Annotated in this window: 49 protein-coding genes, 1 pseudogene and 1 riboswitch (1 of these 51 only partly in view); of the genes and pseudogenes, 22 read left to right on the forward strand and 28 right to left on the reverse strand. The window is 64.1% G+C overall.

Going from position 1 to position 52,534, the window contains the following annotated elements; translation table 11 throughout:
- The 10 genes from mnxG to mdcA all read right to left on the reverse strand — a co-directional run.
- Window positions 1–2,463: the start of a manganese-oxidizing multicopper oxidase MnxG gene (mnxG, locus tag WF331_RS14770; protein WP_016499448.1), read on the reverse strand. It extends 3,387 nt beyond the left edge of the window; only the first 2,463 of its 5,850 coding nucleotides appear in the window; its start codon is at window positions 2,461–2,463; its stop codon lies off the left edge, out of view.
- 280 nt (window positions 2,464–2,743) lie between these two features.
- The gene (gene madM, locus WF331_RS14775) at window positions 2,744–3,508 is read right to left on the reverse strand and encodes a malonate transporter subunit MadM (protein ID WP_016499447.1); all 765 of its coding nucleotides are present in this window, start codon (window positions 3,506–3,508) and stop codon (window positions 2,744–2,746) included.
- Between the two features lie 2 nt (window positions 3,509–3,510).
- On the reverse strand, window positions 3,511–3,933 hold the full coding sequence (gene madL, locus WF331_RS14780; RefSeq protein ID WP_016499446.1) for a malonate transporter subunit MadL: 423 nt from the start codon (window positions 3,931–3,933) through the stop codon (window positions 3,511–3,513).
- Between the two features lie 212 nt (window positions 3,934–4,145).
- A complete protein-coding gene (gene mdcH / locus WF331_RS14785) occupies window positions 4,146–5,066 on the reverse strand; it encodes a malonate decarboxylase subunit epsilon (RefSeq protein ID WP_340623042.1) in 921 nt (306 codons plus the stop codon).
- Window positions 5,063–5,677, reverse strand: a complete 615-nt coding sequence (locus WF331_RS14790; protein WP_340623043.1) for a malonate decarboxylase holo-ACP synthase — start codon at window positions 5,675–5,677, stop codon at window positions 5,063–5,065. The genes mdcH and WF331_RS14790 overlap by 4 nt, the downstream gene beginning before the upstream one ends.
- A gap of 1 nt (window position 5,678) precedes the next feature.
- Window positions 5,679–6,470 (reverse strand): biotin-independent malonate decarboxylase subunit gamma, encoded by a 792-nt coding sequence (gene mdcE / locus WF331_RS14795; RefSeq protein ID WP_016499443.1) that lies wholly within the window; start codon window positions 6,468–6,470, stop codon window positions 5,679–5,681.
- Window positions 6,467–7,315 (reverse strand): biotin-independent malonate decarboxylase subunit beta, encoded by an 849-nt coding sequence (locus tag WF331_RS14800; RefSeq protein ID WP_016499442.1) that lies wholly within the window; start codon window positions 7,313–7,315, stop codon window positions 6,467–6,469. The genes mdcE and WF331_RS14800 overlap by 4 nt, the downstream gene beginning before the upstream one ends.
- A complete protein-coding gene (locus tag WF331_RS14805) occupies window positions 7,308–7,607 on the reverse strand; it encodes a malonate decarboxylase subunit delta (protein ID WP_016499441.1) in 300 nt (99 codons plus the stop codon). The genes WF331_RS14800 and WF331_RS14805 overlap by 8 nt, the downstream gene beginning before the upstream one ends.
- A gap of 1 nt (window position 7,608) precedes the next feature.
- Entirely contained in the window at window positions 7,609–8,565 is a 957-nt protein-coding gene (locus WF331_RS14810; RefSeq protein WP_016499440.1) for a triphosphoribosyl-dephospho-CoA synthase, read from the reverse strand.
- Window positions 8,565–10,226 carry a malonate decarboxylase subunit alpha gene (mdcA, locus tag WF331_RS14815; protein ID WP_340623044.1) on the reverse strand — a complete coding sequence of 554 codons (1,662 nt, stop codon included), beginning with the start codon at window positions 10,224–10,226 and terminating at the stop codon, window positions 8,565–8,567. The genes WF331_RS14810 and mdcA overlap by 1 nt, the downstream gene beginning before the upstream one ends.
- Window positions 10,227–10,481: 255 nt before the next feature.
- On the opposite strand from mdcA, the gene WF331_RS14820 reads away from it, so the two are divergent.
- Both WF331_RS14820 and WF331_RS14825 read left to right on the forward strand, forming a co-directional pair.
- Window positions 10,482–11,552, forward strand: a complete 1,071-nt coding sequence (locus tag WF331_RS14820) for an enoyl-CoA hydratase/isomerase family protein (RefSeq protein WP_016499438.1) — start codon at window positions 10,482–10,484, stop codon at window positions 11,550–11,552.
- Window positions 11,553–11,568: 16 nt separating this feature from the next.
- The gene (locus WF331_RS14825) at window positions 11,569–12,720 is read left to right on the forward strand and encodes an acyl-CoA dehydrogenase family protein (protein ID WP_284361026.1); all 1,152 of its coding nucleotides are present in this window, start codon (window positions 11,569–11,571) and stop codon (window positions 12,718–12,720) included.
- Window positions 12,721–12,783: 63 nt separating this feature from the next.
- Here the strand turns inward: WF331_RS14825 and WF331_RS14830 are convergent, their stop codons facing one another.
- Window positions 12,784–13,716 (reverse strand): LysR family transcriptional regulator, encoded by a 933-nt coding sequence (locus WF331_RS14830; protein ID WP_016499436.1) that lies wholly within the window; start codon window positions 13,714–13,716, stop codon window positions 12,784–12,786.
- A gap of 126 nt (window positions 13,717–13,842) precedes the next feature.
- Between WF331_RS14830 and WF331_RS14835 the strand changes: the two genes are divergently transcribed.
- Window positions 13,843–14,103 (forward strand): DUF2790 domain-containing protein, encoded by a 261-nt coding sequence (locus tag WF331_RS14835; RefSeq protein WP_059395371.1) that lies wholly within the window; start codon window positions 13,843–13,845, stop codon window positions 14,101–14,103.
- A gap of 1 nt (window position 14,104) precedes the next feature.
- Here the strand turns inward: WF331_RS14835 and WF331_RS14840 are convergent, their stop codons facing one another.
- Window positions 14,105–14,797, reverse strand: coding sequence for a tRNA (adenine(22)-N(1))-methyltransferase (locus tag WF331_RS14840; protein ID WP_049275020.1), 693 nt, complete (start codon window positions 14,795–14,797; stop codon window positions 14,105–14,107).
- A 137-nt stretch (window positions 14,798–14,934) separates the two neighbouring features.
- Here WF331_RS14840 and WF331_RS14845 point away from each other — a divergent pair, with 137 nt between their 5' ends.
- Window positions 14,935–15,315, forward strand: a complete 381-nt coding sequence (locus tag WF331_RS14845; RefSeq protein WP_016499416.1) for a RidA family protein — start codon at window positions 14,935–14,937, stop codon at window positions 15,313–15,315.
- A gap of 205 nt (window positions 15,316–15,520) precedes the next feature.
- Window positions 15,521–17,521: a peptidase U32 family protein gene (locus WF331_RS14850; RefSeq protein WP_016499415.1), complete on the forward strand. Its 2,001-nt coding sequence runs from the start codon at window positions 15,521–15,523 to the stop codon at window positions 17,519–17,521.
- A 16-nt stretch (window positions 17,522–17,537) separates the two neighbouring features.
- On the opposite strand, the gene WF331_RS14855 is transcribed toward WF331_RS14850, so the two are convergent.
- Complete coding sequence (locus WF331_RS14855; protein ID WP_016499414.1) at window positions 17,538–18,863, reverse strand: sigma-54 dependent transcriptional regulator; 1,326 nt, start codon at window positions 18,861–18,863, stop codon at window positions 17,538–17,540.
- A gap of 341 nt (window positions 18,864–19,204) precedes the next feature.
- Here WF331_RS14855 and WF331_RS14860 point away from each other — a divergent pair, with 341 nt between their 5' ends.
- Complete coding sequence (locus tag WF331_RS14860) at window positions 19,205–19,471, forward strand: hypothetical protein (RefSeq protein WP_340623045.1); 267 nt, start codon at window positions 19,205–19,207, stop codon at window positions 19,469–19,471.
- Window positions 19,472–19,577: 106 nt separating this feature from the next.
- Here the strand turns inward: WF331_RS14860 and WF331_RS14865 are convergent, their stop codons facing one another.
- The 4 genes from WF331_RS14865 to cobW form a co-directional block, all read right to left on the reverse strand.
- A complete protein-coding gene (locus tag WF331_RS14865) occupies window positions 19,578–20,144 on the reverse strand; it encodes a vWA domain-containing protein (protein ID WP_049275019.1) in 567 nt (188 codons plus the stop codon).
- Between the two features lie 101 nt (window positions 20,145–20,245).
- Window positions 20,246–21,268, reverse strand: a complete 1,023-nt coding sequence (locus WF331_RS14870; RefSeq protein WP_016499411.1) for an ATP-binding protein — start codon at window positions 21,266–21,268, stop codon at window positions 20,246–20,248.
- Between the two features lies 1 nt (window position 21,269).
- Complete coding sequence (gene cobN / locus WF331_RS14875; RefSeq protein ID WP_284361010.1) at window positions 21,270–25,031, reverse strand: cobaltochelatase subunit CobN; 3,762 nt, start codon at window positions 25,029–25,031, stop codon at window positions 21,270–21,272.
- A gap of 3 nt (window positions 25,032–25,034) precedes the next feature.
- A complete protein-coding gene (gene cobW / locus WF331_RS14880; RefSeq protein ID WP_016487376.1) occupies window positions 25,035–26,102 on the reverse strand; it encodes a cobalamin biosynthesis protein CobW in 1,068 nt (355 codons plus the stop codon).
- A 100-nt stretch (window positions 26,103–26,202) separates the two neighbouring features.
- Window positions 26,203–26,418: riboswitch (cobalamin riboswitch) on the reverse strand.
- Window positions 26,419–26,519: 101 nt separating this feature from the next.
- On the opposite strand from cobW, the gene WF331_RS14885 reads away from it, so the two are divergent.
- The 4 genes from WF331_RS14885 to WF331_RS14900 all read left to right on the forward strand — a co-directional run bounded on the left by WF331_RS14885 (window position 26,520) and on the right by WF331_RS14900 (window position 30,330).
- On the forward strand, window positions 26,520–26,897 hold the full coding sequence (locus WF331_RS14885) for a glyoxalase superfamily protein (protein WP_016499409.1): 378 nt from the start codon (window positions 26,520–26,522) through the stop codon (window positions 26,895–26,897).
- Window positions 26,894–27,253, forward strand: a complete 360-nt coding sequence (locus tag WF331_RS14890; RefSeq protein WP_241800199.1) for a hypothetical protein — start codon at window positions 26,894–26,896, stop codon at window positions 27,251–27,253. The genes WF331_RS14885 and WF331_RS14890 overlap by 4 nt, the downstream gene beginning before the upstream one ends.
- A 343-nt stretch (window positions 27,254–27,596) precedes the next feature.
- Complete coding sequence (locus tag WF331_RS14895) at window positions 27,597–29,174, forward strand: ATP-binding cassette domain-containing protein (RefSeq protein ID WP_284360998.1); 1,578 nt, start codon at window positions 27,597–27,599, stop codon at window positions 29,172–29,174.
- A 136-nt stretch (window positions 29,175–29,310) separates the two neighbouring features.
- Window positions 29,311–30,330: a branched-chain amino acid aminotransferase gene (locus WF331_RS14900; protein WP_016487380.1), complete on the forward strand. Its 1,020-nt coding sequence runs from the start codon at window positions 29,311–29,313 to the stop codon at window positions 30,328–30,330.
- 194 nt (window positions 30,331–30,524) lie between these two features.
- Here the strand turns inward: WF331_RS14900 and WF331_RS14905 are convergent, their stop codons facing one another.
- Window positions 30,525–30,953 (reverse strand): multidrug/biocide efflux PACE transporter, encoded by a 429-nt coding sequence (locus tag WF331_RS14905; RefSeq protein ID WP_016499406.1) that lies wholly within the window; start codon window positions 30,951–30,953, stop codon window positions 30,525–30,527.
- Between the two features lie 92 nt (window positions 30,954–31,045).
- Between WF331_RS14905 and WF331_RS14910 the strand changes: the two genes are divergently transcribed.
- Complete coding sequence (locus tag WF331_RS14910) at window positions 31,046–31,900, forward strand: LysR family transcriptional regulator (RefSeq protein WP_284360993.1); 855 nt, start codon at window positions 31,046–31,048, stop codon at window positions 31,898–31,900.
- Between the two features lie 81 nt (window positions 31,901–31,981).
- On the opposite strand, the gene WF331_RS14915 is transcribed toward WF331_RS14910, so the two are convergent.
- Entirely contained in the window at window positions 31,982–32,308 is a 327-nt protein-coding gene (locus WF331_RS14915) for a hypothetical protein (RefSeq protein WP_284398606.1), read from the reverse strand.
- Window positions 32,309–32,605: 297 nt separating this feature from the next.
- Window positions 32,606–33,046, reverse strand: a pseudogene (locus tag WF331_RS14920) (RHS repeat-associated core domain-containing protein); the annotation flags it as partial.
- Window positions 33,047–33,336: 290 nt separating this feature from the next.
- On the opposite strand from WF331_RS14920, the gene capB reads away from it, so the two are divergent.
- The 3 genes from capB (at window position 33,337) to WF331_RS14935 (ending at window position 38,281) form a co-directional block, all read left to right on the forward strand.
- A complete protein-coding gene (gene capB, locus WF331_RS14925) occupies window positions 33,337–35,103 on the forward strand; it encodes a caprolactamase subunit beta (RefSeq protein ID WP_340623046.1) in 1,767 nt (588 codons plus the stop codon).
- Window positions 35,096–37,177 (forward strand): caprolactamase subunit alpha, encoded by a 2,082-nt coding sequence (capA, locus tag WF331_RS14930; RefSeq protein WP_340623047.1) that lies wholly within the window; start codon window positions 35,096–35,098, stop codon window positions 37,175–37,177. Before capB ends, capA begins: the two co-directional genes overlap by 8 nt.
- Window positions 37,178–37,324: 147 nt before the next feature.
- Window positions 37,325–38,281: an AraC-like ligand-binding domain-containing protein gene (locus WF331_RS14935; protein ID WP_016499402.1), complete on the forward strand. Its 957-nt coding sequence runs from the start codon at window positions 37,325–37,327 to the stop codon at window positions 38,279–38,281.
- A 9-nt stretch (window positions 38,282–38,290) separates the two neighbouring features.
- Here WF331_RS14935 and WF331_RS14940 read toward each other — a convergent pair whose 3' ends face one another.
- Entirely contained in the window at window positions 38,291–39,184 is an 894-nt protein-coding gene (locus WF331_RS14940; protein WP_049277474.1) for a DUF2950 domain-containing protein, read from the reverse strand.
- Window positions 39,181–40,560: a DUF3300 domain-containing protein gene (locus WF331_RS14945; protein WP_016499400.1), complete on the reverse strand. Its 1,380-nt coding sequence runs from the start codon at window positions 40,558–40,560 to the stop codon at window positions 39,181–39,183. Before WF331_RS14945 ends, WF331_RS14940 begins: the two co-directional genes overlap by 4 nt.
- A 205-nt stretch (window positions 40,561–40,765) precedes the next feature.
- Here WF331_RS14945 and WF331_RS14950 point away from each other — a divergent pair, with 205 nt between their 5' ends.
- The gene (locus tag WF331_RS14950; protein ID WP_016499399.1) at window positions 40,766–41,017 is read left to right on the forward strand and encodes a hypothetical protein; all 252 of its coding nucleotides are present in this window, start codon (window positions 40,766–40,768) and stop codon (window positions 41,015–41,017) included.
- Window positions 41,018–41,098: 81 nt separating this feature from the next.
- Window positions 41,099–41,818, forward strand: coding sequence for a TorF family putative porin (locus tag WF331_RS14955; protein ID WP_156858817.1), 720 nt, complete (start codon window positions 41,099–41,101; stop codon window positions 41,816–41,818).
- Here WF331_RS14955 and WF331_RS14960 read toward each other — a convergent pair.
- Both WF331_RS14960 and WF331_RS14965 read right to left on the reverse strand, forming a co-directional pair.
- On the reverse strand, window positions 41,815–42,687 hold the full coding sequence (locus WF331_RS14960) for a DMT family transporter (RefSeq protein ID WP_016499397.1): 873 nt from the start codon (window positions 42,685–42,687) through the stop codon (window positions 41,815–41,817). The two genes, WF331_RS14955 and WF331_RS14960, sit on opposite strands and share 4 nt — an antisense overlap.
- A gap of 100 nt (window positions 42,688–42,787) precedes the next feature.
- Window positions 42,788–43,198, reverse strand: coding sequence for a RidA family protein (locus tag WF331_RS14965; RefSeq protein WP_340623048.1), 411 nt, complete (start codon window positions 43,196–43,198; stop codon window positions 42,788–42,790).
- Between the two features lie 189 nt (window positions 43,199–43,387).
- On the opposite strand from WF331_RS14965, the gene WF331_RS14970 reads away from it, so the two are divergent.
- Complete coding sequence (locus WF331_RS14970; protein WP_016499395.1) at window positions 43,388–43,714, forward strand: hypothetical protein; 327 nt, start codon at window positions 43,388–43,390, stop codon at window positions 43,712–43,714.
- 44 nt (window positions 43,715–43,758) lie between these two features.
- Here the strand turns inward: WF331_RS14970 and WF331_RS14975 are convergent, their stop codons facing one another.
- Complete coding sequence (locus tag WF331_RS14975; RefSeq protein WP_016499394.1) at window positions 43,759–43,971, reverse strand: PLDc N-terminal domain-containing protein; 213 nt, start codon at window positions 43,969–43,971, stop codon at window positions 43,759–43,761.
- A 106-nt stretch (window positions 43,972–44,077) separates the two neighbouring features.
- Entirely contained in the window at window positions 44,078–44,548 is a 471-nt protein-coding gene (locus WF331_RS14980) for an FAD/FMN-containing dehydrogenase (RefSeq protein ID WP_340623049.1), read from the reverse strand.
- Between the two features lie 159 nt (window positions 44,549–44,707).
- Between WF331_RS14980 and WF331_RS14985 the strand changes: the two genes are divergently transcribed.
- A complete protein-coding gene (locus WF331_RS14985; protein ID WP_016499392.1) occupies window positions 44,708–45,715 on the forward strand; it encodes a GlxA family transcriptional regulator in 1,008 nt (335 codons plus the stop codon).
- A gap of 7 nt (window positions 45,716–45,722) precedes the next feature.
- On the opposite strand, the gene WF331_RS14990 is transcribed toward WF331_RS14985, so the two are convergent.
- Window positions 45,723–46,394, reverse strand: a complete 672-nt coding sequence (locus WF331_RS14990) for a TetR/AcrR family transcriptional regulator (protein WP_016499391.1) — start codon at window positions 46,392–46,394, stop codon at window positions 45,723–45,725.
- A 170-nt stretch (window positions 46,395–46,564) separates the two neighbouring features.
- Here WF331_RS14990 and WF331_RS14995 point away from each other — a divergent pair, with 170 nt between their 5' ends.
- Window positions 46,565–47,449, forward strand: a complete 885-nt coding sequence (locus WF331_RS14995; protein ID WP_284360965.1) for a DMT family transporter — start codon at window positions 46,565–46,567, stop codon at window positions 47,447–47,449.
- On the opposite strand, the gene WF331_RS15000 is transcribed toward WF331_RS14995, so the two are convergent.
- Window positions 47,446–48,327: a hypothetical protein gene (locus WF331_RS15000; protein WP_016499389.1), complete on the reverse strand. Its 882-nt coding sequence runs from the start codon at window positions 48,325–48,327 to the stop codon at window positions 47,446–47,448. The genes WF331_RS14995 and WF331_RS15000 overlap by 4 nt on opposite strands.
- Window positions 48,328–48,523: 196 nt before the next feature.
- Between WF331_RS15000 and WF331_RS15005 the strand changes: the two genes are divergently transcribed.
- The 3 genes from WF331_RS15005 to WF331_RS15015 all read left to right on the forward strand — a co-directional run bounded on the left by WF331_RS15005 (window position 48,524) and on the right by WF331_RS15015 (window position 51,855).
- Entirely contained in the window at window positions 48,524–49,504 is a 981-nt protein-coding gene (locus WF331_RS15005; protein WP_016499388.1) for an aliphatic sulfonate ABC transporter substrate-binding protein, read from the forward strand.
- A 16-nt stretch (window positions 49,505–49,520) separates the two neighbouring features.
- Window positions 49,521–50,912 carry an LLM class flavin-dependent oxidoreductase gene (locus tag WF331_RS15010; RefSeq protein ID WP_016499387.1) on the forward strand — a complete coding sequence of 464 codons (1,392 nt, stop codon included), beginning with the start codon at window positions 49,521–49,523 and terminating at the stop codon, window positions 50,910–50,912.
- 106 nt (window positions 50,913–51,018) lie between these two features.
- The gene (locus WF331_RS15015) at window positions 51,019–51,855 is read left to right on the forward strand and encodes a bifunctional allantoicase/(S)-ureidoglycine aminohydrolase (RefSeq protein ID WP_016499386.1); all 837 of its coding nucleotides are present in this window, start codon (window positions 51,019–51,021) and stop codon (window positions 51,853–51,855) included.
- Window positions 51,856–52,534 lie beyond the last annotated feature (679 nt).

Consider the following 52,534-nt stretch of genomic DNA (forward strand, 5'->3'; position numbering starts at 1 on the left):
GTAGAACGGTGCGCCAGCAGTCGGCAAGGCACCATTGGTGCGGAACGCCTTGGCCACCGGCTGGCTGCCGGGGATCAGGGCATAGCTTGGGTGCTCGGCCATGGCGTGGAACTGCATGGCCGCCTGTTCGACATCGGTGCCTTCTTCTGGCAGGTAGATAGGTTTGGCCTTGTGCACGACCTTGGTGAAGTCCAGCTTGGTGGTGGTCGTTTGCGCCTCGCCACCTGCGGAAACACCGTCGAGTGCATGGCGGCCAAGGCCGCCGTCCCAGCCATCGACCTGGTTTGCATCCAGGTTGGCCCACAGGGCTTTGCCGCTGTCTTTCAACTGGCGCGCCAGGGCTGGGTCGAGCATGTCCAGCGGCGGGGTTGGCGGGCGGTTGCCAACGCTGCTTTCCATGCCGCCGATCCAGAACGGGTAGCCTGGGTTTTTCAGGGTGCCATCAGCGTTGCGGTTGGCATCGGTGCGGTCGACAAGTGCCAGCGAGCCGACGGCTTTGCGCACCGGCGCCGGGTTGGCGTGGTCGTCATCGCCTTCGTCCTCGGCTTCGTCATCATCGTCGCTCGCCGCAACCAGTTCCTCAGACAGTTTGGGTACCACCACGACCTTGCCAGGCATCGGCGCCATGGCTTTGCCAGGCAGCGGCACGATGGCCGGAATCGGTGTACCCGCAATGATTTCGCCATCGGGCAATGCCCGGGCGCCAGCGGCAGGCTTGCCGCTGCGCAGGGCGAACGGTGTGCTGTGGAAGCCGTTCTCGCCCTGCCCGCTCACCTCAAGACGGGTGCCTTCTTCGAACACGTCATGTACCCGCCACATGGCCCACATGCCCTGGGCAAAGTGCGGGTAGAAGTGGCAATGGTAGATAGCATCACCGGCCACCCGGTTGCGGTTACCCGACCCACCGTTGGCGATTTCGTAGGTGTAGCCAACGCCGGCGCCGATGCCCTGGGCATCGATATAGTCGGAGTTGTCGTCATTGGGGTTGAACAGCCACTGGTGGCCGTGCAGGTGAAATATATGCTGCTCGTGGCCGTTGTGGGTGTTGCGGAACTTGGTGAAGTCACCGATATAGCTGTGGTGCACGTTGGCAGGTTCCGAAGGGTACAGGGCCATGCTGGCCTTGACCCCGACAGCACTGGCCGGTGGGACCTCACCCGGGCGGATGTGCTCCAGGCCCACATTGGCCGGCACATCCACCAGGGTGCCGATGTCTCCGACGGTGTGAGCGCTGAGGAAGAACTCTTCGTAAGCGCACGACAGGCAGTCGTGCATCGGGCCTACCCCCAGGCGGTTGGCCACCACTTCGGCGCCCATGCCGCCAGAGCCGTAGTTGATCATGAACGAGTCTCGCGCCGGTTCCAGCACGTGCCCCATCACCGGGTCTGCCCAGTAGCCGGGAAAGGCCTGGGTGCCGGCGACCTCGTCGGCGAACTGCGAGGCGAAATCACGGAACGCCTCCAGCCGGTTGGGCAGCGCCGGGTTGCGCTTGCCGATGCTTTCCAGCGGGTAGGTCGACTTGGGGAAGCTGCCATCGGCGTTGGGGCCCATGACGATGGCATCGGTTTCGCTGTTGATGATCTCATTGCCATTGACCATGGCGATGATCGGTTTGCCGGCCTTGCCCTCGGTGATCCACGGTTCTGCCTGGGGGTAGCGGGCTTCGTAGTCGATCACGGGCTGGCCGGTGGCAGTACGGCCGGTAGTGGCCAGGCGCATTTCTTCCTCGGTGAGGGTGTTGCGGTAGGTGCGGCCCAATTTGGGTACCACCACCACCTGCCCGAACAGGCCATTGGCAACATTGCCCGCCGTGCCTTCGCCGCCGAACGTGGCGGCTTTGCTGGTGGCGGCGAATGCCCCTTCGCGCTCCGCATACAAGGTATAGCTGCGGGTGCTGCCGGGGCTGGCGAAGAAGTTGCCATTGCGCCCTGTATAGGCGGAGATATCGGCGATGCTGTTGACCGCCTGCATGCCATTGACCTGGAAGCCGACCATACGCTCGGCGACCTGTTCATCGGCGACATCGCCTTCACCGCCCTGGTTTTCAACCTCCGGCCCCTCCTCCTCACCCTCGGGCTCTGCGGCCTCGATGCCGTGCTTGTTGGGGTTGGCCTGGTAGGCCAGCAGGTTGGTCAGGTTGACCGTGAGGCAGTCACCGGCGGCTACCCGCAGCACAATCGGCCGTGGGCGCTTGTCCGGGCGCAGGGTGACCTTGCCCGGTACCGCGGCCCCGCCCTTGCTGAGGGGGACTTGCTTGTCGTCCACCACATCTTCACGAAGCGCGAACATCATGCCATTGGCGTTCTGCGCGCCAAGGCGGTTGAACATCAGTGGCTGGTCCAGTGCCACCACATTGGCGACCAAGGTGCGCTGGCACTGCACGGCCGCCTCGCTGGTCGATTCCAAGCCTAACAGGGCCAGAACGAGTGATGACAGAAGGGGGCCTTTGCGTGGCGTAGACATGCTGCACCTCCAAGACACGGGAACTCTGCGGAGGTGTGGAGCAAGGTGTGTGCCAGAAGAAAATACCTAATATTTCCAAATGGTTGCGTAGGTAACCGAATCGGATTGGGGAGGATCACCCGGCGGTTTTCCCCGATTTGGGGGCAACGGGTTGCATGACTGAAGGCGACGCAATCACTGTGGGAGCGGCCGTGGCCGCGAACACCGGCGAAGCCGGTGCCATGTACCCAGTCGCCTGCTTCGCGGGCACGCCCGCTCCCACAGAGTGAAGGCTACGACGTCAGCCGACCAGGCCGCGTACGCAGAAGTACAGAATCGACGGCCCCATCAGGCACCCCAGCCCGGTATGGAAGGTGGCGGTCAACGCGCCATACGGCACCAGCCGCCGATCCGTCGCCGCCAGCCCGGCCGTCACCCCTGACACCGTCCCTGCCAACCCGCCGAAGACCATCGCCGAACGCGGGTTGTCCAGCGCCAGCAGGCGCGCCGACACCGGGGTGAACACCATCACCAGGATCGCCTTGATCAGGCCGGTGGCGATCGACAGGGCCATCACGTCCGAACTTGCACCCAGTGCCGCCCCGGTCACCGGGCCGACGATATAGGTCACCGCCCCCGCGCCGATGGTGGTCATGCTCACCGCATCGCGGTAGCCGAAGGCATAGGCCACTGCCGCGCCGACAATGAAGGGCAGCACGGTGCCCAGCAACAGCGCCACCAAGCCAATCATCCCGGCCTTGCGCGCTTCGGTGGCCTGCACCTCGAAGGCCGTGGCAACAATGGCGAAGTCCCGCAGCATGGCCCCGCCCATCAGGCCGATACCGGAGAACAGCGCCATGTCGGCCAGGCCTTTCTGCCCACCCGTCACGGTGCCGCCTACCCAGGCCAGCACCAGGCCGATGACGATGGCGATGGCCGAGCCGTGCACCCGGCCGAAGGTGAGGTACTTCGACATCACAACCGACAACCACATGATTGCGCCTACCACTGCAAAGGCAGTGATCAGGCCGTTGTGCTCCAGGGCATTTTCAATGATCGGCCACATGTTCAACGACCTCCTGCAGGGGCAACCTGCGCGCGGGCTTCGGGGGTGGGTTCAAGGGCAGGCAAAGGCTCGCCACGGTGGCTGCGGCTGATCAGGGCGATGGTCGCGCCGCACACCAGCACCGCGCCCACTGCCGCCAGCAGCGCTACCGGCCCGCCGTGCAGGGCCGTGACCACGTTCTGCTGGGCGGCCATGGCCACCACTACCGGGATATACATGGCGCCCCAGAAGCCCACGCCAAACTCGCACTCCTTGCTCATGCCACCGTTGCGATGCATGTACAGCCGCGCGCAGATCAGCAGGATCATGGCGATGCCGACCCCGCCCACATTGGATTTGACGCCCAGCAACACGCCCAGAAAGTCGCCGACGATAACGCCGGCAAGCGTGCAGACCGCCAGCAGTGCCACACCATAGATGATCATTATTGTTGTCCTCAGGTAGTGTCGAAGTTGCTTGTTGTTGTTCTTCGTAAACACACATTGATGCGGCCTGCACGGTCATTGTGGGAGCGGGCGTGCCCGCGAAGCAGGCGCCTCGGTGCATGGCACGGGCTTGCCCGCTCCCACAGGGGTCGCACAAGCTTCCAGATCCAAAACAGGACAGCTCCCAGAATGACAGCGTCTGCCGACTGACATCATCGGTCGTCAGCCACCTCCTGGCGCAGCAGCGCGTCCAGGGTGTCCCACCGTGTACCCTCCACGGCCACCACCCTGCCCTGTTCGAACACTGCCCGGGCCAGCCCGCTGAGCACGCTGCCGGGCGGTATTTCCAGATGCAGGCGCACGCCACGCTCAAAGGCGTTGCGCAACGTGGCGCGCCAGTCGACCACCCTGGCCATGTTGCCCGCCAGGTCGTCGCGCAGACGCTGCGGGTCGAACACCGGGCGCGCGCTGCTGGCGCTGAGGTAGGTAATGCGTGGGCGGTGTAACTCAACCGTGGCGAAGGCACTGGCCAGTTCCGCTGCCGGGCCATCCAGCAACGGGCAATGCGACGGCACGCTGACTGCCAGGCGTCGGGCCACGCCCTGGCCTTGACGGCGAGCCCTGGCGGCGACCGCAGCCATCGCCGTATCGCTACCGGCGATGACGATCTGGTTTTCGCTGTTGAGGTTGGCGACGAACACCTCGCCCTCCACCTCGCTCAGCAAACGCTCGACACTTGCCAGGTCCAGGCCGCTGAGTGCGGTCATGCCGTAGCCTTGCGGGTAGCCGCACTGCATCAGCTCGCCACGCAGGGCGACCAGGCGCACGGCATCGGCAAACCCCAGGGCGCCAGCCGTAACCGCCGCGGGATAGGCGCCAATCGACAACCCCGCCACGTAATCCGGCGCTGGGCTGCGCTGCATCAGCCAGCGTGCCCAGGCCACACCGCTCAGCAGCAGGCACAGCTGAACCGCGCGGGTAGACTGCAGCGCTTGCCGGCTGTCCAGTGCCAGCGCGGCTTGGCCGAGGGTATCGCTGGCCTCCTCCAGCAGCTGCCCGGCGCCCTCAGGCAAGCGCTGTAGCATGCCCACCTGCTGGGCGCCCTGGCCGGGAAAGGCGAACAGGCTGCTCATGCGGCACGCTCCATCATTGCCCAAGGGTCGCTGACCAGGCGCGGGCCATGGGGCGACTTGAGCAGCACACGGTGAGCAAAACCGGCCCATTCGCGTAAGGCAATGGCACCTGCCGGGGTTTCCAGCTGCACATCGATACGGCACGGCGCGCAGTCGAGGATATCCAGCAGCTCTCGCGCCTGGGCGCGGGCAAGCGGTTGCGGTGTGCGCAGCAGCAGGTCCAGGTCACTGTCGGCATGTACCACTTCGATGCCGGTCGCAATCTGGTACCCCACCCCGCCCGTCGGCCCCCAGGCCAGGTCGCTGGCCTGCAATACCGGGGTGACCGAGGCCAGTGCCTGTAGCGCAGGCCATGGGCTTTGTACGTGCACCCGCAGCGCTTCGGGGCCTTGCTGACGCTGGACATCGGCCAGGCGCATCAACGCACCCAAGCGCTGCGCCCGGCCCTGACCACGTACCCCAACCGCTACCCAGCCATCCTCACAAGAGGCACGGCGCACCACCACCGGTCGACCGCTTGCCAGTACGTCCTGTGCCCACTGCGGCGCATCGGCGGGCAAGCCCGACACGGGCATCCCCCACAGCAGGTCGTGCGGCCTTGGCGAGTTCATCTCAGGCGCCCTGCCACTGGCGGCGCAGCTGTTCGCGTACCTGGCGCGAGGCACTGCGGTTTTCCCCCGCCAACCGCGACGACAGGTCGGTGGTGCTACCAATATCGCGCACCGCTTCTGCCAGGCAGGCACGCACCTGGGCAATGTCGGCGGCGCTCGGTGCCTGGGCGTTGTCTACAGTCAGGCGGCGCCACAGCAGGCCCAGCGAGGCGTAGCTGGCCAGGTCGTAGGCCATGGGCGGCACTTCGGCGGCCAACGCCTCCAGTTGCTCGACGCTGCGCAGGGTAATCCGCGCCGCAGCCGCCTTGCCCATGGCGTGCACCATGACCCCCGTGTCGTCCAGGGCAATCAGCCGCTGGGCCTGGTAGCCGTGGGCCAGGAAGGCGCCGGACATGGCCTTGCCAACCAGCAGACCGATCACCGGGTGCCCGGCCAACCGCGCCTCGGCGTAGGCCTGCACGGCACCGGCCAATGCCTGGTAAATGCCCAACGCTTCCTCGCGGCGGCCATAGGCCTGGCTGGGCACATCGATAACCGCGACAATGGCACGCTTCTGGCCGTTACGGTCAGCCTCCACCGCCTCGCTCACCGCCTTGGCCAGGCCCCAGCCTTCAAGCAGGCCGACTTCACCCGAGCGGGCACGGGGGAATGGGTTGTCGGCATCGGGCACAACGGCGATGAAGCGCGCCAGGCGGTTGTCCAGTTCGCCGTCAATCACCCGCAGCGACGCGGGGTAGCCCGGCAAGGTTTGCCCGCCGGCCAGGCCCGGCAGCCAGTTCAAGGCACGGTTCATTGGGCTTCTCCTTGGTAAAGGGCGCGCACGGCGGCGGCATCCAGTTGCGGGCAGTCATCGCCCAGCCGGGCCAGGCGGTCGAGGAACCAGGTGTGCTGGCTGGCGCGGTCTTTGGAGGGTGCGTCCAGCAGTTGCAGCAAGCGTTCGCGCAGCGCATCGATGTCATCGGCCACGTAGCCGTCAACCAACCCGCTGGCGTGGCGTTGTTCGCCACCGGTCAGGCTCCAGATGAAGGGGCGGTCCTTGGCGTCGTATTCGCCGATACCGGCCTCCTGTTCGATCACCTGCGGGCCGTTCAGGCCCAGGCGCGCTTCGCGGGTAACCAGCAGGTGGCTGCACAGGCCCGCGGCAATGGACATGCCGCCAAAGCAGCCCACCGAACCTGCGATCAGGCCGATCACCGGCTGCAAGGCCCGCAGCTCGACAATGGCCGCCTGGATTTCGGCAATCGCCGCCAGGCCGAGGTTGGCTTCCTGCAGGCGCACACCACCGGTTTCCAGCAGCAACACGGCGCAAGTGGGGATGCCATTGCGGTTATCTTCAATGGCCAGTTCCAGGGCACCCGCGATTTTGGCCCCACCCACCTCGCCCATGCTGCCCCCCTGAAAGCCGCCTTCGATGGCGGCGACCACGGCATGGCGCCCGTTCAGCCGGCCCTTGGCGATAACCACACCATCATCGGCCTGCGGCACGATGCCCTGGCGCGGCAACCACGGCGACATCAGCCGGTCGAACGGGCCCAGCAGTTCACGGAAGCTGCCCGGGTCAAGCACGGCGCGGGCGCGCTGGCGGGCGCCCAGTTCGACAAAGCTGCGGCTGCGCAGCAAGCGTTCGGTGTCAGTCATGGGCAATCTCCTCGAAGCCTTGCTCCAGGCGCAGGCGCACCACGCCTGGGGTGGCGCCGAAATCATGGATGTCGATGTTCACGGCCGGCCACGCACGGCCCTCGAACAGGCGCTGCAACAGTTGCGCCCAACGGGCGCCGCTGCCGTTGACCGAAGTCACTACCTGGATGTGCAGGTTGCCGGCAGTGCCGGGCTCGATCAGCACTTCGAGGTCGCCGGAGCTGACGCAGCCCACCAGCGTCCGGCCGCGGCCCGGTTCGGCGGCGGGGAATTGAAAATTCAGGGTTTCCATGTCACAGGCTCCCGGCTTTGTCGAGGAACAGGCAGGCGGCCAGCAAGTCGGCGGCGCCGCCCGGTGAGGCGTTCAGGTGCAGCAGTTGCCGGTCCAGCTGGCGCAGTTGGCGGCGCCCCGCCAGTGTGGCGCTACCGCCTTCGGCAAGTACGGCGTGGGCACCTTGCTGGACGGCAGCCAGCCCGGCCGGGCCGCTGCGCCAGAGCACGCAGGTGTCGCTGAGCACGCCCATGATCGCCAATAACGCGTCGAGCCGGGCGTGCTGCTCGCTGGCACCGGCGGCGCGGCTGCGCTGCAGTTGTGGCAGGCCATGGCCGATGACGGCGGGGAAGCCTTGCTGTGCCTGTTCGCGGGCGCCGCTGGTGCCGTAGCGGTGGCGGACCTGCAAGCCATGGCTGTGGTGGTACGGCATGGCCGGGTCGTCGAACAGGGCTATACGCCCGGCGCGGGCGGCCAGGGTGCAGGCGTCTGCCTGGGTATCGAGGGCCGTGGACGCGACCAGCAGGCCCAGTGCCCAAATGGCGCCGCGGTGGGTATTGACCCCGTGGGTGGCGGCAAGCATGGCGGCCTCGCCTTCGCGGCCGAGCTGGCCCAGTGTGGCGCGCAGGGGCTGGCCAACCTGACCGATGGACCGGGCGGCTTCGGCCATGTTGCGCAGGCATGGCCACAGGGCCAGGGCCGAGGCGTGCATCAGGGCCAGGGTCATGTCGTGGTGGGCGCCGTTGCTGCGGCGGTCGACCAGGCCGGGTTTGGGGGACAGGTCGGCTTCGTCGATCAGGGCCTCTACTGCAAGGTCGGCCAGGTGGTCAGCCAGTGGGATTTCGGTTGCCTGGGCGGGCCTTTTCGCGGGCTTGCCCGCTCCCACAGGGACTGCACAAGGTTCAAGGACGGCGGTAAGCCTGTGGGAGCGAGCATGCTCGCGAAGCTGCACATGCGGTTGCAAGTCGAGTGCTTTCATCACCAGCTCCTGAACCGGGCAGGCGGGTTGTAGAGGCCGCCGGACCACTCGACCAGGTCGGCAATGCTGCGCGCGGCCAGCAGCTCGCGGCTGGCGTCGGTGCGGCGGATGCCGAGGTCCTCAGGCAACGCGATCAGGCCTTGCTGGCGCATGCGCAGGGTGTCTTTCGGGTCGTGGCGCAGGCCGATGGCGGTAACCCCGGCCACGGCGGCAATCATCTGCTGGCGTTCTTCCAGGCTGCGGGCCTTGTACAGGTAGGCAATGCCCTCCTCGGTCAGCAGGTGGGTGACGTCATCGCCGTAAATCATCACCGGCGCCAGCGGCATCCCGGCCTTCCTGGCCACTTCCACGGCATCGAGGGTTTCCACGAAAGTGGGCTTGCCGCCTTCCTGGTAGGTCTCGACCATTTGCACCACCAGCTTGCGCCCGCGCTCCAGCAGGGTTTCCGGCACGGTCATGTCGAGCCAGGCCGGGGTAGCGTGGCGCCGGCCACGCGGGTCGTGGCCCATGTTCGGCGCACCGCCAAAGCCGGCCAGGCGGCCGCGGGTCACGGTCGAGGAATGGCCATCGCCATCCACTTGCAAGGTGGCGCCGATGAACAGGTCGACGGCGTATTGCCCCGCCAGTTGGCACATCATGCGGTTGGAACGCAGCGAGCCGTCGCGGCCGGTGAAGAACACGTCGGGGCGCTGGGCGATGTAGTCCTCCATGCCCAGCTCGGTGCCGAAGCAATGCACGCTTTGCACCCAGCCAGTCTCGATGGCCGGGATCAAGGTCGGGTGCGGGTTGAGCGTCCAGTTGCGGCAAATCTTGCCCTTCAGGCCCAACGACTCGCCGTAGGTGGGCAAGATCAGCTCGATGGCGGCGGTATTGAAGCCGATACCATGGTTCAGCGACTGCACCTGGTGTTTTTCGTAGATGCCGCGAATGGCCATCATCGCCATCAGCACATGCACCGGCTTGATGTGGCGCGGGTCCCGGGTGAACAGCGGTTCTATATAGAAGGGCTGGTCGGCGACCACCACGAAATCGACCCAGGACGCCGGGATGTCGACCCGTGGCAGGTCGTCCACGCGGTCCACCAGCTGGTTGACCTGGGCGATGACGATACCGTCGCTGAACGCGGCCGGCTCCACCAGTGCCGGGGTGTCCTCGGTGCTGGGGCCGGTGTACAGGTTACCGTCACGGTCGGCCATGAAGCCGGCCACCAGAGTGACGTTGGGGATCAGGTCGACCAGCAGCCGCGAGTACAGTTCGATATAGGTGTGGATGGCACCGACTTCGAGCAGCCCATCTTCCAGCAACTGGCTGATGCGCAGGCTCTGCGGGCCGGCGAAGGAGAAGTCGAGCTTGCGCGCGATGCCACGCTCGAACAGGTCCAGGTGCTCGGCGCGGCTCACGCTGGGCATGATCATGTGCAGGTCGTGCAGGCGCCCGGGGTCGACCTTGGCCAGCGAGCGTGAAAGGAAGTCGGCCTGCTTTTGGTTGTTGCCCTCCAGCACCACCCGGTCGCCCGGGGCCAGCAGCAGGTCGAGGGCTTCGACGATACGCTCGGTGGGCAGCACCACGCCGTCGGCGAGGTGACGTACCCGATCAAGGCGGCGCTGCTTTTCGGCGCGCCGCCGCGACCATTGCGGCGGTGGATTCTGAGTTATTGTCATGGTGGCTCCACGGGTTCGCTGTCGTGGAGATCACCTTAGGGCTGCGCTGCCTGGCGGATCAATCAAGCTGCTGGCGTGTTTGTTACGCTCAGGTTAATGAATTGCCCAGCCGGATCAGTGGCCTAAAGCAAAAATGCACGATGCCCCTGCATAATTGTCGATTGTGCAAGGCAAATTCGCATGACAGGATCCTGCGATCCTCCAGCGAACTCCAGACTTCACTTGGAAAATCAATAACAAAGCAGGGAGAACGCAATGACTGCGCAAGCTAATACCTCGGCAACCGATCATGTACTGGCCGAGGTCCGCAACCAGGTCGGCCACCTGACCCTGAACCGCCCCGCCGGCCTCAACGCCCTGACCCTGGACATGGTCCGTAGCCTGCGCCAGCACCTCGACCAGTGGGCCGAGGACCCGCAAGTGCGCGCTGTGGTGCTGCGCGGCGAAGGCCCCAAGGGCTTTTGTGCCGGGGGCGATATCCGGTCGCTGCACGACAGTTTCAAAGCTGGCGACACGCTGCATGAAACCTTCTTCGTCGAGGAATACGCCCTCGACCTGCTCATCCACCGCTACCGCAAACCCGTGCTGGTGCTGATGGACGGCTTCACCCTTGGCGGCGGCATGGGCCTGGCCCAGGGCTGTGATCTGCGCGTGGTCACCGAGCGCAGCCGGCTGGGCATGCCCGAAGTCGGTATCGGCTACTTCCCCGATGTAGGCGGTAGCTACTTCCTGTCACGTATCCCCGGCGAACTGGGCATCTACCTGGGCGTCAGCGGTACCCAGATCCAGGCGGCCGACGCCCTGTACTGCGGCCTGGCCGACTGGTACCTGGCCAGTGACCAGCTCACCGCCCTTGACCAGGGCCTGAACCAACTGAACTTTGGCGACAACCCGCTGAAGGACCTGCAGAACCTGCTGGCCACGCTCGGTACCCAGGCGCTGGCAGATGCACCACTGGAAAAGCTGCGCCCGGTCATCGACCACTTCTTCGCCCTGCCCAACCTGCAAGCCATCGTCGAGCAATTGCGTGCGGTCAGTATCGGTGACAGCCATGCCTGGGCCGTGGCCGCCGCCGACCAGCTGGAAAGCCGCTCACCGCTGGCCATGGCGGTTACCCTGGAGATGTTGCGCCGCGGTCGCCACCTTGGGCTGGAAGACTGCTTTGCCATGGAGCTGCACCTGGACCGCCAGTGGTTCCGGCACGGCGACATCATCGAAGGCGTGCGCGCCCTGATCATCGACAAGGACAAACAGCCTCGCTGGAACCCGCCGACCCTGGCCGCGCTGCAACCGCAGCGGGTTGACCAATTCTTCGAAGGCCTGTGAGCCCGGGAGTACACAGATGCAAGACCTGGAACTGAGCGAAGAGCAGATCATGATCCGCGACATGGCCCGGGACTTTGCCCGTGGCGAGATCGCCCCGCACGCCCAGGCCTGGGAAAAGGCCGGCTGGATCGATGACGGCGTGGTGCGCAAGATGGGCGAACTGGGCCTGCTGGGCATGGTGGTGCCGGAGGACTTCGGCGGCAGCTATACCGACTACGTTGCCTACGCCCTGGCCGTGGAAGAAATCGCCGCAGGCTGCGGCGCCACCGGGGCGATGATGAGCATTCACAACTCGGTAGGCTGCGGCCCGCTGCTGGCCTACGGTACTGCCGAGCAACAACAGCAATGGCTACCGCGCCTGGCCAGCGGCGAGGTCATCGGCTGCTTCTGCCTCACCGAGCCGCAGGCCGGCTCCGAGGCGCACAACCTGCGCACCCGTGCCGAGCTGGTCAACGGCGAGTGGGTAATCAATGGCGCCAAGCAGTTCGTCAGCAACGCCCGCCGCGCCGGCCTGGCCATCGTCTTCGCGGTGACCGACCCAGAGCTGGGCAAGAAGGGCCTCTCGGCGTTTCTGGTGCCCACCGACAACCCGGGCTTCAAGGTAGACCGCAGCGAGCACAAGATGGGCATCCGCGCCTCCGACACCTGCGCGGTCACCTTCGTCAACTGCCGCATCCCCGCTGCCAACCTCCTTGGCGAGCGTGGCAAGGGCTTGGCCATCGCCCTGTCCAACCTTGAAGGCGGGCGTATCGGCATCGCCGCCCAGGCGTTGGGCATTGCCCGCGCGGCGTTCGAGGCGGCGCTGGTCTACTCGCGCGACAGGGTGCAGTTCGGCAAGCCGATCAACGAGCACCAGAGCATCGCCAACCTGCTGGCCGACATGCAGGTACAGGTAAACGCCGCACGTTTGCTGATCCTGCATGCCGCCCGCCTGCGCAGCGCTGGCAAGCCGTGCCTCTCGGAGGCGTCGCAGGCCAAATTATTCGCTTCGGAAATGGCCGAGCGGGTGTGCTCGATGGCGATCCAGGTGCATGGCGGGTATGGCTACCTGGAGGATTACCCGGTGGAGCGCTACTACCGGGATGCGCGGATCACGCAGATATATGAGGGGTCGAGCGAGATCCAGCGCATGCTGATTGCACGCGAGCTGAAGCACTATCCCCTGTAGTACGGCGGTCCCCGTCTGTGGGAGCGGCCTTGTGTCGCTCCCACAAGGAAGCCGATCTGCGATTCAGCGCCAGTAACGCGAATCATCCACCACCTGCGCATGCCCCTCGAACACCGCTGGCAACTGCTCCTTGAGGTAATCGATCCACGTCCGCACCTTGGCGTCCAGATAATGCCGTGACGGGTACATCGCATACAGCGCACTCTCGCGCAACCGGTACGGCGCCAGCAGCCTGCACAAACGCCCTTGCTCGATCGACTGGCTGGCCGTATAGAACGGTAGCAGGCCGATGCCCATGCCCAACTCACTGGCCACCAGCATGGCGTCGGCAACGTTGGTGGAGAAGTTGTCACTGGGTGCGATCACGCACTGGTCCACCCCCTGGGGGAATACCCAGTCGCCTTCATACATGGGATACGCCATTCGCAGGCAGCGGTGCGCATGCAGGTCCTCGGGGCGCTCAGGCACGCCATGCCGCTCCAGATAGCTGGGCGCCGCGCACGGGATACTGAAGATATTGCCAAGCGGGACGGCAATCAGCTGGGAGTCCGGCAGCGCACCGTCCACGGTGATCACCACGTCATGCCCTTCGGCTAGCGGGTCAGGATTGCGCTGGGACAGCGTCAACTCGATCACCACCTCCGGGCACAGCGCGTTGTAGCCGGCCACCAGCGGCATCAGCAGCAGACCCAGACCGTGCGGGCAATGCAAGCGCAGATGGCCGCGAGGGGTGAGGTGCGCACCGCGGGCTTCACCCACCGCCTCTTCGGTCAGCAGCATGATCTGCCGCGCACGCTCCAGAAACCGCTCACCCGCCTCGCTCATGCGCAGGCGCCGGGTGGTGCGGTGCAGCAGGCGGGTCTGCAGCTGGTTCTCCAGCTCGGCAACAATACGCGAAACCTGTGCCGCGGAAATATCCAACGCATTGGCGGCCGCAGCGAAGCTGCCACACTCCACCACACGGGCGAAGGTACGCATGGCATGCAGCATGTCCATGAGGGTGTGCTCCTTGTTCAGTCTTATTCTTGCGTTACAGGCAGGAATCTATCACGGACTGGCCCATTTATTGTGGATGACCAATGAATACATCATTAGTCATACATTCAAGAAATGGAGCCTGTCATGAAACGTTCGATCGCTGTCCTTGCTGCGGCCGCCACCCTCGCCTCGTTCGGTGCCTTTGCCGATGCGGGCAGTACGCAGCCAACCAGCAGCAATTATGAGTACGGCATGCCGCTGGATGTGGCCAAAGTGATCTCCATCACCCCGGCCAGCAACGCTGCCGACTGCCAGGTTGGCACTGCGCACATGGTGTACGTCGACCACCAGGGCCAGAAACGCGAAATAGACTACCGCGAAATGGGCAACTGCTCGCAGCAGTGAGTCACGCGAGTACCTGGGTGATCCAGCCCACCTGCTGATTGAAATCGTCGATTTTCGCCTGAGGCACCGCATCGCGGGCCCGTTGAAAATTGGCCAGGGTCTGCTGCTTCTGGCGCAGCATGCGCCGCCACTTGACCAGAAATGCCTCGCTTTTCTCCTGCATCAACACCGGGCCGAAGTACAGCTGTTCAGCGCTATACACCACGCTGCCCGGCTCGGCGACGATGATTTCGTAGTCGAAGCGGTTTTCCCGCAGCAGCTCTTCGCTGACGATCTGGTACCCATTGCCCGCCAGCCATTGGCGCAGCTCGCGCTCACCGCCATTGGGCTGCAGTACCAAACGCGTGACGCCGCCAAGGCGCTGCTTGCCGGCCTCGAGGATGTCGCACATGGTGTCGCCACCCATGCCGCAGATGCTGACCACCGAGATGCGGTCTTGCGGTTCGACCGCCGCCAGGCCATCGGCCAGGCGCACGGTCAACCGGTCTTGCAGGCCGTTTCTGCGCACATTGCGCTGCGCCGAGGCAAACGGCGTCTGCGCCACCTCGCCCGCCACCCCGGCCTCGATCACCCCCCGCAGCATCAACGCTACCGGCAGATAACCATGGTCCGAGCCGATGTCGGCCAAGCGGGCGCCCTGCGGCACATGTGCAGCCACGCGCTCCAGGCGCCTGGACAAAGTCTGTTCGTTCAAAATGTGCCCCTGGCTTTGCAATGGGGCGCGATTCTGACGGCGAACGCCGCGCATTTCAAACACCTGGGCGCCCTCGACCCAACCCGCCTGCTCGCGTAGGCTTGCCGTTTTCCTTCCGTCGCAAGGCAAAACACACCATGGCACATGCAGACATCATCTACACCCCGGACCCGGACGCCGAGTCGATTTCGTCCGACGTCGCCGAGTTCAACGGCGTGCTGGTCACTACCCAGATTCCGACCCACGCCGATGGCAGCCTGGAGCTGGGCGGCATCGTCGAGCAAAGCGAATGCACCCTGCAGGCGCTGAAAGTAGCCCTGGAAAAGGCCGGCAGCGGCATGGACCGTGTGCTGCACCTGACCATTTACCTGACCGACATGGCCGACCGCGCCGCGTTCAACGAGGTGTACCAGCGCTTCTTCAGCAAGCCATGGCCGGTGCGGGCGGCCGTGGGTGTGGCTTCGTTGGCATTTGAAGGCATGCGCGTAGAAGTCACGGCGATGGCTGCCAAGCGCTGAGCTACCTGCAAGGGCCCTATCGCTGGCAAGCCAGCTCCCACCTCGACCGCATCGGCCTCAAGCCCTATGCAATTTCTGTGGGAGCTGGCTTGCCGGCGATAGGGCCGGTAAAAGCAATACACCTCCCGGCACCCCGATGGTGCCGCCAGCCCGTTTCGCCGCTACAATGCCCGCCTAAACCGTGGCAGCCCGAAAATATAACGATATGTCCCTTCCAAAGAATCACCTGGAACTGCTCAGCCCTGCCCGTGACGTGGCCATCGCCCGTGAAGCGATCCTGCACGGCGCTGACGCCATCTACATCGGCGGCCCAAGCTTTGGCGCACGCCATAACGCCTGCAACGAAGTGGGCGAGATCGCCGAACTGGTCGAGTTCGCCCGCCGCTACCATGCGCGCGTGTTCACCACCATCAACACCATCCTGCACGACAACGAGCTGGAACCCGCGCGCAAGCTGATCCATCAGCTGTACGATGCCGGCGTCGACGCGCTGATCGTGCAAGACCTGGGGGTGATGGAGCTGGACATCCCGCCGATCGAGCTGCACGCCAGCACCCAGACCGACATCCGCACCCTGGAACGGGCCAAGTTCCTCGACCAGGCCGGTTTCTCCCAGCTGGTACTGGCCCGTGAGCTGAACCTGCAGCAAATCCGCGCCATCGCCGCCGAAACCGACGCTGCCATCGAGTTCTTCATCCACGGTGCGCTGTGCGTGGCATTCTCCGGCCAGTGCAACATCTCCCACGCGCAGACTGGCCGAAGCGCCAACCGTGGCGACTGTTCGCAAGCCTGCCGCCTGCCCTACACCCTGAAGGATGACCAGGGTCGCGTGGTAGCGTTCGAGAAGCACCTGCTGTCGATGAAGGACAACAACCAGACCGCCAACCTGGCCGACCTGGTGGATGCTGGCGTGCGCTCGTTCAAGATCGAGGGCCGCTACAAGGACATGGGCTATGTGAAGAACATCACCGCCCACTACCGCAAAGAGCTCGACGCCATCCTCGAAGGCCGCCCGGAATATGCCCGTGCGTCCAGCGGCCGGACCGAACACTTCTTCTTGCCCGACCCGGACAAGACCTTCCACCGCGGCAGCACCGACTATTTCGTGACCGACCGCAAGGTCGACATCGGTGCCTTCGACTCGCCAACCTTCACAGGCCTGCCGGTGGGTGTGGTGGAAAAGGTCGGCAAGCGTGACATGCAAGTGGTTACCGAGGTGCCACTGACCAACGGCGACGGCCTGAATGTGCTGGTCAAACGCGAAGTGGTGGGTTTCCGCGCCAACATCGCCGAACCACGTGGCGAATTCGAGGAAGACGGCCAGAAGCGCTACCGCTACCGCGTCGAGCCCAACGAAATGCCCGAAGGCCTGCACAAGCTGCGGCCCAACCACCCGCTGTCGCGCAACCTCGACCACAACTGGCAGCAGGCCCTGCAACGCACCTCTTCCGAGCGCCGGGTTGGTGTGGAATGGCATGCTGTACTGCGCGAGCAGCGCTTGATGCTTACCCTCAGCAGCGAGGAAGGCGTCAGCGTGCAGGTGGCCCTGGACGGCCCGTTCGGCGAGGCCAACAAGCCGCAGCAGGCCCTGGACCAGTTGCATGACCTGCTCGGCCAGCTGGGTACCACGATGTACCACGCCAGCAGCATCGAACTGGACGCGCCGCAGGCGTACTTCATCCCCAACTCGCAGCTCAAGGCCCTGCGCCGCGAAGCCATCGAGGCGCTGACCGAGGCGCGTATCAAGGCGCACCCGCGTGGCGGGCGCAAGGCCGAGACCACGCCGCCGCCGGTGTACCCCGAGTCGCACCTTTCCTTCCTGGCCAACGTGTACAACCAGAAGGCCCGCGACTTCTACCATCGCCATGGCGTGCAGCTGATAGACGCGGCCTACGAGGCCCATGAAGAACACGGTGAGGTGCCGGTGATGATCACCAAGCACTGCCTGCGCTTCTCCTTCAACCTGTGCCCCAAGCAGGCCAAGGGCGTGACCGGCGTGCGCACCAAGGTGGCACCGATGCAGCTGATTCAGGGTGATGAAGTGCTGACCCTGAAGTTCGACTGCAAACCGTGCGAAATGCATGTGGTCGGCAAGATGAAAAGCCACATCATCGACCTGCCAACCCCAGGCAGCGCGGTTGCCCAGGTGGTGGGGCACATCAGCCCGGAAGACCTGCTGAAAACCATCGTGCGCGCGCCACACTGACTCTCGGACAGTTCAGTCAGCGTATCTGATGCTTGTGCAGCAAGCGGTAGAAGGTGGGCCGGGAGATCCCCAGCACCTTCGCCGCTACGCTCATGTTATCGCTATGCCGGTTAAGCACATCGCACAAGGCCTGGCGCTCGGCCCGCTGCTTGTATTCCTCTAGTGTGCCCAGCGGCTGCTGCCCTGGGTCCAACGTCTGCAGGCCCAGGTCCTGCGCCTCGATCTGCCGGCCTTCGGCGAGTACCAGGCCGCGGCGCACCCGGTTGGCCAGCTCGCGTACATTGCCCGGCCAGTCATGCCGGCCCATGGCCGCCAGGGCATGGTCGCTGAATGAACGCGGCCGGCGCCCGGTTTCCAGGCTATAGAAATGGGCAAAATGGCTGGCCAGCATCGACAAGTCACCATGTCGGTCCCGCAGGGGCGCGGTCACCACCTGCAATACGTTCAGGCGGTAATACAGGTCTTCGCGAAAACGCCCCTGTTCGATGGCTCTTTCCAGGTCCACGTGGGTGGCGGCCAGAACCCGCGCATCCACCGGAATCGGCTGGCTGCCGCCCACCCGCTCGATGTGCTTTTCTTGTAGAAAACGCAGCAGATTGGCCTGCAATTCCAGCGGCAAGTCACCAATTTCATCCAGAAACAACGTGCCACCGTGGGCGGCTTCAATGCGCCCGGTCTTGCGCTGATGGGCACCGGTGAAAGCGCCCTTCTCATGGCCGAACAGTTCGGACTGGATCAGGTGCTCGGGGATTGCCCCGCAGTTGATGGCGACGAACGGCTGGTCACTGCGTTGCGACTGCCGGTGCAGGGTGCGGGCCACCAGTTCCTTGCCCGTGCCGCTTTCACCACGGATCAGCACAGGCGACTCGGTGGGTGCCAACTTGCCCAGCAACTTGCGCAACTCGCGGATCGGCCGGCTTTCGCCAAGCAGTTCGTGGGTGGCGTCGTCCACCTTGGCGGCCCCTTTGCCACGCAGGCGCGCCATGCCGAACGCCCGGCCAAGGGTGACCTGCACGCGGGAGACATCGAATGGCAGGGTGTGGAAGTCGAAGAACCATTCGCAGACAAAATCGCCGACGGCCGGCATGCGCAACTGTTCGGCGCTTAACACCGCGATCCATTCGGTGTTACTGCGCTTGATCATGTCCTTGACCGCGTCCGGGTGCCTGAGGTGCGAAGCCTGCAAGCGCAACAAGCCGACATCACAAGGGTGATCGAGCGCGGCACCGAGCACGCAACTATCCACATCCCAGCCTGCGCTACTCAGGCCTGGCAACAATTGGTGGCAGTCGTCGCAGGGGTCGACGATGAGCAAACGACGTTGGGCGGCAGGCTGCAGCATGACCGTTCCTTGGCGCCAGTTTTAGGTTTTATGAAGTAAAACAGCAAGTTGTGGCGCCCGTTTAACAGTAGCAACGAAGTTGACGGTGCCCACTACCGTCTGTCTGCTGACGCATTTTTTTACAAAGTGCCACGGGAATTTTCGCACTTTATCGACATCACATGGCGGCGCAGGGAAGAACGGATTCAAGCCTGACAAAAAATTTTACACCTAATGTGTGACTTGCCCACGGACAACGAGCATCAGTACACATAACCCCGCGCTGCACTTCGCGACCATTGAGGCGACTTTAAAGCAACGCGGAATCACTTCGATGTTTGGGACCGTAGAGAGACCGAACCATGAATGCCCCGCTCCGTGTCAACGAAGCACTGCTGATTGCCGACCACGCCTTCGAACCTTTCCAGTGCGTAGCCTGGGATGCACCCAACGGTACTGGTGAGCTGAGCCTGGCAGTGATCGACCGGACCAACACCCGCATCGGCAGCAAGCGAGTGTCTTCGAGCACCTACTCCGACCCTGCCCAGTGGGCCAGCCTGATCGAAGAAGTGCGCGCCGAACTGTGCGAAAAAGGTTACGACCTGCACCCGTGGTCAATGCCAAAGTAATATCGCCTGGCAAACCAAGTGCGTGCAATGCCACGCACTTGTTCAAATGCAAAGTTGCTGTTCTGGCAACTTCCACTATAGCGACACAGTGTCGCATCCATGCTGTTCAGTCCACCGCCTTGAACTGCTGCAAGTGCTGGTAATCAGCCTGCAATTGTTCGGCCAGGCGTTGCGCGCGCCCAATACGCACCGGCGCCAACTCCATATCCACCACCAATGTAGTACAGGGCATGGGTTGTAAGGCGTTCCAGTGCTGAAGGCGACCATCGGTAAACACCAGGCAGCGTACCGCTTCATCCGGATGGGCGCGCTGGCGCGCCTGTAGCCAATTCCGGGCCTGTTCCAGTGCCGCGATCAGCGGCGTACCGCCACCGGCGCCCAATGCCTGCAGCCACGGCTGCAAGGCCGCCGAAGCCTTCAGGCCATGGCGCTGCCACTGCGGTGTGCGCCCGCTGGCGGTCAGCAAGGCCAGGCGGGCGCGCTGGCGGTAGGCCTGGTCGAACAATGCCGCCAGCAGCCCTTTGGTGTGTGCCAACGCCTGATGGCGGCGGGTCGAGGCCGAAGCGTCGACGATCACCAGCCACAACTCTGCCGGTTTGGCCTGGCGTTGTTGCCAGCACAGGTCCTGGCGTAGCCGTGGCCGCCCTTTGAGCAAGGTCGGCAGCCAGGCCACCCGGCCGCTTGCTGCACTGCACGCGCGGCCACGGCTGGCGCCGTTCTGCTTGCCTGCGCCCGCTTTGGCATCCGCCCCTTTTGCAGGTGACTGGGGGATGCTCAGGGCTTTTTTGCCCAGTTCGGTACCTCGCGGCGTGCGCCGCTGGCCACAGGTTGCGCCGGCAATGCCCCCCAGTCGCCCTGCCCGCCCTGTTCACCCGCGTTGCCAGCGCTTTGCTGGCCGGGCTGCTGGTCAGGCGGCTGCGGCGCCGACGGCGGGTTGGCCTGGGGCGCAACGCGGCGGCGATGGCGCAAGGCAAACTCGGCCACCGCTTCGACATCCACTTCTTCGATGGCCGCCGCACCGCGCCAGGCGCAGTGGGCGCGCGCAGCACGCAACCACACCAGATCGGCACGCAAGCCGTCGACACCGGCGGCGTAGCAACGCTCGGTAATCCAGGCCAGCGCTTGGTCATCCAGGGCAATACCGGCCAGGGCATGGCGCGCCGCCTGGCAGCGCTCGCGCAACTGCGCCTGGGCCGCAGCCCATTGCGTGCAGAAAGCCTGCGGGTCACTGTCGAAGGCCAGGCGCCGGCGAATGATCTGCTGACGGGCCTCAGGCTCAGGCAGGCCCTCAAGGGCCACGTTCAGGCCAAAACGGTCGAGCAACTGCGGGCGCAGCTCGCCCTCTTCCGGGTTCATGGTGCCAATCAGCACGAAGCGGGCGCTGTGCCGATGCGAGATGCCGTCGCGCTCGATGCGGTTGGTGCCACTGGCAGCCACATCGAGCAACAGGTCGACCAGCGTGTCGGGCAGCAGGTTGACCTCATCGACATACAGCACGCCACCGTCGGCCTGGGCCAGCACGCCCGGGGAAAACTGCGCCTTGCCCTGCCCCAGCGCGGCATCCAGGTCGAGGGTGCCGACCAGCCGTTCTTCACTGGCACCCAGTGGCAAGGTGACAAACGGGCCTTCGCCAAGCAGGTCGGCCAGGCCACGGGCCAGGGTGCTCTTGGCCATGCCACGCGGCCCTTCGATCAGCACTCCGCCGATTTTCGGGTCGATGGCGGTCAGGCACAGTGCCAGCTTCAGGTCGTCGGCACCGACCACAGCGGCCAGCGGAAATTGCACGGGTTCACTCATTTCAAGCCTGTTCCTCGCCGTCGAGCAGTTGTTCCTCAAGGGCTTCGCGGTAGTCGCCTGGCGCCTGCCACAGCCCGCGCTGCTGGGCCTCCAGCAGGCGCTCGGTAAGGTCGCGCAGGGCCTCGGGGTTGTGCTCGCGCATGAAATCGCGGGTAGCCGGGTCGAGCACGTAGGCATCGGCCAGCCCTTGGTAATGATGGTCGTCGATCAGGTGGGTGGTGGCATCGAAGGCGAACAGGTTGTCGACCGTCGCCGCTATCTCGAAGGCCCCCTTGTAGCCGTGGCGCTTGACCCCGTCTATCCACTTGGGGTTGAGCGCGCGGGCGCGGATCACCCGGTTCAGCTCTTCCTTGAGGGTACGGATGCGGGGTCGGTCTGCCTGGCTGTGGTCGCCGTGGTAGCTGGCCACCGGCGCCCCGGACAAGGTTTCTGACGCCGCCAGCATGCCACCCTGGAACTGGTAGTAATCGTTCGAGTCGAGCAGGTCGTGTTCGTGGTTGTCCTGGTTCTGCAGCACCGCCTGCACTTTGGCCAGGCGTTGGGCGAACTGGGTGCGGGCCGGGGTGCCGTCGTCGCTGCCGCCGTAGGCGTAGCCACCATGGTTGAGGTAGACCTCGGCCAGATCGTCGCGGCTGTGCCACAGGCGCCCGTCGATAGCGTTCTGCACCCCCGCGCCATACGCGCCGGGTTTGGCGCCGAACACCCGCCAGCCTGCCTGGCGCGCGGCCTGCTCGGCGTCTACGCCTTGCGCTTGCAGCGTGGCACGCTCGCTGCGTACACGGGCGGCCAACGGGTTGAGATCATCGGGCTCGTCCAGCGCGGCCACTGCCTGCACGGCCGCATCGAACAGGCGGATAAGGTTGCCGAAGGCATCGCGGAAAAAGCCCGAAACGCGCAAGGTCACATCCACCCGCGGGCGGTCGAGCAGGCTCAGCGGCAGTATTTCAAAATCGTCAACGCGTTGGCTGCCGGTCGCCCACACCGGCCGTACACCCATCAGCGCCATGGCTTGGGCGATGTCGTCGCCGCCGGTACGCATGGTCGCCGTGCCCCACACCGACAGGCCAAGCTGGCGCAGGTGATCGCCATGGTCCTGCAGGTGGCGCTCGAGGATCAGGCTGGCCGAGGCGAAGCCCAGGCGCCAGGCCGTGGTAGTGGGCAGGTTGCGCACATCCACGGTATAGAAGTTGCGGCCGGTGGGCAGCACGTCGAGGCGGCCACGGCTGGGCGCACCGCTGGGGCCGGCAGGCACGAATCGCCCGGCCAGCGCCGCCAGCAGGCCACTCATTTCAGCAGTGCCGCAGGCATCCAGGCTGGGCGCCACCGCTTCGCGCAAAGCCTGCACCACGTCGTGCACCGGCTGCCATTCGCTCGGTTCAGGCAACTGCAGGGTGCCGCCCAGCGCTTGCTCGATCACCTGCTGCGCCAAAAGCTCCAGGCGCTCGCGGGTATCGCCACAGGTGCGCCAGGGTTCACTGCTCATGGCCAGAAGCTGCTCAGGGCGTTCGCCCTGCCAGGGCAGCCCAAGCTCACAATCGAGCGGGTCAAAGCCTGGCACCAAGGCCTTGGCCAAGGCCCGCAGCAGGCTGGCATTACCGCCACGACCGTCGCCACGCTCGACCCGCAACAGCGCCAGCAGCGTGTCCAGGCGCAGCCGCCCTTCTGGCGATTGACCAAACACGTGCAGCCCATCGCGAATCTGCGATTCCTTCAGGTCGCACAGATAGGTGTCCAAGCGCGGCAGCCAGACGGCGGCATCGTCCAGCTGCCCTTCCAGTTGCAGCTCACGGTCGATGTGGTTGACCTTGACCAGCTCGAGGATGTCGCGCTGCAACTCGCGGGCACGCCGCGGGTCGAGTAGCTGCGCTTCGTAGAACTCGTCGGCCAGTTGCTCCAGGTGGCGCAACGGGCCGTAGGTTTCGGCACGGGTCAGCGGCGGCATCAAGTGGTCGATGATCACCGCCTGGGTACGGCGCTTGGCCTGGGCGCCCTCGCCCGGGTCGTTGACAATGAACGGGTAGATGTTCGGCAGCGGGCCAAGCAGCGCGTCCGGCCAGCACTGCGCCGACAAGCCGACGCCCTTGCCGGGCAGCCATTCGAGGTTGCCGTGCTTGCCGACGTGGATCACCGCGTCGGCGGCGAACGCGTGGCGCAGCCAGAAGTGGAACGCCAGGTAGCCGTGCGGCGGCACCAGGTCGGGGTCGTGATACACCGCGCTGGGGTCTACCTGGTAGCCCCGGGCGGGCTGGATGCCGACGAAGGTCAGGCCAAAGCGCAAGCCGGCCACCATCAGCCGGCCGCTGCGGTACATCGGGTCCTGCTCGGGCGGCCCCCAGCGCTCCAGCACTGCCTGGCGATTGGCCTCGGGCAAGCGCTCGAAGGCGGCCTGGTAGTCGGCCAGGCTCAGGCTCTGGGCGCAAGGGCGCTGGTCGAGGTGGTCAAGGTCGTTGGTCACGCCGCCGAGCAGCTGGTGAATCAGTTGCGTGCCGCTGTCCGGCAAATCGGCCAGCGGATAGCCTTCGGTCTGCAGCGCCTTGAGAATGTTCAGTGCGGCAGCGGGCGTGTCCAGGCCAACGCCGTTGCCAATGCGGCCATCGCGGGTCGGGTAGTTGGCCATTACCAGGGCCACGCGTTTCTGGGCGTTGGGCAGGCGCGCCAGCTCGACCCAGCGGCGGGCCAGCTCGGCGACGAAGTCCATGCGCTCGGGGTGGGCGCGGTAGCACACCACGTCGGACTGGCTGCGCTCGCTGCGCCAGGCCATGTCCTTGAAACTGACCGGGCGGGTAATGATGCGCCCGTCCAGTTCGGGCAAGGCGATGTGCATGGCCAGGTCGCGCGCACCGAGCCCCTGTTCGCTGGCTTCCCAGCCGGGCTGGTTGTCCTGCGCGCAGATGGCCTGCAGCACCGGAATGTCACGGCGGAACGGGCGCAGGTTGGGCCGTTCGGGGCTGGACAGGGCAAAACCGGTGGTATTGACCAGCACTTCGGCACCGACTTCGTCCAGCCAGGCCTCGACCTGCTCCAGGCAGGCGCTTTCCTTTAGGCTGGCCACGGCAATCGGCAACGGGTTCAAGCCAGCGGCTTGCAGGCGCTGGCAGAACACGTCGATGAACGCGGTGTTGGCCGCCTGCAAGTGGGAGCGGTAGAACAGCAGCGGCGCCACCGGGTAATCCGGGTGCCAGTGCGGGTACCAGTCTTCCAGTGCCACACTGCCCTTGGCCGGGTGATACACAGCGGTGCGCGGCAAGGGTTGCGGCTCGTCCCAGGCATAATCGCGGCCCAGCCACTGGTTGGCCAGGCAGTTGAACAGGTTGATGGCATTGGCCTTGCCGCCCTGGCGCAAGTAGTGCCAGAGGCGCTCGGCCTGGTCGCCCGCGACGGTGCCCAGGCGGGTCAGCTCCGGGTCCGGTCGATCATCGCCCGGCACCAGTATCAGCTGCACGCCACGGGCGGCCAGCTCGACCAGTTGTTCAACACCATAGCGCCAGTAGCCGACACCGCCGTGCAGCGACACCAGGATGACCTTGGCATGGCGCAGCACCTGGTCGACATACAGGTCGACCGAAGCGTGGTTCTGCACCTGCATCGGGTTGGCCAGGCGCAGGCTGGGGAAGCCTTCAGGCAATTGCTCGGCGGTATCGGCGAGCAGCGCCAGGTGCGAATCGCCGCTGCAGAGAATCACCAGCTCGGCGGGTGTCTGGCCGAGATCGGCAATACTGTCGTCCGGCACGAAGCCGCCGGGCTGGGTCCGCAGCAGGTGCACGGGTCAGGCGCCCAAGGCCTGGCGCAGGCGCGCTTCCAGCTGGGCAGCGTCCAGTTCCTGGCCGATCAGCACCAGGCGGGTGATGCGCGGCTCGTCGGCACGCCAGGCGCGGTCGAAGTGCTTGTCGAAACGCGTACCCACGCCTTGTACCAGCAGGCGCATCGGTTTGCCCGGGATGGCCGCGAAACCTTTGGCGCGCAGGATGCCGAATTCCACCACCAGCTGGGTCAGGGCGTCGAGCAGCAGGCTTTCGTCAGCCTCTGGCAGGTCGATGGAGATGGAATCGAAGGCGTCGTGATCATGGTCGTCATGATCATCGCCGTCGTGGTGCGAATCGTGGTGGGTGCGGCGGCCATCGATGTGTGCCTCGGACTCGGCGCCCACGCCCAGCAGCACCTCCAGTGGCAGCTTGCCGCTGCTGGCCTCGACCACCTTGACTGCCGGCGGCAGTTCTTCGGCCACTTCGGCGCGGACCTTGGCCAGGCCTTCCGCGTCGATCAGGTCGGCCTTGTTCAGTACCACCAGGTCGGCGCTGGCCAGCTGATCGGCGAACAGCTCATGCAGTGGCGATTCGTGGTCCAGGTTAGGGTCGAGCTTGCGCTGGGCATCGACCTGGTCCGGGTAGGCGGCAAACGTGCCGGCGGCCACGGCCGGGCTGTCGACCACGGTGATGACCGCGTCGACAGTGCAGGCGTTGCGGATTTCCGGCCACTGGAAGGCTTGCACCAGCGGCTTGGGCAGGGCGAGGCCGCTGGTCTCGATCAGGATGTGGTCCAGGTCGCCGCGGCGAGCTACCAGCTCGCGCATGACCGGGAAGAACTCTTCCTGCACGGTGCAGCACAGGCAGCCGTTGGCCAGTTCATAGACACGGCCGCTGGCTTCTTCCTCGGTGCAACCGATGCTGCACTGCTTGAGGATTTCGCCGTCGATGCCCAGTTCGCCGAATTCGTTGACGATGACCGCAATGCGGCGGCCCTGGGCGTTGTCGAGCATGTGGCGCAGCAAGGTGGTCTTGCCCGAGCCGAGGAAGCCGGTAACGATGGTAACGGGAAGCTTGGCCAGTGTTTTCATGTCGCATTGCCCTTGGCAGAGTGGCGCGGGCATGCAGGACGACAGCCGCGGGCCAGGCCGGCCGGGCTTGTTCGCCACCGGATCACCCCGCCCGGTTGAAAGTCGAAAACGTTGCGAGGCAGGTCTCCTGGCTTGCACCGTTCCATCCCCCGTTCAGTTGAACCGCGGGCTGGCGGGATGACGCCTTCCCGCGCGTTGGCGCAGTGGCTGTGTCGATCCGTTGTCGGTGCTTACAGTTGCGGGGGCAGCCGCGGCTTTTACCGCGTTCCCGTCTTAGCTTCGGCCTGGCCGAAGAACCTCGAAGTGGCAAGGCTACGCAGTGGCTGGCGGGTGGTCAACCATTGCTGCGGGGCGTGCCGACAACTCTTGGCGGCACTGCGGTACAGTGGCGACTTTGCCCACTGTCAAGGACGCCCCATGCCCCTCGCCCCCGCCATACCGGTACTGCGCATCTTCTCGGTCGACAAGGCCAGGGAGTTCTACATGGATTTCCTCGGCTTCAGCCTGGACTGGGAGCACCGCTTCAGCCCGGACCTGCCGTTGTACATGCAGATTCACCGTGATGGCCTGATACTGCACCTTACCGAGCACCATGGCGATGCCTGCCCCGGCTCTACAGTGTTTGCCCGCCTCGACGACCTGCGGGCGCTGGAGCATGAACTGCAAGGCAAACAGTACGGTTACGCCCGGCCCGAAGCCGAGCGCCTGGACTGGGGCCTGCAGATGCAGGTGTGCGACCCGTTCGGCAACCGCCTGCGCTTCTGCCAGCAGATCGATGACGAGGCCAACCTGTGAAGGCGCTGGGCAAACGCGAAATGGCCCGCCTGGAGCGGGAGCTGGTAGCGTGCCTGACGGACGCCTGTGAAACCGCCAAGGCAGAAATCGTCGGGTTCACCTGGCTCACCCATCGCCTGGATCCTGAGAACTTCCCGGCCAGCCTGCGTATTACTTGGGTGTTTGACCAAGAGGCCGAGAAAGTCGCTGCTGTGGCGGGTGAAGCAAAGGCACGCATGCTTGCGCTGACCCGCCAGGCGTTGGACCACGCCGGCATACAACTGGATCACCCGGCCTGGCATGTACGGTTTGACAGCGAAGAGGCCTGCAAACAGAGCCACGGAGGCGACTGGGCCAAGCGCTTGACGGGGCACTGAGCTCAGGGCCAGTCAAGATCGGGCGCCGCTCACGCGGCGCATCGCCGGCAAGCCAGCTCCCACCTGACCGCACCGGCCTGAAGCCAGCGCAGTTCTCACCTTGACCGCGCCGGCCTGGAGGCAGCGCAGTTCCTGTGGGAGCTGGCTTGCCGGCGATGAGGCCCGTGCAGGAAACCCATACACGGCGGGCGGTACTTTACCCGCCCCCAGCGGGCCGTTAGGCTACGCACTCCCCCAGTATGAGGTATTCGTCCAATGCGCCATTAATGCCGCCGTCCATTCGACGGCCAGTCTTCAGCCTCCGGTTTGCTCCGGAGATGTCGCGGCATTTGTGGAGTTGTGCATGACGAACACGTCGATCCTGACGCTGGACAGCGTCTGTTTGGCCTTGCCTGATGGCCGGGTACTGTTTACCGACCTCAACGAAACCTTCGACCAACGGCGTACCGGCCTGGTCGGGCGCAATGGCGTGGGCAAGAGCCTGCTAGGGCAGGTTCTCGCCGGCCAGCGTGCACCGAGCAGCGGCCAGTGCAGGCGCCGTGGGCCTGTCCATCTGCTGAACCAGCAGGTAATCGAGCGCAGCGCCACGCTTGCCGACCTGGCGCAGGTGGGGGCGGTGGTTGCGGCGCTCGAGCGCATCGAGCAAGGCAGCATCAACCCCCAGGATTTCGACACCGTTGGCGAGCGCTGGGATATCCGCGAGCAATTGCAGATGCACCTGCAGCGCAACGGCCTGGGTCACCTTGACTGGCGCCAGCCCGCACGCAGCCTGAGCGGCGGCCAGGCCATGCGCGTGGCGCTGGCAGGCGCATGGCTCAGCGGTGCCGACTACCTGATCCTCGACGAACCGAGCAACCACCTGGACAGCGACGCCCGTGCCCAGCTGCTGAGCATGATCGAGGGCTGGGACCGAGGTTTGCTGGTAATCAGTCACGACCGCAGCCTGCTGGCGCACATGGCACGCATTGTCGAACTGTCCAGCCTGGGGTTGCAGGCCTATGGCGGCAACTACAGCTTCTATGCAGCACAAAAAGCCAGCCAGGTGGCGCAAGCCCAGCAGCAACTTGCCCGGCTGAAGCAGGAGCAACAACGCCAGGCCCGTGAACTGCAGCGCCAGCGCGAAGACCTGGAACGCCATCAGGCCCGGGCCGGGCGTCAAGCCAGGCATGCCAACCAGGCCAAGATCCTGGTCGACCGCCAGCAGGAACGCAGCCAGGCCACGGCGGGCAAGCAGCGGCGTGATCATCGCGATGCCCGGCAAGCATTGCTGGGCAAAGTGCATGACGCCGCCCGCGAGGTCGAGCAAGCCACTGCAATTACCTTGCATGCCCCCACGCCCCAGCGTCATGTCGGCCGCGAAGTGTTGGCCCTGCAGGCACTTCGCTTGCCCCATGGCACCCGCAAACCGCTTGACCTGCGCTTGTGCCTGGGCCAGCGGCTGGGCCTGGTCGGCGCCAATGGCAGTGGCAAGTCCACGCTGCTGAGGCTGCTGAATGGGGAATTACCGGCATCACCCGACATTTTGCGCCGCAGTGGCGAAACTGCCCTGCTCGACCAGCACTGCAGCACGCTGACAGGCCACAGCAGCGTGCTTGAACACCTGCACCAAGCCAACCCGGTGCTGGCCCAGGGCGAATTGCGCAGCCGCCTGGCACAACTGGGCCTGGATGCGGCCCGTATCGAGCTGCCCAGCAGCCTGCTCAGCGGCGGCGAACGGATGAAGGCAGCGCTGGCCGCCGTCCTATACCGCGAGCGCCCCCTCGACCTGTTGCTGCTGGATGAGCCCGGCAACCACCTTGACCTGCCGTCACTGGCAGCCCTGGAGCGCATGCTCCGGCAGTTTCGCGGGGCGCTGATAGTGGCGTCCCATGATGCCGTTTTGCTGGAAAACCTTGAACTGGATGAGTACCTGCAGTTGTAGGAACCGAAAAAAAAGCATCGCAGGCTATCAATTCGTGACTGGCCGTTCCCGATCCGCGACGGATGTATTATGGTGGCGTGGTGCGCGTATAACAGCAGCCCGAGCGATCGGGCACTTGCAAGACAATGAGGGTGTCATGAGCAACGAAAGCATTAACTGGGACAAGCTGGGTTTCGACTACATCAAAACCGACAAACGCTACCTGTCCGTATGGCGCAATGGCGAGTGGGACAAGGGCACCCTGACCGACGACAACGTGCTGCACATCAGTGAAGGCTCCACGGCCCTGCACTACGGCCAGCAATGCTTCGAAGGCCTCAAGGCCTACCGTTGCAAGGACGGCTCGATCAACCTGTTCCGCCCCGACCAGAACGCCGCCCGCATGCAGCGCAGCTGCGCCCGCCTGCTGATGCCGCACGTGCCGACCGATGTGTTCATCGAAGCGTGCAAGCAAGTGGTCAAGGCCAACGAAAAGTTCGTGCCACCGCACGGCAAAGGCGCCCTGTACCTGCGCCCGTTCGTGATCGGCACCGGTGACAACATTGGCGTGCGCACCGCCCCCGAGTTCATCTTCTCGGTCTTCGCCATTCCGGTTGGCTCGTACTTCAAGGGCGGCATGAAGCCGCACAACTTCCAGATCTCCAGCTTCGACCGCGCCGCCCCACAAGGCACCGGCGCAGCCAAGGTCGGTGGCAACTACGCCGCCAGCCTGCAGCCAGGCGCTGAAGCCAAGAAGGCCAACTTCGCCGACGCCATCTACCTCGATCCGCTGACCCATACCAAGATCGAGGAAGTCGGTTCGGCCAACTTCTTCGGCATCACCGCCAACAACGAGTTCGTTACCCCGAAATCGGCCTCGGTGCTGCCGGGCATCACCCGTCTGTCGCTGATGGAACTGGCGCAATCGCGTCTGGGCCTGACCGTGATCGAAGGCGATGTCGAAATCAGCAAGCTGGACCGCTTCATCGAAGCCGGCGCTTGCGGTACTGCCGCGGTGATCACCCCGATCGGCGGTATCGAGTACAACGGCAAGCTGCACGTGTTCCATGACCTGGAAAAGGTTGGCCCGGTTACCCAGAAGCTCTACAACGAGCTGACCGGCATCCAGAGCGGTGATGTTGAAGCACCGGCAGGCTGGATCGTCAAGGTCGCCTGAGGCGCATCAGCTGTATGAAAATGGGGCATGCCAGCGATGGCATGCCCCGTTTTTTTGACAGAGTTGATGACCCTGTGGGAGCGGGCGTGCCCGCGAACACCGGCGCAGCAGGTGCCATCCACCGTGTCGCCTGCTTCGCGGGCTTGCCCGCTCCCACAGGGAACGCGTGAGCATTCGCAATTGGGGCCGGCTACTCATGCCACGCGACGCTGCATCAGCAGATGCCGGGCTTTGTCGAACGCCCAGTTGTACAGCACGGTGTAGGGCAGGATGATCACGAAGAAACCCAGCTCCACCATGAACGCCTGCAGCAGCGAAATATCCAGCATCCACGCCGCCACCGGCAGGCACCACACCACCAGCCCGGCCTCGAAGCCCAGGCCGTGCACAAAGCGTGCACTGGCCTTCCAGTGGATGCGTTCAGTCTGCACCCAGCGATCGACCAGCGCGTTGTAGACCATGTTCCACAACATGGCGATCACCGATAGGGTTATTGCCAACGCACCCGCCGTCGCCAGCGATTTGCCCATCACCCAGGACAACAGTGGTGCGCATAGCAGCACCGCGAATATTTCATAGCCTACGGCGTGTACCAGGCGTTCGGTGAAAGAGACCGTTTTCATTGCAAAATCCATCCATTGCGTGAGTCGTGCTTCCTATTTTCTTTGATAGAACTGATACTCGCGACATAGCTACCATCGGTTTTATCAATACCATGCGCTACTCACCCGAAGCTCTGGTCGCCTTTGTCGAAGCCGCATCGCTGGGTTCATTTTCTGCGGCGGCACGCAAATTGCGCAAAAGCCAGTCCACGATCAGCATCGCCATCGCCAATTTCGAGGCCGATATCGGCTGCCCGCTGTTTGATCGCGGTGGCCGCCACCCCACGCTGAACGAAGCGGGCCGACAGGTGCTAAGCCATGTCGAAGCGATCCTGGACGCCAGCGCCCAGCTCGATGCCCTGGCAGTCAGGCTGGCGCAAAACGTCGAGGCGCTGGTCTCGGTGGTGATGTCGGACAGCTACAGCGTCACCTTCCAGGGCGCCGTGATGGCCCGCTTCGCCCAGCAGTACCCGCACACCGAATTGCGCTGCGGCCCGGCGGAAGACGCTGATGTGATCGATATGATCCAGCAGGGCCTGGCCCACGTCGGCATTCTGGCCACACAGCCCAGCTACCCCGCCGACGTTGCCGTGGCGCGCTTGCCCGAGCAGGCGGAGTTCGGTGTGTATGTGGCCAGCGAGCATCCGTTGGCGGGGCTGAAAACGGTGCAAACGCAACACCTTGAAAACGCGCGGCAGCTGTACATCAAGACCTACGCCCCCAGCCTGCACCGCGGCCGCGGCCAAGCTTGGTCGGCACCGGATTACCTCACCCTGCTGGAATTTGCCGTGCGCGGGTTTGGCTGGGCCGAACTGCCCAGGGCGCTGGTGGCGCGGTTTGGCAACGAGCTGGTGGAGTTGCAGATAGCGGGTTACCCGCGCCGGGTGGATATGGATGTGGCGTGGTCAAGCCGGCGGGCGCTTGGGCCGGCGGGGCAATGGCTGGTGCGGCAGATGCTGGGGGAGTAGGCTTCGTGCAGCCGCTTTGCCGAAGGTATAATTCCTCCCCAACAAACAAGATAGTTTAATTTTGACGGCCAGCCTTCATCTTCATTTTCGATTTTCAAGGACTTTCATTAAACCACGCCGGACATTTTGGGCCTCCTTGCGACTGAAGAACCATGGGCTATTCATAAGAGTGCTATGCAAATTTCCGCCGTTAGCCAAAACATCTATTGCAATGGCGCGCACTTCTCTAGATGTATCAACATCAAAACCCGAGATGCGCCTAATTGCTTCATAGTTATATTTTTCGAGTATGGCAACATCACCGGCATCCATAGGCAGACGTCGGTATCCACTCGGATCTCCCAGTACGCCTACTGCTGGCACCGCTGATTGCGCGCCCCGTGAAACAGCAGAACTTGCACCAGCCACCTGCAGACCTTGAGCAGAGTTTGATGCCTGGCCGCTTTGTACGGGGGAGCCAGGGGTAGTCCAACCCGGTTGGCTATTCAGTGCCTCCTGCACTATTCTTTCTTCGCTCGCTGACGACAGTCTTCTCCGCTTTCCACCAGCGGCACTCCAGCCAGGTTGGCTATTCAGTACCTCAAGCACTATGCTTTCTTCGCTCGCTGACGACAGCCTTCTCCGATTCCCACCAGCGGCACTCCAGCCAGGCGACATTCTCCCCGTGGGGCTGGGCGACCTCAATATGGGGCCATGCCCACTGGGATCAGCGTAATTGATCGGATCACCCGTACAGTAGGCGTAACAGTTCAAACCACCCACAGTAAAGGGACTTAGGCTGTCTGGACTCTGAAAGCGCATCAAGACAGAATTATAGGCACGGTAGCCACTACCGAGTAAATACAGGTGACTCACCAGCAAGTGCCCATTAAATGCAGGACGCTGCGGAGGAATCTCACCGTGGCTGTGTAAGCCATACACATTGTAGGTAACCGACTCTGTCTGTGCCTGAGTGTTCACTCGTACCACTGAGGCCCCTGTGTCCGCAGCCAGTAACGCTGACTGGGTTGTTTCTTTCGTTAGCCTGGTTTCTGCCAGAGCACATGATTGAGCTCTCAGGTACACCACGGCAATACTGTCGGACAACGCGACATGAACCCTTTCGTGCTGCATGAAAAAGCGCATTGTGTTCATCGAGTTGGTCATGTTCTGGCTCCGGTCTGTTCAGTTCGAAGGTTTACGCACTGAAGCAGATTGAGCAACTGCTAAAAATGACAGGTCACTGCCGTGTCGAAACGGCTCAAGATCAATTTTCCTGCACGATAGCCGGGGCTGCTTTACGCCCAGGTTTGCAGCTCAACCCCAAGAGTGCGCCCAGACACAACAACCAGTACACCCAGCGACAAGCCTTCCCCCCGCCCTGCCCCGTAGCCTGTCACCACGCGCCGCCCCGCCGCGGCACGCACCTAAAGCACAAGAACAAACGTTGGTGACCTATGCAGACAGTAGATCCGATCACCCTTGCGGTTGTCCGGGGTGCGCTGGAGACAGCGCAACGCGAAATGACCCTGACCCTGGAAAAGACCGGGCGCTCCAGTGTGTTCAACCTGGCCCACGATTACTCCAACTCGCTATTCGACCACCTGCCGGAAATGATCCTGCAAGGCCAGGACATCCCCATCCACCTGGGCTCGCTGATCCCGGCCATGAAATGCGTGGCCGGCTTCTTCGGCGACGACATCGCCGAAGGCGACGTGATCTACCACAACGACCCCGCCTACAAGGGCAGCCATATTCTCGACTGCTGCATGTACAAGCCGGTGTACTACCAGGGCGAACTGGTGTTCTGGACCGTGTGCAAAGGCCACCTGACCGACATCGGCGGCCCTGTACCCGCCGGTTACAACCCCGACGCCAAGGAAATCTACGCCGAAGGGCTGCGCATTCCACCGGTCAAGCTGTGGGAAAAGGGCAAGCGCCGCGAAGACGTGATCAATTTCATGCTCACCAACATGCGCGCCCGCCCCTATCAGGAAGGCGACCTTAATGCCCAGTACGGCGCCTGCAAGGTCGGCGAGCGGCACTTGCTGGAGCTGCTGGACAAGTACGGCGTGGCCCAAGTGCGTGCCTGCATTGCCGAGCTGAAGAACATGGCCGACCGGCACATGCGTGCGCTGTTGCGCGATGTGCCGGACGGTGACTACAGCGGCACCGCCGTTCTTGAAGATGCCGGCCACGGCCTTGGCGAACTGGCCATCACCGCCCATGTGCAGATACGAGGTGACCAGGCCCACGTGCGTATCGACAGCCCGCCGCAAGTGCCGTACTTCATCAACTCCTACGAGGGCAACTCGGTATCGGGCGTGTACCTGGGGCTGATGATGTTCGCCCAGGTCGCACCGCCCTACAACGAAGGCCTGTACCGCTGCGTCACGGTCGATGTCGGGCCCAGGGGTACACTGTGCAACGCCGAAGAACAGGCGCCCCATGTCAACTGCACCACCACGCCGATGGAAACACTGGCCGATGCCGTGCGCACCGCGCTGGAGCAAGCCTCACCACAGCGGGTAACGGCCTCCTGGGGGCACACCAGCGGCATCAACATCGCCGGCCACGACCCGCGCAACGGCAACAGCGAGTACGTGACGATGGTGCTGGCCTCGATCATTTCCGGTGCCGGTGCCAACCAGGTGATGGATGGCTGGCACGCCTGCGGCCCGCTGTGCTGCTTCGGCGCGCTGATGAGCGGCGACATCGAACTGCTCGAGCACGCCTATCCGGTGCTGATCCACCGTTACAGCCTGATGGCCGACAGTGGTGGCGCCGGTGAATTGCGCGGTGGTTCGGGCACCCGCCTGGAGATCGAACCGCTTGACCACGCCATGACTGTGGTCGGCTTCGGCGAGGGCCGCCAGCTGCCCACCGCCGGTGCCGCCGGGGCTCGCAATGCCCTGCTCGAACCCAAGCTGGGCCGGCTGATCCACCGCCACGTCGACGGTAGCGAAGACCACTATACGCAAAACCCGATGCTCACCCTGCAACCCGGTGAACGCATCATCAACATCAACCCGGGCGGCGGTGGCTACGGCGACCCGCTGCGCCGCCCGGTCACCGCCGTACTGGAGGATGTGCGCAACGGCCTGGTCTCGCCACAAGGGGCAGCCCTGGAGTATGGCGTGGTCCTCGATGACGATGGCCGCCTCGACGAAACCGCAACCCGCCTTGCCCGCGCCCCGCACTGCCCGGAGAACCATCATGCGTAATCAATATCGCCTGGGCATCGATGCCGGCGGCACCTTCACCGATTTCATCCTGGCCGACCGCGACGGCGGCGTGCAGCTGTTCAAGGCCCCGTCCACGCCGCAGGATGGCACCTTGGCCATTCGCGCCGGCCTGGCGCAGATCGCCGACGCCACCGGGCGCAGCCCGGCCGAGCTGATCGCCAACTGCGACCTGTGCATCAACGGCACCACGGTAGCCCTCAACGCGCTGATCGAGCGCACCGGGGTCAAAGTGGGCCTGCTGTGCACCGAGGGGCACGAGGACAGCCTGGAAATCCGCCTGGGTCACAAGGAGGAAGGCCACCGCTACGACGCTCATTATCCGCCGGCACACATGCTTGCCCCGCGCCATCTGCGCCGCCCGGTAGGTGGCCGCATCCTCGGAGATGGACGTGAGCACAGCCCGCTGGACGAGCGCGCCATTCATGACGCCATCGACTACTTCCGTGCCGAAGGCGTGCAGGCCGTGGCCATTTCCTTCCTGTGGTCGGTGCGCAACCCCAGCCACGAGCAGCGGGCCGCCGAGCTGGTACGGGCCGCCCTGCCCGGGGTGTTCGTCTGCACCGGCTGCGAGGTGTTCCCACAGATTCGCGAGTACACCCGCACCTCCACCACCGTGGTCAACGCCTACCTCAGCCCCGTGATGGCGCGCTATGTGGCGCGCATCGACAGCCTGTTCCAGGAGCTTGGCGCGCAGCAGCCAGTGCGCTATTTCCAGTCCAACGGTGGCCTGGCGCCCGGGCACCTGATGCGCGAGCGCGCCGTCAATGCGATCAACTCCGGCCCCGCCTCGGCGCCACAGGCGGGCCTGGCGGTGGCGAGACCATTCGGTATCGATAACGTCATCACCGTGGACATGGGCGGCACCTCGTTCGACATCACCCTGACCAACGCCGGCCGTACCAACTTCAGCAAGGACGTCGACTTCCTGCGCCAGCGCATCGGCGTGCCGATGATCCAGGTGGAAACCCTGGGTGCTGGCGGCGGGTCTATCGCCCACCTGGACGAGTTCGGCATGCTTCAAGTCGGCCCACGCAGCGCCGGTGCCATGCCTGGCCCGGTGTGCTATGGCAAAGGCGGTAGCGAACCCACGGTAACCGACGCCAACCTGGCCCTGGGCTACCTGCCCGACGGCGCACTACTGGGCGGCAGCATCCGCCTGAACCGCCAGGTCGCAGTGGACGCTATCCGCAGCAAGATCGCCGAACCGTTAGGTATCAGCGTGGAACGCGCAGCATTTGGCATCACCACCCTGGTCAACCTGAACATGGTCAACGGCATTCGCCGCGTGTCCATCGAACGCGGCCACGACCCGCGCGACTTCGCCCTGATCGGCGCTGGTGGCGCAGCGGGCATGCACGTGGTGCGCCTGGCCGAGGAAATCGGCATGCAGACCGTGTTGATCCCCAAGGTGGCCTCAGGCCTGTGCGCGTTCGGCCAGATCCTGTCCGACGTGCGCTACGACCAGCTCACCAGCCTGTCGATGCGGCTGGACGCCGGGCACGTGAACCTGGCGCAGCTCAACCAGGCCCTTGCCGAGCTGCGCCAACAAGGCCTGGCAAACTTGCGCGAAGACGGTTTTGGCGACCAGGCCAGCAGCTGCCACTACACCCTGGAAATGCGCTATCTGGGGCAGATCCATGAATGCAGCGTGGAGCTGCAGCATGTACTGGATGACGCGGGCCTGGCCGCACTGATCAGCCGCTTCCACAGCCGTCACCAGACCCTGTACTCGTACAGCGAGCCCGACAGCCCGGTGGAGCTGGTGAACCTGGAGTGTTCGGTAATTGGTCACCTGCCGCGTCCGCCACAGCCCGAGTTGCAGGGCCCGGCCCAACCACCCGCGCCTGCCCCGGAAGGTGTCCGCCCGATGCTGTTCAGTGCCGAGGGCGAATGGCAGCCCACGCCGGTGTTCAACGGCAACCGCCTGCTGCCGGGGCAGACCGTGCATGGCCCGTGCGTCATCGAAGAAGACACCACCAACATCGTCCTGCCCCCCGGCTGGCAGGCGCGCCTGGAGCCTTCGGCCACCTACCGGGTGACACGCGGGGCTTGATCAAACGGTCGGCGTGCGCCGATCATGGGCCTGAAGCCGCCCGGCAGCCTTGCGCTGCCGGGCGGTTTGCACAATAACAAGAGCTGCTTGAGTAGCTTGCCTGCAGTTCCTTTTTTCAATGCTGCCCTCTTTGAAAAAGGACCCACCATGCCCACAGAAATCTCGACCCACGGCTGGGCACAGCCGGAACGCCAGGCGCGCTGGGTCGAAGCCATCAGTGAAACCTATTTCCCGTTGAGCCTGGAGTTTGCCAGCGAGCAGCCATTCGATGGCCACCTGCAGCGCTGGAGCACGCCCAGCACGCCACTCAGCCTTTCCCGCCTGCGCTCCAGCCCGCTGGGCTACTCGCGCAGCAAGGCGCACGTTGGCCAGGACCATGAGGCGTTCTATCTGGTGACCGTGCCGCGCAGCAGCGAAGTGCACTTCGAACAGGAAGGCCACCCGCTCAGTTGCAGCCCAGGCGGGTTCATCGTCGAGCGCGGCGATGCGCCTTACCGCTTCCATTACGGCACGCAGAACGACCTGTGGGTGCTCAAGCTGCCCGAGCGGGCACTCAAGGCCAACCTGCTCGGGCACAAGCGCTATACCCGGCATTGCTTCGATGCCAGCCAGGGCCTGGGGCGCATCTTTGTAGAGCAACTGGACCTGTGTGCCCGCCATTTCGACGCCAGCCCGGCCGCTGCCCGGCATTTACTGCTGGAACAGGCTTCGGCCACGCTGCTGCTGGCCCTGCAGCAAGATGAGCGAGTACTGGGCAGTGAAGGCAACAACCTCAGCACCCTGCACCTGACACGGGTCGAGCAGTATGTGCAGCAACATCTGGGCGACCCCGAACTGTCGCCACAAACCATCGCCAGTGCCTGCGGGCTGTCTTTGCGCTACCTGCACAAGCTGTTCGCGATCACGCCCTACACCCTTGGCGAGTGGGTGCGCCAACAGCGGCTGGAAGCCGTGCACCGCCAACTGTGCGACCCGCATTGCCACCTGGCCATCGGCGAGTTGGCATTCCGTTGGGGTTTTACCGACCAGGCGCAATTCACTCGGGCGTTTCGCCAGCACTACGGGTGCACGGCGCGAGAAGTCAGGGCTGCGCGATTGCAGTGATTTGGGGGCTCAATCCCCCGCTGCCACCTCCACCACCTTCCAGCTGTCATCCGGGTCGAAGCGCTTCATCTCCTTGGCCAGCCTGTCGCCGTGCGGCCCGAGGTCTTTTTCGAACACCTGGCCGTCGTGGCTGATCATGAAGCTCATCACCCCGGTGTCGTCGTACCTGGCCGGCCAGGCGACCATGGCGAAGCCACGGCTCATCTGGTTGCCGATCAGGTAGCTGTAGGCGCCACCGGGGGCGGACGGGCCTTGTGCGTCGAGGATGCGGAAGTGGTAGCCATACCAGTCATCACCCACCACATCCTGGCCAAACAGCGGCCCCAGCGGGCTGACCTGGCCATCGCCGTCGTCATCCCAATACAGCCCGTCATGCTTGCCGGGTTCGCTGAAAATCTTCTGCGCGTACTCCAGCGCACCGTTGCCGTTGCGATCCTGGCTGGCATAGTCCATCTGCGCGTCGTGGTAAGCCAACAACGCCTGCATGGCACCCAGTTCGTTGCGGCCGATGCGCCGGGCGCGGATTTCGGTGCTACCGGCCTTGAGGTCGAAGCGCCAGCCCTGGCTGCTTCTGGTCAACGGTATGGGCAACGTCCAGTGATCACTGCCCACCGCCAGGATGGCCTTGCCCTCGCCTGCCATGTCGATACTGTGCTGCGCGCGATACTGCTCCAGAAAGGTGTCCACGTCGCTGCGCTGCACACCACCACGCGGTATGTAGGTGCGCCAGTCATCACCCAGCAACTGGGCCAGGCGGGCTTCATCGGCCTTTTCCGTGCCCAGCGCCGTAATGAAGGACTCCACGGCTTTCTCCGGCGTCGGGAATGCCTCCTGTGCAGCCGCCAGGGAAGCCCATGCCAAGCCTGTCGCAAGCAGCATTGCTGCAAATACTGGACGTTTCATCGACGGCCTCCTCCGCCACGACGCACTGGCGCACTGGGCCGGGAGATCTGGTGGCCGGCAGCCCGGGATGCATTGGGCCGCTGGGCAAACGACTGGCTGGTACGACCGCGGTTGGCCTGCAGATTGGTGCGTGACGGCGAACGCACGCCATCAAAGGCATTGTTACGCGCCCGGCCGGCGCTGTTGGCCGGCCGGTTCTGTGCCACCTGCCGGGCTTGGCTATTGCGTGTTTCCTGGCGACGGTCGGTTGCTCTGGCAGTGTCGCCACGGGATTGCATGCGGTTGCCCACCGAATTACCCGCCTGCGCCTCGCGCATTTGCTGGCGTGCCTGGCGGTTGTCGGTGGCCGGCCGTTCCATCCCCGCGCGGTCCATCGAGGCCCGGGCCTTGTTCCGCGCCTGCGCCCGCTGCGCGTCGTCACCACGGAAAGCAGTGCGTTGGGTGGCGCCGTCCAGTTGGCGGCCATACTGCTGGCGGCTGCGGGCATCGCGGTAAGGCACGCCTTCACGGTTGACGGCATTGTGCTGCCATTTATTCTGATTGTTAGTGATGCGGTTGTTGGCGTTGATGTTGTTGTAACGGTTGACGTCGATGTCGATGTCGTTGTGGCCCCAGTCGCAGTCACCCCACAACGAGGCGACAACCGCCACGCCGGTACCAAAGGCCAGGCCCGCCACCAGCGCTGAACCGGGGTAGTACATGGGCGGCGGCGGGTAGTACACGGGCGGTGAAGCCGGGTAAGCCCAGGTACCATAGGTGGTGGTCGGGTTGTAGCTGGGCACGTACACCACTTGCGGGTCGGCCGGCTGGATGATGATGGTGGAGGGCGGGCTGCTGGCAGCCTGTGTCGCCGGTGCGGCTTGCACGGTCACGTTCTGGTACTGGTTGCTTTGCAGGTTGCCGGCCGCCTGTGCCTGGTGACGCAAGCGCTGCACCGCGCCCATGACATCGTCGGGCTGCGCCAGGAACGCATCACCCAGTCGCTGCACCCACACCGGGTCCTGGCCCAGGGTCGCCAGCAACTGCGGGAAGGCCACCAGCGCTTGCACGCTGGGGTCCCACGGCTGCTTCGCTACCTGTTTGACTGCAGCATCGCCCGACGCCTTGGGGTTGGCCTTGGACCAGGCCACCGCTTCGCTCACCTGCCCCGGGTAGGTGGCCGCCATCAATACCTGGGCCAGCAGCGGATCGGGGTATAACGCAACCGGCGCGAGCATCTGGTCCAGCTGCTCTTGCGTGAATACCGGGGTCTTGGCCGCGACCGTGTCGGCTTGCGGGGCTGGGTCGGGGGCTGGAACGTCTTGCGCCAGCACCAGGCCGGGCGCCGCGTTCAGGCACATCAGCGCCGACAGCAAAGCAAACAATGGCATGCGCATCGCTTATCCCCAACAGGTCAGATTGCGTGGGTTAAGGGTAGCAATGGCGATGCGTTTGGCCAGATGCGGGGGCGCAAAACTTTAGCACTGATGCTTGCGTCAATAGTGACTATCGAACAAGGCAATTTCTACTGAGCGGCCCGGCTTAATAACCTAGCTCCATCGATTCGAACCTGGCGAATCCCCTGCATTCCGGAGCTGCTCGATGAACACCAAGGCCCGCCTCCTCCTCACTGCCCTGGCCGCTGCCAGCATTGCTGTACTGGCCGGTTGCGCCAGCCACCCTGAACTGCGTGCGTACAGCGCCGAAGAAACCCGCCAATTGCAACTGGAAGCGTTGCAGCGCCGCGGCCTGTCCCTGGACGACTACGAGCAGCAACGCCGGGTGATACAACGTGCCGGCAACCTGCCCGTGGTGACCGAAGCCGCCGACGCAGCCCCTTCGACCAAAGGCTGAGCGGGCCAGGCAAAGGTTCCCTCCTTTCACCTGCGCAGGTATCCTCTACCGCTCAACCGCAAGCCTTCCAGGACGGAGACCATGACCAGGCCCTTTCTGTTGCTGAGTGCTGCACTGCTGTTCAGCCCAGTGTTGATGGCCCAGCAGATAAAACGCGAACTGGGCGACTTCGACTTCACACTCGGCACCACACCCTCGCGCAGCATGGCCCAAGGCCTTATCTCACCCAGTGCCGTCGGCGCATTCCACGGTGGTCTCGACTTCAGCCACCCCAGTGGCTGGTACCTGGGCCAGTACGCCCCGAGCATGGGCGTCACCCCCAACTCGACCCTGCGACTGGACAGCTACCTGGGCTACAAGCACCAATTCGACAGCAGCCTGGGCTATGAAGTGGGGTTGATCCATTACAGCCAGCCGACTATCGCAGGCCCCGACAGCTATGCCCTGTACGGTGGCATCTCGCTGTTGGGCAATCGCTTCGGTGGCGCGCTGCGCGACAACCCGGATAACCGCACCGGCACCCTGTTCGCCGACTTCGGTCAACTGCCCCTGTTCGATGTCGACCTCACCGTCAAGCTGGCCCATCATCGCCTGGGCACGCCGTTCACCATTGGCGACGGCAGCCAGGTAAATGCCTTTTCCGACTGGTCGCTGGAGCTGTCGCGGCCCTGGCTGGGCATCGACCTTGACCTGATCTACAGCAACTCCAATCTCAGTGGCGGCGGTTGCGATGCCTATTCGGGCATCAACACCTATTGCGACAGTGTGGTCACGCTCAAGGCGCAGCGCAGTTTCTTCTAACGCCGTGGTGCCAGCGCCAGGGCTATACCGCCCAGCACCACCACACACGCGATCAGCAAGCGCAACGACAGCGGTTCGCCAATCAGGACAACACCGCCCAGTGCGGCAATCACAGGCACACTAAGCTGCATGGTCGCTGCTTGCTGCGCACTCACCTGCCTGACCACGCCGTACCACACGGCGTAGCCCGCACCTGAGGCCAGCACGCCGGAGCCCAAGGCATACAACAAACCCGGCGGCGTGAGGTGCGGGCCGGCGCCCAGCAACAGCACCGGTAGCAGCAGCGCCAGGCAAGGCAGACTGCGGGCAAAATTGCCTGCAGTATCGGCCAGCGGCCTGGGCGAGCCCCTGCCCAGCAACGTGTATACGCCCCAGGCCATACCAGACAGGGCCATCAGCAAGGCACTGGACAAGGGTGGCGCCGCTGCACCGGGCAACAACAGCACCAACAGGCCGGCAAAAGCAATCAACATGCCCAGCAGCATACGTGCGGTGATGCGCTCACCTTTGAACCAGGCAAAGCCGAACATGGTGATCTGCACTGCGCCGAACAGCAGCAATGCCCCCGCACCTGCACCCAGCTGCAGGTATGCCGCAGAAAAAAGGAAGGCGTAGAGGAACAGGGCCAAGCCACCGCGCCAGCTGCCGCCAATGCCCAGCGCAGGTTTACGCAGGCGGATCAACAGCAGCAGAAACAACGCCCCACTGGCCAGGCGCACCACGGTAAACAAAGCCGGGTCGATGGCCCCGTCCTTCAGCGCCAGCCGGCAGAACACCGAGTTGGCGGCGAAGGCCATGAGGCTGAAGAGCGCCGGCCAGAACCAGGCCTTGGCCTTGCGGTCGGTCAGTGTGGTGGTGCCGGTGCTCATGGTGTGGTCACCTCTGAGGGAACATTGTTGTTATAGCGGCCATGCGTGTACCGATATACAACAAAGTGTTTCCAAGGCGCCACCACCGCATCACTCAGCGCTAAAGCGCTGCCACCGCTTCGATTTCCACCAGCATGCCATCCAGCGCCAGCCGGGGTACCGGGATCAGCGTGCAGGCCGGTTTCATGTGCGGGCCCCAGGCCCTGTCGGCCTCAGCCACCCATTGGCGCAGGCGGGGTTCGGAGTGCTCGACAATCAGCAGTGTCACCTTGAACACCTGGGCCAGGCTGGCGCCTTTGGACGCAAGGGCCAGTTCAAGGTTGGCCAGCGCCTGGCGGGCCTGTTCGGCGAACAGTGGGGGCAACTGGCCGCTGCTGTCTTCCCCGCCCTGGCCGGCGATGAACAGCAAACGGCTGTCCGCGCGCACTTCGGCGACATGGGAATAGGCATTGCCACTGGGGTCGTACAGGCCTTCAGGGTTGCTCAACTGGAATGCGGTTGATTGGGTCACGACAAGCCCTCACTCGGTTGGAAGAGTGGCGCAGTATCGGACCTTAAGTTAACTCGAGGTCAAGCGCGGGGTAGGACATTTCGCACAGTCCATTGCCATGCATGAACCACGCGTATGTTTGCGCCACAGCCGTCAGGCAGTAGATTGCAAGACCCGGCATGGAGGCCTGTACGTCACAAGGAAAAGCGCATGAGCAAATATGATTTTCAGCTGGCCTATACCCTCAAGCCGCACAACCCTGCCCACGATGAAGCCGATGCTGCGCAGGCACGCCTGCACCTGCGCGAGAAGCTCGGCCTGGACACCGTCGAGCAAATCGAAACCACCCTGCTCGGTATGATCACGCTTAAAAGCACCACCCTCGCAGACCGCAAGCGCGAAGCTGAAAAACTGCTGCACGATTACATCCACGAAGCGCTCAAACAGCTGCAGGTATTGTCGACCGTGAAATTCTACGGCTGCCTGATGGTTGATGGGCTGGGCCCAGCCATTCGCTTCCAGATCCTGCCCAAGTGAACATCGACGGCATCAGGCGCCCCCACGCCTGATGCCGGAAGCCCTCATTTCTCCTGCAGGACCGCCCTGCCCTTCACCGCCCGCGGCCCGCGCCAGGCCCAGAACAACAGCCCCGGGAATGGTGCGTAGACGACAAACACAATCCACAGCATCTTGCGCTCGGCGCGCCGGTCACTGCCGATGATGTGCCAGATGGCCCAGATTTCCAGCAGGATGACCAAGGCTGCGATGATGATCCAGATCGTTCCTATTTCCATGAGCGCTCTCCCGTTTGGCATGTAATGCATTGGGTTACCGACAGCGTTGAGGGTTCAGATTGATTTGGCTACCAGTATGGCACTGCGAACAGTTGTAGGAGCGGCCTCAATGCTGCGGCGCGTTCTCCAGCGCCGCCTTCAACGCCGCGGCATCGGCAAAAGAATGCTGGCCCACCAGTACACCCTCCCGCAGTTGCAACCACTGCACCTGGCCATCCTGCCCGGAATAACGGCTGGCCACGCGCCCTTCCCGGTCGAGCAGCACCCGGTAGTTGTAACCGCGCATGGCCGGAATGGCGAATAGCTTGCTGATCAGCGCCGGCATGCGCTGGATGTCGGCAACGAACACCGCATCACGCGCTTCCAGGTAGCCCCGGGGCTGCTCGCCCAGCGCCGCTTTGACCAGCTTGGCACCGTCCATGTCGCGGGCTACCAGCAGGATGTGCGTGCGGGTATCGAGGCTGTAGGCCTGATCGTGCTGGTCGAGCAGCGTCCACGGGGCCAGCTTCTCACCCGGTTCCAGGGCATTGGCCAGCAGCGGCAGCAGGCTGAACAAAAGGGCAATGGCGTACTTCATCAAGGGCGTCCTCAGTGACAGGGGGCAACATGGCGGCAATAGGCCAAGCCAGACAGGTTGCCTGAACACGACCTGAAATACGACACACCCACCCGGAACATTGTCTTTCCCCCGGCCACCCGCCACACTCTGCGAGCCAGCCAGGAAGCGGAGTCCAGAGTGCCCACGCCACGTCAGTTCAGCAAGAAGACCAGCACCAGCAACATGCTGCGGCTGAAATCCACCAGCGCCAATGCCCAGACCCCCTATCGGGTTGATTTCGTCCTGCTCGAACATTTCTCGATGGCCAGCTTCACCGTGGCCATGGACGTGCTGGTCACGGCCAACCTGCTGCGCGCCGACAGTTTCCAGTTCACCCCGCTGTCGATGGATGGCGACCGGGTGACCAGCGACCTGGGTTTGGAACTGGTGGCCACCGAGCTGTCCGCCGGGGCGCTGAAAGAACTGGACCTGCTGGTGATCTGCGGCGGCTTGCGCACCCCACTGAAGTACCCTGAACTCGACCGCCTGCTGGACGACTGCGCCGCCCACGGCATGGCCTTGGGCGGCCTGTGGAACGGTGCCTGGTTCCTTGGCCGCGCCGGGGTGCTGGACGACTATGGCTGCAGTATCCACCCCGAGCAGCGCGCCAGCCTGTCCGAGCGCAGCCCGCAAACCCGCATCACCCCGGCCAGCTTCACCCTCGACCGCGACCGCCTCAGCGCCGCCAGCCCCAATGGTGCCATGGAGCTGATGCTGGGCCTGGTACGCCGGCTGTATGGCGACGGGCTGGCCGAAGGCGTGGAGGAAATCCTGTCGTTCTCCGGGGCCCGCTACCGCCAGGTTGGCCCAGGGGCGAAGAAGTCCATGAGCCTGCACCTGCGCACCATCGTCGAGCTGATGGAGAACAACCTGGAGGAAACCCTGAGCCTCGACCAGCTGGCCGCCTACAGCGGGCGCTCGCGCCGGCAGATCGACCGCCTGTTCCAGGCTCAGCTGGGCACCTCGCCACGGCGCTATTACATGGAGCTGCGCATCACCAAAAGCCGCCGGCTGCTGCAGTATTCGGACTTGTCAGTGATGGAAGTGGCAGTGGCCTGCGGGTTTGTTTCGGTGTCGCACTTCAGCAAGTGCTATGCGGCGTACTTCGGCTACCCGCCGTCACGCGAGCAACGGCTGGGCGAGTAAGCGGGGTTCAGGCGCAGATATAGCGCAATACGGCGTCACAGATCATGGCTTTGTGGCGCAGTTTGACCTGGTCATCAGACAGGTCGATCTGGAAGATCTCGCCAAAGGTGTGGCGGTTCGACACCCGGTAGAAGCAGAACGAGCTCATCAGCATGTGCAGGTCGATCACCTCGATGCCGGCGCGGAACACGCCTTCCTGCACGCCACGGCGCAGAGTGTTGCCCAGGGCTTCGAGCACCAGGCTGCTCATTTCGCGGATCGCCGGCGACTGCTTGACGTACTCGCCATAATGGATGTTTTCGGTACAGATGATCCGCACGAAATCGACGTTGCGGTCATGGTGATCGAAGGTGAACTCGACCAGCCGGCGGATCGCCTGCTCAGCCGGTAACGACTCCAGGTCCAGGCTTTGCTCGGTCTTGCGGATATCGCCGTACAACTTCACCAGGCATTCGCAGTACAGCTGCTCCTTGCTGCCGAAGTAGTAGTAGATCATGCGCTTGGAGGTAGCGGTGCGCTCGGCGATCGCGTCGACGCGCGCGCCGGCCAGCCCTTGCTGGACGAACTCGTTGATGGCTGCCTGGAGGATGTCCTCGCGTGTTTTCTCGGGGTTGTTCTTGCGCGTTTTGCGCCCCCCTTCAGTTTCAGGCTGGCCAAGGCTGACTACGGAATCACTCATACCCACTCACAGGCTATTTATTGGAATACGGGGGATTATCCGCGAGCGCAGCCATGCAGGGAAGCACGCTGTTGGTCGGGTAGCCATAATGCATTGCGGGTGGCCGGCCTTGCTATCGCGCCGTGCAACCCGCTAGCCTGCCTGCCCCTGCCCTGGATGGACCCTGCCTCATGCAACCGCGCGACCTCGCCGCCTATATGTTCCTGGCCATCGCCTGGGGCTTTTCGTTCCTGGTGTTGCTCAAGGTGGTGCATGCCTTTGGCTGGGTGGGCGCGGTCAGCCTGCGGGCACTGATTGCCAGCGGCACCCTGGCGGCCCTCGCAGCCCTGCTGGGCCGCCCGCTGCGCCTGCGCCCGCTGCTGTTGCCCTTGCTGGTGGTAGGCGCGACCACGGTGGCCGGGCAACTGATCGGCATGTCGTACGCCACCCCACGCATCGGTACGGCGATGGCGGCGATTTTTGTCGCCACCATTCCGCTGTTCTCGATGCTGATCGGGCGGGTCTGGGGGCTGGAGAAAATAACCCCGCAAGGCCTGGCCGGGCTGCTGCTGGGCATTGCCGGCATCGCCATGTTGGTCGGTTTTCCGGCCCGCGCGGTCGATGAGGACTTCATCCACGGCTGCATCGCCTCGCTGCTTGGCGCCATCAGCGCCGCCTACGGCAGCAACTACGCCAGCCTGCACCTGCGCGGCCAGGACCCGTGGACGGTCACCTGCGGCGCGTTCCTGGCTGGCGGGCTGCTGACCCTGCCGCTATTGCTGGTGGTACCGGTGCCCAGCATGCCACAAGCAGGCGACTGGCTTTACCTGTTGATTAGCGGCGCAGTGATGAGCGCCACCACCTACGTGTTGTACTTCGGCCTGGTGGCACGGATCGGCGCCACCCGCGCCATTAGCGTGGAATTCGTGGTCACGCTGGTAGCGGTACTGGTGGGCGCCTTGTTTCTCAATGAAGCGCTCAGCCTGTTACAGGCGGCGGGTGGCCTGGTGATTCTGCTCGGCTGCATGCTGGTGCTGGGCCTGCTGCCAGCGCGCAAGCGGCGCCTGCCCAGCTAACGCTGGGCGGTGTCGTGCGCGGGTGGCGGGGTCAGGTGCAGCACGCGGTTACGCCCGCCTTCGGCCAACAGGTAGCCGCCCTTGCCGTCCGCCACGATCGACTGCGGCGCCTTCAGGAAGGTCAGCATGGCGTGCTGGACGCCGTCAGCGTCGATGAGCAACAAGCGTGCGCGGTGGGTGTTGTCTTCGCTGACCCACAGGCCACGCTGGTCACAGAACAGGAAGGTGGGGTTGCGCAGCCCATCGACCACCACCGGGTCCTTGCCATCGTCAGACAGGGCGCGAACCTTGCCATTGGCTTTTTCGGTGTACAGCAAGCGCCCATCGTTGCAGCGGGTGAGGCCTTCGGTTTCGGTCAGGCCGGAACGCAGCACATCAAGCTGGCCGCTGGCCCAGTCATAACGCATAAGGCGGCCATTGCCCTTGCGGTCTTCGATGGCATACAGGTGGTTGCCGTCATTCCACAGGCCCTGCACGCTTTCACCGTCAAACAGGTGGGTAACCTGGCCATCGCGGGCCAGGCTCACAGGCGCCTGACCGCCTTCCTGGCTGAACACCCATCCGCCTTGTGCCGCGACCATGCCATCGGGCTTGGAAAGATTGTCGACCACCACGACACGGTCACCGGTCGCGGTGATCTTGAGGATGCTGCCGCGGCCATCATCCAGCTCGCGGCTGACCAGCAGGCTGCCATCCGCTTGCGGCAAAAGCGATGCGGCCTTGGCAACATCACGATGCAGCACTTCGACATCCCAGCCGGAGGCGGCCTGGACCGGGTAGAAGCTCTGCCATGCAAAGAAACCCAAAGTGGCGGTGAGCACGCCGGTAGTGGCGGTAAGGGCGATGCGGGTGCTGCGCTTGCGCAGGAATTGCGGCATGTAGGGCTCCTTGGGAATGCCGGCGATGCTAGCAAGCGAATGTGAAAAAAATGTCGAAGAATGCAAAGCGTTACAAAACAAAAGGATATAAAAATAACAAAACAATCTAACGAAACGGAATATAAAAATTGAAAGCCAAACGCCATCTCCTTAGTCTGGGCGCATCGCTTCCCACCCGGTTTCAAGGAGCAAACCCATGCCAATCCGTGCCTTCTCCCCGCTTCGTCGCCTGCTGATCGGCGGCCTGCTGGCCAGTGTCGCCAGTGCCCTGCTGCCCTGGTCCGAAGCCTTGGCCAACGACGCCAAGACCCTGCGCATCGGTTACCAGAAGTTCAACAGCATCAACATCCTCAAAGGCAGCGGCGCGCTGGAAAAGGCCCTGGCCCCGCAAGGCGTGAAGGTCAGCTGGCACGAATTTGCCGCCGGCCCGCAGTTGCTCGAAGCCCTGAGCACCGGCGCCATCGACCTCGGCCACGCCGCCGACGCACCTTCGGTGTTCGCCCAGGCGGCCGGCAAACCGGTGGTGTACCTGGCCGCCGAGCAGCCTTATCCACGCGGCATCGGCCTGGTGGTACGCGAGCAGGACCATGTGGCCGGCGTGCAGGACCTGAAAGGCAAACGCGTCGCCACCGGTCGCGGCTGGAATGCCCAGTACCTGCTGGCCGTCGCACTGGAACAGGCCGGCCTGAGTTACCAGGACATCACCCCCGCCTACGTGAACAATGCCGCCGATGCCGTGGCCGCCTTGCAGTCGGGTAGCGTGCAGGCCGTGACCCTGTGGGACCCGTTCCTCGCCGCAGCAGAAAGCCAGCCAGGCCTGAAAAACCTGCGTGACGGCAGCGGCCTGTCCAACAACCGCACCTTCTACCTGTCCACCGCCAGCTATGCCGACCAGCACCGTGCGCTGCTGAAAACCTTCTTTACCGAACTGGGCAAAGTCAGCCAGTGGGCCAACGCCAAGCCTGCAGAGGTCGCCGCACTGCTGGCCCCGCAGCTGGGCATCAACGCCAACGTGCTTGAAGTGGCAAGCGAACGCCGTAACTACAACGCCGTGGCCATCACCCCGCAGATCGTCGCCGAACAACAGAAACTGGCTGACACCTTCCAGGGCCTGGGCCTGATTCCCCACAAGTTGCAGGTGGCCGACGCGGTCTACCCGGCTTCCGTGTTGCCTTGAGCGGAGCGCACCTGACATGCTCCGCCCGATCCGCTTCAACGCGTTCAGCATGAACGCCGCCAGCCATCAGTCCCCCGGCCTGTGGCGCCACCCACGCAATACCAGTGTGGCCTTCAACCGCCTGAGCTACTGGACCGACCTGGCCCGCCTGCTGGAACGCGGCCTGTTTGACGCTCTGTTCATTGCCGATGTGCTGGGCATCTACGACGTCTACCAGGGCGGCCCTGAAGCCGCCCTGCGCGGTGGCGTGCAGGTACCGGTCAACGACCCGCTGCTGCTGGTGCCAGCCATGGCCGGCGTCACTCAGCACCTAGGGTTTGGCGTCACCTTTTCGCTCACCTACGAACACCCCTACCCCTTCGCCCGGCGCATGTCCACACTCGACCACCTGAGCAATGGCCGGGTCGGCTGGAACATCGTCACCGGCTACCTCGACAGCGCCGCCCGCAACCTTGGCCTGGCGCGTCAGCTGGGCCACGACCAGCGCTACGACCTGGCCGAGGAATACCTGCAGGTGCTGTACAAGCTGTGGGAGAAGAGCTGGGACGACGACGCGGTGCTGCTGGAGCGCGACAGCGGGCGCTACATCGAGCCAACCCGGGTGCACCCTATCAACCATGTGGGCGAGCACTTCCAGGTACCCGGCATGCACCTGTGCCAGCCGTCACCGCAGCGCACGCCGGTGCTTTTCCAGGCCGGCGCCTCAGCACGCGGCCAGCAGTTTGCCGCGCGCCACGCCGAATGCGTGTTCATCAGCGGCCCGACCCCCACCGTGTTGCGCCGCTACGCCGACGGCATTCGCCAGGCCAGCGAGGCCGCCGGGCGGGGTCGTGATGAGGTGCTGATCTATGCCCAGGCGTTGTTGATCGTCGCCCCTACAAAGGAAGAGGCCGAGGCCCGCTTCGCCGAATACCGTCGCTATGTCGACCTGGATGCCGCCCTGGCGCTGCTGTCGGGCTGGACCGGCATCGATTTTGCCGGCCTAGACCCCGATGCGCCGATCGAATACGTCGAAAACGACGCCGGCCGCGCCGCCCTGGCCGCGTTTACCGCCGCCGACCCGAACCGCCGCTGGACCGTACGCGAGGCCGCCGAGTTCGTTGGCCTGGGTGGTCGCGGCCCGGTACTGGTAGGCGCCGCCAGCGAGGTCGCCGACCAGCTGGAAAGCTGGCTGGACCAGACCGGCATCGACGGTTTCAACCTGACCTACGCCGTGCAGCCGGACGACCTGGCCAACGTGGTCGAGTTGCTGGTGCCCGAGCTGCAACGCCGCGGCCGCTACCCGTCGGACTACGCCGAAGGCACCCTGCGCCACAAACTGTTCGGCCAAGGCGATCGGCTGCCGGAACAGCACGCCGGACGCCAGGTCGACATTCAGCGATCAAATACCGGGTATTCCAACATTTAATTTGTGGATGGCGCGCGCTCGACCCTATTCTGTTGCCACATCCCCTGCGCCGCACCGGCCGGTGCGGTTCACGGCACGGGGAGAGAACAACAAGTCGAGATTGTCCATGTCGAACCATTCGTACTTCGCCCCCCACGGTGGGCACCCAGCTCAAACCGAGCTGCTGACTGACCGTGCCATGTTCACCGAAGCCTATGCCGTCATCCCAAAGGGCGTGATGCGTGACATCGTCACCAGCCACCTGCCGTTCTGGGACAAGATGCGCATGTGGGTCATCGCCCGCCCGCTGACCGGTTTTGCCGAAACCTTCTCCCAGTACATCGTCGAGCTGGCCCCGGAAGGCGGCAGCGAGCGTCCTGAGCTGGACCCTAACGCCGAAGCCGTGGTGTTCATTGTCGAAGGCGAGCTGGACATCACCGTTGAAGGCAAACACCACACCCTGGTACCAGGCGGCTACGCCTTCCTGGCCCCGGGCGCCGAGTGGAGCCTGCGCAACAACAGCAAGTCCAACGTCACCTTCCACTGGCTGCGCAAGCACTACCAGAAAGTTGAAGGCCTGGACGTACCGGAGTCGTTCGTCACCCACCGCGACAACGCCACCGTCATCGAGATGCCGGGCACCGAAGGCCGCTGGAAAACCACCCGTTTCGTCGACATGGCCGACATGCGCCACGACATGCACGTGAACATCGTCACCTTCCAGCCGGGCGGCGTGATCCCGTTCGCTGAAACCCACGTGATGGAACACGGCCTGTACGTACTGGAAGGCAAGGCGGTGTACCGCCTGAACCAGGACTGGGTCGAAGTGGAAGCCGGCGACTTCATGTGGCTGCGCGCCTTCTGCCCGCAAGCCTGCTACGCCGGCGGCCCAGGCAACTTCAGCTACCTGCTGTACAAAGACGTGAACCGTCACGTGCACCTGACGCTGAACCCTAAGCGTTAACACATCGGGGGCTTCGGGCCCCACCCTCGAAAGGCCGGCATATACAGTGCGCTGTGGATGTCGGCCTTTTTACATATGCAGCAACTTCAAGACATCTATTCCTGCCTTTCACGCTTACTGCAAGCACTCACACCTCCATCCCCCGCACTGATCCCTCACCTTCCCCTCCAATAAAATTGTTTAAATACACAGTCACCCTGCAAGAACGTTCCTACAGAAACTTCTGATTTTCAAGCCCACCCGAAAATCTTGCTCCTGGTGCGTTTATGCTCACATTTCATCTTACTGCTCAGCCTTGCGAACAGAGCGCCTATTCACAGCCCAAAAAGTCCGGAAACACGTACTAAATACTGCATCGCACCAACACTGCAAATATAACTTTCCACTTAAACCAAAAACCATTTCAGAGATTCGCCCTACACAGCTTGAGGCAAGTGCTTAGCGAACAATCACGAACTTCGCACTACGGCCCTCAGTGAACTTATGCCGTACGCCCTATACAAGGGACTCTGCAAACTTGCCCAAAAGATTTAACAGCGGGAGAACATATGATTAGCTCAAGTGATGTGTGCTTTATCTTCAGCATCCTCCCAGGGTGGGGGCTGAAATCGTGAGCGCACAAGCCAAGCAAGAAATCGAAGCGCGCGAAGTCGCCCTCGTCCCGTTGAACAATCTGGTC

This window comes from Pseudomonas sp. YNh (assembly GCF_037993085.1).
In the GTDB taxonomy this organism is placed as follows: Bacteria; Pseudomonadota; Gammaproteobacteria; order Pseudomonadales; family Pseudomonadaceae; genus Aquipseudomonas; species Aquipseudomonas putida.

Bases quoted from the DNA above. Each gene is read 5' to 3' on its own strand.
- WF331_RS14950 (WP_016499399.1), top strand. From the start codon at position 40,766: ATGAACACCAAGGCCCGCCTCCTCCTCACTGCCCTGGCCGCTGCCAGC.
- WF331_RS14850 (WP_016499415.1), top strand. From the start codon at position 15,521: ATGTCCCTTCCAAAGAATCACCTGGAACTGCTCAGCCCTGCCCGTGAC.
- WF331_RS14995 (WP_284360965.1), top strand. From the start codon at position 46,565: ATGCAACCGCGCGACCTCGCCGCCTATATGTTCCTGGCCATCGCCTGG.
- WF331_RS14970 (WP_016499395.1), top strand. From the start codon at position 43,388: ATGAGCAAATATGATTTTCAGCTGGCCTATACCCTCAAGCCGCACAAC.
- WF331_RS14895 (WP_284360998.1), top strand. From the start codon at position 27,597: ATGACGAACACGTCGATCCTGACGCTGGACAGCGTCTGTTTGGCCTTG.
- WF331_RS14910 (WP_284360993.1), top strand. From the start codon at position 31,046: ATGCGCTACTCACCCGAAGCTCTGGTCGCCTTTGTCGAAGCCGCATCG.
- WF331_RS14810 (WP_016499440.1), bottom strand. From the start codon at position 8,565: ATGAAAGCACTCGACTTGCAACCGCATGTGCAGCTTCGCGAGCATGCT.
- WF331_RS14835 (WP_059395371.1), top strand. From the start codon at position 13,843: ATGAAACGTTCGATCGCTGTCCTTGCTGCGGCCGCCACCCTCGCCTCG.
- WF331_RS14825 (WP_284361026.1), top strand. From the start codon at position 11,569: ATGCAAGACCTGGAACTGAGCGAAGAGCAGATCATGATCCGCGACATG.
- WF331_RS14820 (WP_016499438.1), top strand. From the start codon at position 10,482: ATGACTGCGCAAGCTAATACCTCGGCAACCGATCATGTACTGGCCGAG.
- WF331_RS14975 (WP_016499394.1), bottom strand. From the start codon at position 43,971: ATGGAAATAGGAACGATCTGGATCATCATCGCAGCCTTGGTCATCCTG.
- WF331_RS14990 (WP_016499391.1), bottom strand. From the start codon at position 46,394: ATGAGTGATTCCGTAGTCAGCCTTGGCCAGCCTGAAACTGAAGGGGGG.
- capB (WP_340623046.1), top strand. From the start codon at position 33,337: ATGCAGACAGTAGATCCGATCACCCTTGCGGTTGTCCGGGGTGCGCTG.
- mdcE (WP_016499443.1), bottom strand. From the start codon at position 6,470: ATGAACCGTGCCTTGAACTGGCTGCCGGGCCTGGCCGGCGGGCAAACC.
- WF331_RS14960 (WP_016499397.1), bottom strand. From the start codon at position 42,687: ATGAGCACCGGCACCACCACACTGACCGACCGCAAGGCCAAGGCCTGG.
- WF331_RS14905 (WP_016499406.1), bottom strand. From the start codon at position 30,953: ATGAAAACGGTCTCTTTCACCGAACGCCTGGTACACGCCGTAGGCTAT.
- WF331_RS15005 (WP_016499388.1), top strand. From the start codon at position 48,524: ATGCCAATCCGTGCCTTCTCCCCGCTTCGTCGCCTGCTGATCGGCGGC.
- WF331_RS14805 (WP_016499441.1), bottom strand. From the start codon at position 7,607: ATGGAAACCCTGAATTTTCAATTCCCCGCCGCCGAACCGGGCCGCGGC.
- madM (WP_016499447.1), bottom strand. From the start codon at position 3,508: ATGTGGCCGATCATTGAAAATGCCCTGGAGCACAACGGCCTGATCACT.
- capA (WP_340623047.1), top strand. From the start codon at position 35,096: ATGCGTAATCAATATCGCCTGGGCATCGATGCCGGCGGCACCTTCACC.
- WF331_RS15010 (WP_016499387.1), top strand. From the start codon at position 49,521: ATGCTCCGCCCGATCCGCTTCAACGCGTTCAGCATGAACGCCGCCAGC.
- WF331_RS14940 (WP_049277474.1), bottom strand. From the start codon at position 39,184: ATGAAACGTCCAGTATTTGCAGCAATGCTGCTTGCGACAGGCTTGGCA.
- WF331_RS14855 (WP_016499414.1), bottom strand. From the start codon at position 18,863: ATGCTGCAGCCTGCCGCCCAACGTCGTTTGCTCATCGTCGACCCCTGC.
- WF331_RS14830 (WP_016499436.1), bottom strand. From the start codon at position 13,716: ATGGACATGCTGCATGCCATGCGTACCTTCGCCCGTGTGGTGGAGTGT.
- WF331_RS14885 (WP_016499409.1), top strand. From the start codon at position 26,520: ATGCCCCTCGCCCCCGCCATACCGGTACTGCGCATCTTCTCGGTCGAC.
- mdcA (WP_340623044.1), bottom strand. From the start codon at position 10,226: ATGACAATAACTCAGAATCCACCGCCGCAATGGTCGCGGCGGCGCGCC.
- WF331_RS14945 (WP_016499400.1), bottom strand. From the start codon at position 40,560: ATGCGCATGCCATTGTTTGCTTTGCTGTCGGCGCTGATGTGCCTGAAC.
- WF331_RS14845 (WP_016499416.1), top strand. From the start codon at position 14,935: ATGGCACATGCAGACATCATCTACACCCCGGACCCGGACGCCGAGTCG.
- mdcH (WP_340623042.1), bottom strand. From the start codon at position 5,066: ATGAGCAGCCTGTTCGCCTTTCCCGGCCAGGGCGCCCAGCAGGTGGGC.
- WF331_RS15000 (WP_016499389.1), bottom strand. From the start codon at position 48,327: ATGCCGCAATTCCTGCGCAAGCGCAGCACCCGCATCGCCCTTACCGCC.
- WF331_RS14955 (WP_156858817.1), top strand. From the start codon at position 41,099: ATGACCAGGCCCTTTCTGTTGCTGAGTGCTGCACTGCTGTTCAGCCCA.
- madL (WP_016499446.1), bottom strand. From the start codon at position 3,933: ATGATCATCTATGGTGTGGCACTGCTGGCGGTCTGCACGCTTGCCGGC.
- WF331_RS14980 (WP_340623049.1), bottom strand. From the start codon at position 44,548: ATGAAGTACGCCATTGCCCTTTTGTTCAGCCTGCTGCCGCTGCTGGCC.
- cobW (WP_016487376.1), bottom strand. From the start codon at position 26,102: ATGAAAACACTGGCCAAGCTTCCCGTTACCATCGTTACCGGCTTCCTC.
- WF331_RS14790 (WP_340623043.1), bottom strand. From the start codon at position 5,677: ATGAACTCGCCAAGGCCGCACGACCTGCTGTGGGGGATGCCCGTGTCG.
- WF331_RS14800 (WP_016499442.1), bottom strand. From the start codon at position 7,315: ATGACTGACACCGAACGCTTGCTGCGCAGCCGCAGCTTTGTCGAACTG.
- WF331_RS14900 (WP_016487380.1), top strand. From the start codon at position 29,311: ATGAGCAACGAAAGCATTAACTGGGACAAGCTGGGTTTCGACTACATC.
- WF331_RS14935 (WP_016499402.1), top strand. From the start codon at position 37,325: ATGCCCACAGAAATCTCGACCCACGGCTGGGCACAGCCGGAACGCCAG.
- WF331_RS15015 (WP_016499386.1), top strand. From the start codon at position 51,019: ATGTCGAACCATTCGTACTTCGCCCCCCACGGTGGGCACCCAGCTCAA.
- WF331_RS14860 (WP_340623045.1), top strand. From the start codon at position 19,205: ATGAATGCCCCGCTCCGTGTCAACGAAGCACTGCTGATTGCCGACCAC.
- WF331_RS14870 (WP_016499411.1), bottom strand. From the start codon at position 21,268: ATGAGTGAACCCGTGCAATTTCCGCTGGCCGCTGTGGTCGGTGCCGAC.